Annotated in this window: 48 protein-coding genes and 1 pseudogene (1 of these 49 only partly in view); 27 read left to right on the top strand and 22 right to left on the bottom strand. The window is 60.8% G+C overall.

Going from position 1 to position 53,020, the window contains the following annotated elements; all coding sequences use genetic code 11:
• Positions 1-204: 204 nt before the first annotated feature.
• Positions 205-1,698, bottom strand: coding sequence for a CoA-acylating methylmalonate-semialdehyde dehydrogenase (locus AACY11_RS05030; RefSeq protein WP_339494010.1), 1,494 nt, complete (start codon positions 1,696-1,698; stop codon positions 205-207).
• 75 nt (positions 1,699-1,773) lie between these two features.
• Positions 1,774-3,123: an aspartate aminotransferase family protein gene (locus AACY11_RS05025; protein ID WP_339431902.1), complete on the bottom strand. Its 1,350-nt coding sequence runs from the start codon at positions 3,121-3,123 to the stop codon at positions 1,774-1,776.
• 138 nt (positions 3,124-3,261) lie between these two features.
• Here AACY11_RS05025 and AACY11_RS05020 point away from each other — a divergent pair, with 138 nt between their 5' ends.
• From AACY11_RS05020 to AACY11_RS04975, 10 genes and pseudogenes are all read left to right on the top strand, one after another.
• The gene (locus AACY11_RS05020) at positions 3,262-4,182 is read left to right on the top strand and encodes a LysR family transcriptional regulator (RefSeq protein ID WP_221734345.1); all 921 of its coding nucleotides are present in this window, start codon (positions 3,262-3,264) and stop codon (positions 4,180-4,182) included.
• Between the two features lie 122 nt (positions 4,183-4,304).
• Positions 4,305-5,693 (top strand): uracil-xanthine permease family protein, encoded by a 1,389-nt coding sequence (locus AACY11_RS05015; RefSeq protein WP_339431901.1) that lies wholly within the window; start codon positions 4,305-4,307, stop codon positions 5,691-5,693.
• Between the two features lie 88 nt (positions 5,694-5,781).
• Complete coding sequence (locus AACY11_RS05010; protein WP_150617871.1) at positions 5,782-6,432, top strand: TetR/AcrR family transcriptional regulator; 651 nt, start codon at positions 5,782-5,784, stop codon at positions 6,430-6,432.
• A gap of 7 nt (positions 6,433-6,439) precedes the next feature.
• Entirely contained in the window at positions 6,440-7,039 is a 600-nt protein-coding gene (locus tag AACY11_RS05005; protein WP_339464635.1) for an IMPACT family protein, read from the top strand.
• A 519-nt stretch (positions 7,040-7,558) separates the two neighbouring features.
• Positions 7,559-9,106: an ABC transporter ATP-binding protein gene (locus AACY11_RS05000; RefSeq protein ID WP_339494009.1), complete on the top strand. Its 1,548-nt coding sequence runs from the start codon at positions 7,559-7,561 to the stop codon at positions 9,104-9,106.
• A 13-nt stretch (positions 9,107-9,119) separates the two neighbouring features.
• Positions 9,120-10,226 carry an ABC transporter permease gene (locus AACY11_RS04995; protein WP_339494007.1) on the top strand — a complete coding sequence of 369 codons (1,107 nt, stop codon included), beginning with the start codon at positions 9,120-9,122 and terminating at the stop codon, positions 10,224-10,226.
• Positions 10,226-11,152 carry an ABC transporter permease gene (locus AACY11_RS04990; protein WP_339431897.1) on the top strand — a complete coding sequence of 309 codons (927 nt, stop codon included), beginning with the start codon at positions 10,226-10,228 and terminating at the stop codon, positions 11,150-11,152. Before AACY11_RS04995 ends, AACY11_RS04990 begins: the two co-directional genes overlap by 1 nt.
• A gap of 184 nt (positions 11,153-11,336) precedes the next feature.
• Positions 11,337-11,453, top strand: a pseudogene (locus AACY11_RS04985) (MerR family transcriptional regulator); the annotation flags it as partial.
• 18 nt (positions 11,454-11,471) lie between these two features.
• Positions 11,472-12,158 (top strand): SDR family oxidoreductase, encoded by a 687-nt coding sequence (locus tag AACY11_RS04980; RefSeq protein ID WP_339431896.1) that lies wholly within the window; start codon positions 11,472-11,474, stop codon positions 12,156-12,158.
• Positions 12,159-12,417: 259 nt separating this feature from the next.
• Complete coding sequence (locus tag AACY11_RS04975) at positions 12,418-13,776, top strand: 8-oxoguanine deaminase (RefSeq protein WP_339431895.1); 1,359 nt, start codon at positions 12,418-12,420, stop codon at positions 13,774-13,776.
• A gap of 125 nt (positions 13,777-13,901) precedes the next feature.
• Here the strand turns inward: AACY11_RS04975 and AACY11_RS04970 are convergent, their stop codons facing one another.
• Entirely contained in the window at positions 13,902-14,993 is a 1,092-nt protein-coding gene (locus AACY11_RS04970; protein ID WP_339431894.1) for a calcium:proton antiporter, read from the bottom strand.
• A gap of 286 nt (positions 14,994-15,279) precedes the next feature.
• Between AACY11_RS04970 and AACY11_RS04965 the strand changes: the two genes are divergently transcribed.
• The 3 genes from AACY11_RS04965 (at position 15,280) to AACY11_RS04955 (ending at position 18,482) form a co-directional block, all read left to right on the top strand.
• Positions 15,280-16,353: a BMP family ABC transporter substrate-binding protein gene (locus tag AACY11_RS04965; RefSeq protein ID WP_339431893.1), complete on the top strand. Its 1,074-nt coding sequence runs from the start codon at positions 15,280-15,282 to the stop codon at positions 16,351-16,353.
• A 129-nt stretch (positions 16,354-16,482) separates the two neighbouring features.
• Positions 16,483-17,448, top strand: coding sequence for an isopenicillin N synthase family dioxygenase (locus AACY11_RS04960; protein WP_339494006.1), 966 nt, complete (start codon positions 16,483-16,485; stop codon positions 17,446-17,448).
• 80 nt (positions 17,449-17,528) lie between these two features.
• Positions 17,529-18,482 carry an adenosine deaminase gene (locus AACY11_RS04955; RefSeq protein WP_339431891.1) on the top strand — a complete coding sequence of 318 codons (954 nt, stop codon included), beginning with the start codon at positions 17,529-17,531 and terminating at the stop codon, positions 18,480-18,482.
• A 115-nt stretch (positions 18,483-18,597) separates the two neighbouring features.
• Here the strand turns inward: AACY11_RS04955 and AACY11_RS04950 are convergent, their stop codons facing one another.
• The 3 genes from AACY11_RS04950 to AACY11_RS04940 form a co-directional block, all read right to left on the bottom strand.
• Positions 18,598-19,980: an MFS transporter gene (locus AACY11_RS04950; protein WP_339494004.1), complete on the bottom strand. Its 1,383-nt coding sequence runs from the start codon at positions 19,978-19,980 to the stop codon at positions 18,598-18,600.
• A gap of 129 nt (positions 19,981-20,109) precedes the next feature.
• Complete coding sequence (locus AACY11_RS04945) at positions 20,110-20,841, bottom strand: ArsR/SmtB family transcription factor (RefSeq protein ID WP_339431889.1); 732 nt, start codon at positions 20,839-20,841, stop codon at positions 20,110-20,112.
• A 316-nt stretch (positions 20,842-21,157) separates the two neighbouring features.
• On the bottom strand, positions 21,158-22,087 hold the full coding sequence (locus tag AACY11_RS04940; RefSeq protein WP_221734175.1) for a LysR family transcriptional regulator: 930 nt from the start codon (positions 22,085-22,087) through the stop codon (positions 21,158-21,160).
• Between the two features lie 120 nt (positions 22,088-22,207).
• Here AACY11_RS04940 and AACY11_RS04935 point away from each other — a divergent pair, with 120 nt between their 5' ends.
• The 3 genes from AACY11_RS04935 (at position 22,208) to AACY11_RS04925 (ending at position 23,886) form a co-directional block, all read left to right on the top strand.
• Positions 22,208-22,501 carry a putative quinol monooxygenase gene (locus tag AACY11_RS04935; protein ID WP_339431888.1) on the top strand — a complete coding sequence of 98 codons (294 nt, stop codon included), beginning with the start codon at positions 22,208-22,210 and terminating at the stop codon, positions 22,499-22,501.
• A 32-nt stretch (positions 22,502-22,533) separates the two neighbouring features.
• A complete protein-coding gene (locus AACY11_RS04930) occupies positions 22,534-23,547 on the top strand; it encodes a zinc-binding alcohol dehydrogenase family protein (RefSeq protein ID WP_339494002.1) in 1,014 nt (337 codons plus the stop codon).
• Between the two features lie 165 nt (positions 23,548-23,712).
• Positions 23,713-23,886, top strand: a complete 174-nt coding sequence (locus AACY11_RS04925; RefSeq protein WP_339431886.1) for a hypothetical protein — start codon at positions 23,713-23,715, stop codon at positions 23,884-23,886.
• Positions 23,887-23,893: 7 nt separating this feature from the next.
• Here the strand turns inward: AACY11_RS04925 and AACY11_RS04920 are convergent, their stop codons facing one another.
• Both AACY11_RS04920 and AACY11_RS04915 read right to left on the bottom strand, forming a co-directional pair.
• Positions 23,894-25,096: a multidrug effflux MFS transporter gene (locus tag AACY11_RS04920; protein ID WP_339431885.1), complete on the bottom strand. Its 1,203-nt coding sequence runs from the start codon at positions 25,094-25,096 to the stop codon at positions 23,894-23,896.
• Positions 25,097-25,185: 89 nt separating this feature from the next.
• Positions 25,186-25,383: a cation transporter gene (locus AACY11_RS04915; protein ID WP_221734180.1), complete on the bottom strand. Its 198-nt coding sequence runs from the start codon at positions 25,381-25,383 to the stop codon at positions 25,186-25,188.
• A gap of 148 nt (positions 25,384-25,531) precedes the next feature.
• Between AACY11_RS04915 and AACY11_RS04910 the strand changes: the two genes are divergently transcribed.
• The 3 genes from AACY11_RS04910 to cueR all read left to right on the top strand — a co-directional run bounded on the left by AACY11_RS04910 (position 25,532) and on the right by cueR (position 28,913).
• Positions 25,532-25,915 (top strand): hypothetical protein, encoded by a 384-nt coding sequence (locus tag AACY11_RS04910; RefSeq protein WP_339494000.1) that lies wholly within the window; start codon positions 25,532-25,534, stop codon positions 25,913-25,915.
• Positions 25,916-26,109: 194 nt separating this feature from the next.
• Positions 26,110-28,503 carry a heavy metal translocating P-type ATPase gene (locus AACY11_RS04905; RefSeq protein ID WP_339464633.1) on the top strand — a complete coding sequence of 798 codons (2,394 nt, stop codon included), beginning with the start codon at positions 26,110-26,112 and terminating at the stop codon, positions 28,501-28,503.
• Positions 28,500-28,913, top strand: a complete 414-nt coding sequence (gene cueR / locus AACY11_RS04900) for a Cu(I)-responsive transcriptional regulator (RefSeq protein ID WP_221734183.1) — start codon at positions 28,500-28,502, stop codon at positions 28,911-28,913. Before AACY11_RS04905 ends, cueR begins: the two co-directional genes overlap by 4 nt.
• Here the strand turns inward: cueR and AACY11_RS04895 are convergent.
• The 3 genes from AACY11_RS04895 to AACY11_RS04885 all read right to left on the bottom strand — a co-directional run bounded on the left by AACY11_RS04895 (position 28,867) and on the right by AACY11_RS04885 (position 32,707).
• Positions 28,867-30,075 (bottom strand): MFS transporter, encoded by a 1,209-nt coding sequence (locus AACY11_RS04895; RefSeq protein ID WP_339493999.1) that lies wholly within the window; start codon positions 30,073-30,075, stop codon positions 28,867-28,869. The two genes, cueR and AACY11_RS04895, sit on opposite strands and share 47 nt — an antisense overlap.
• Before the next feature lie 225 nt (positions 30,076-30,300).
• Positions 30,301-31,197, bottom strand: a complete 897-nt coding sequence (locus AACY11_RS04890) for a PA4780 family RIO1-like protein kinase (RefSeq protein ID WP_339431881.1) — start codon at positions 31,195-31,197, stop codon at positions 30,301-30,303.
• Positions 31,198-31,429: 232 nt separating this feature from the next.
• Positions 31,430-32,707 carry an acetyl-CoA C-acetyltransferase gene (locus AACY11_RS04885; protein ID WP_339431880.1) on the bottom strand — a complete coding sequence of 426 codons (1,278 nt, stop codon included), beginning with the start codon at positions 32,705-32,707 and terminating at the stop codon, positions 31,430-31,432.
• A gap of 171 nt (positions 32,708-32,878) precedes the next feature.
• Between AACY11_RS04885 and AACY11_RS04880 the strand changes: the two genes are divergently transcribed.
• From AACY11_RS04880 to AACY11_RS04865, 4 genes are all read left to right on the top strand, one after another.
• The gene (locus AACY11_RS04880) at positions 32,879-34,231 is read left to right on the top strand and encodes a 3-oxoacyl-ACP reductase (protein WP_339431879.1); all 1,353 of its coding nucleotides are present in this window, start codon (positions 32,879-32,881) and stop codon (positions 34,229-34,231) included.
• A gap of 2 nt (positions 34,232-34,233) precedes the next feature.
• Positions 34,234-35,088 carry a MaoC family dehydratase gene (locus tag AACY11_RS04875; protein WP_339493998.1) on the top strand — a complete coding sequence of 285 codons (855 nt, stop codon included), beginning with the start codon at positions 34,234-34,236 and terminating at the stop codon, positions 35,086-35,088.
• A gap of 303 nt (positions 35,089-35,391) precedes the next feature.
• Complete coding sequence (locus AACY11_RS04870) at positions 35,392-36,939, top strand: collagen-like triple helix repeat-containing protein (protein ID WP_339493997.1); 1,548 nt, start codon at positions 35,392-35,394, stop codon at positions 36,937-36,939.
• Positions 36,940-37,073: 134 nt separating this feature from the next.
• Positions 37,074-38,744 carry a ShlB/FhaC/HecB family hemolysin secretion/activation protein gene (locus AACY11_RS04865; protein ID WP_339464626.1) on the top strand — a complete coding sequence of 557 codons (1,671 nt, stop codon included), beginning with the start codon at positions 37,074-37,076 and terminating at the stop codon, positions 38,742-38,744.
• Between the two features lie 68 nt (positions 38,745-38,812).
• Here the strand turns inward: AACY11_RS04865 and AACY11_RS04860 are convergent, their stop codons facing one another.
• The 8 genes from AACY11_RS04860 to cpaB are packed head-to-tail and all read right to left on the bottom strand — an operon-like array spanning position 38,813 to position 46,259.
• On the bottom strand, positions 38,813-39,091 hold the full coding sequence (locus AACY11_RS04860; RefSeq protein WP_339431875.1) for a DUF3613 domain-containing protein: 279 nt from the start codon (positions 39,089-39,091) through the stop codon (positions 38,813-38,815).
• An 11-nt stretch (positions 39,092-39,102) separates the two neighbouring features.
• The gene (locus AACY11_RS04855) at positions 39,103-39,792 is read right to left on the bottom strand and encodes a hypothetical protein (RefSeq protein ID WP_339431874.1); all 690 of its coding nucleotides are present in this window, start codon (positions 39,790-39,792) and stop codon (positions 39,103-39,105) included.
• 10 nt (positions 39,793-39,802) lie between these two features.
• Entirely contained in the window at positions 39,803-40,693 is an 891-nt protein-coding gene (locus tag AACY11_RS04850; RefSeq protein ID WP_339431873.1) for a type II secretion system F family protein, read from the bottom strand.
• Complete coding sequence (locus AACY11_RS04845; RefSeq protein WP_339493996.1) at positions 40,690-41,574, bottom strand: type II secretion system F family protein; 885 nt, start codon at positions 41,572-41,574, stop codon at positions 40,690-40,692. The genes AACY11_RS04850 and AACY11_RS04845 overlap by 4 nt, the downstream gene beginning before the upstream one ends.
• 10 nt (positions 41,575-41,584) lie before the next feature.
• A complete protein-coding gene (locus AACY11_RS04840; protein ID WP_339431871.1) occupies positions 41,585-42,856 on the bottom strand; it encodes a CpaF family protein in 1,272 nt (423 codons plus the stop codon).
• Positions 42,853-44,043, bottom strand: coding sequence for a pilus assembly protein (locus AACY11_RS04835; RefSeq protein ID WP_339431870.1), 1,191 nt, complete (start codon positions 44,041-44,043; stop codon positions 42,853-42,855). The genes AACY11_RS04840 and AACY11_RS04835 overlap by 4 nt, the downstream gene beginning before the upstream one ends.
• Positions 44,040-45,290, bottom strand: coding sequence for a type II and III secretion system protein family protein (locus tag AACY11_RS04830; RefSeq protein ID WP_339431869.1), 1,251 nt, complete (start codon positions 45,288-45,290; stop codon positions 44,040-44,042). The genes AACY11_RS04835 and AACY11_RS04830 overlap by 4 nt, the downstream gene beginning before the upstream one ends.
• 21 nt (positions 45,291-45,311) lie before the next feature.
• Positions 45,312-46,259 carry a Flp pilus assembly protein CpaB gene (cpaB, locus tag AACY11_RS04825; protein WP_339493994.1) on the bottom strand — a complete coding sequence of 316 codons (948 nt, stop codon included), beginning with the start codon at positions 46,257-46,259 and terminating at the stop codon, positions 45,312-45,314.
• 339 nt (positions 46,260-46,598) lie between these two features.
• Between cpaB and AACY11_RS04820 the strand changes: the two genes are divergently transcribed.
• Both AACY11_RS04820 and AACY11_RS04815 read left to right on the top strand, forming a co-directional pair.
• Entirely contained in the window at positions 46,599-46,802 is a 204-nt protein-coding gene (locus AACY11_RS04820; protein WP_339493993.1) for a Flp family type IVb pilin, read from the top strand.
• Between the two features lie 59 nt (positions 46,803-46,861).
• On the top strand, positions 46,862-47,269 hold the full coding sequence (locus tag AACY11_RS04815; protein ID WP_339431866.1) for a response regulator: 408 nt from the start codon (positions 46,862-46,864) through the stop codon (positions 47,267-47,269).
• A 37-nt stretch (positions 47,270-47,306) separates the two neighbouring features.
• Here the strand turns inward: AACY11_RS04815 and AACY11_RS04810 are convergent, their stop codons facing one another.
• Both AACY11_RS04810 and AACY11_RS04805 read right to left on the bottom strand, forming a co-directional pair.
• Positions 47,307-48,083, bottom strand: a complete 777-nt coding sequence (locus AACY11_RS04810) for a response regulator transcription factor (RefSeq protein WP_339431865.1) — start codon at positions 48,081-48,083, stop codon at positions 47,307-47,309.
• 125 nt (positions 48,084-48,208) lie between these two features.
• Positions 48,209-48,679: an A24 family peptidase gene (locus AACY11_RS04805; RefSeq protein WP_339431864.1), complete on the bottom strand. Its 471-nt coding sequence runs from the start codon at positions 48,677-48,679 to the stop codon at positions 48,209-48,211.
• Between the two features lie 75 nt (positions 48,680-48,754).
• On the opposite strand from AACY11_RS04805, the gene AACY11_RS04800 reads away from it, so the two are divergent.
• The gene (locus AACY11_RS04800) at positions 48,755-49,195 is read left to right on the top strand and encodes a TadE/TadG family type IV pilus assembly protein (protein WP_339431863.1); all 441 of its coding nucleotides are present in this window, start codon (positions 48,755-48,757) and stop codon (positions 49,193-49,195) included.
• A complete protein-coding gene (locus AACY11_RS04795; protein ID WP_339493991.1) occupies positions 49,192-51,939 on the top strand; it encodes a PAS domain-containing sensor histidine kinase in 2,748 nt (915 codons plus the stop codon). Before AACY11_RS04800 ends, AACY11_RS04795 begins: the two co-directional genes overlap by 4 nt.
• On the opposite strand, the gene AACY11_RS04790 is transcribed toward AACY11_RS04795, so the two are convergent.
• Positions 51,924-53,020, bottom strand: partial view of a pilus assembly protein TadG-related protein gene (locus AACY11_RS04790; RefSeq protein ID WP_339493990.1) — the 3' portion only. Its footprint extends 901 nt past the window's final position; only the last 1,097 of its 1,998 coding nucleotides appear in the window; the start codon falls outside the window, past its right edge — the gene reads right to left on this strand; its stop codon occupies positions 51,924-51,926. The genes AACY11_RS04795 and AACY11_RS04790 overlap by 16 nt on opposite strands.

Raw genomic sequence — 53,020 nt, 5'->3', positions numbered from 1 at the left:
ATGAACTGAAGCAACTTGCTGCCGAAAACCTCATAACTCATTGAATCTCAAGGAGTTTTCCGTTTCGACTGCGCCGGAAGTGGGGCGAATTATAGGCTTCCAGAATCTGCCGTCAACCGTTAATTTCATATTTCTGTCATATCAGTCAAAGAACACCGAAAACACAAAGGCCGACCTCTAAAGATCGGCCTTCTTCATCCCTGCTTACAAGCTAGGGAAGGCGAACTGCGAGGCTTCGTGGCTAGCACGTTGCGGCCAACGCTGAGTGATTGCCTTGCGGCGGGTATAGAAGCGCACACCGTCCGGGCCATAGGCATGCAAGTCGCCGAACAGCGAACGCTTCCAGCCGCCAAAGCTGTGATAAGCCACCGGCACCGGCAAAGGCACGTTGACGCCGACCATACCGACTTCGATCTCATCACAGAACAGACGCGCCGCTTCACCGTCACGCGTGAAGATGCAGGTGCCGTTGCCGTATTCGTGATCGTTGATCAGTTGCATCGCCTCTTCCAGGCTGCTCACCCGGACGACGCACAGCACCGGCCCGAAGATCTCCTCTTTATAGATGCGCATCTCTGGAGTGACGTTGTCGAACAGGCAGCCCCCGAGGAAGAAGCCGTCTTCGTGACCCGTGACGCTCAAGCCGCGACCATCGACCACCAGAGTCGCACCCGCTGCCACGCCGTCATCGACATAGCCGCTGACCTTGTCGCGCGCCTGACCGGTCACCAGTGGCCCCATGTCCAGACCACACGAAGTACCCGCACCAATCTTCAACGCCTTGATCTGTGGAACCAGTTTGGCCACCAACGCATCCGCCACCTGATCACCCACACATACCGCAACGGAGATCGCCATACAGCGCTCGCCGCAAGAACCATACGCCGCGCCCATCAGTGCGCTGACCGCATTATCCAGATCAGCATCCGGCATCAGCACCGCATGGTTCTTCGCGCCGCCCAGTGCCTGAACGCGTTTGCCGCGCTTGGTGCCTTCGGCGTAGATGTATTCAGCAATCGGCGTCGAACCGACGAAGCTCAGCGCTTTGACTTCCGGCGCTTCGATCAGCGCGTCCACCGCCGTCTTGTCGCCGTGGACCACGTTCATCACACCTTTTGGCAGGCCGGCTTCCAGCAGCAGTTGAGCAATCAGCAGCGTGGAGCTTGGATCACGCTCGGACGGTTTGAGGATGAAGCAGTTGCCACAGACGATCGCCAGTGGATACATCCACAGCGGCACCATGGCCGGAAAGTTGAATGGCGTGATACCGGCGACTACGCCCAACGGCTGGAAGTCCGACCACGCATCAATGTTCGGGCCTACGTTGCGGCTGTACTCGCCCTTGAGAATTTCCGGCGCAGCACAAGCAAACTCGACGTTCTCGATACCGCGTTTCAGTTCACCGGCAGCGTCTTCGAGAGTCTTGCCGTGTTCTTCGCTGATCAATTGCGAGATGCGCGCTTCGTTCTGCTCCAGCAGTTGCTTGAAGCGGAACATCACTTGGGCGCGTTTGGCCGGCGGCGTGTTACGCCAGGCCGGGAACGCTGCCTTCGCAGCATCAATGGCTTTCTGAATGGTTGCCTGGCTGGCCAGTGGCAACTTGTGGATCGCTTGACCGGTGGACGGGTTGAACACATCAACCGCGCGACCGTTCTCGGTCACCAGTTCGCCATTGATCAAATGCGGGATAACGCTCATCGGGGGACTCCTGAATTTTGTCCGCCGGCGCCGCCGAAGAGGCGCCGGCAATTTGTACTTATATAGAGGGAAAAATCAGTCGAGCTTGTTCAGCACTTCGCCGACCGCGTCGAACAGACGATCAAGGTCTTGCGGCTTGCTGTTGAAGGTTGGGCCGAACTGCAGGGTGTCGCCGCCGAAGCGCACGTAGAACCCCGCTTTCCACAGCGCCATACCCGCCTCGAACGGACGCACGATGGCGTCGCCGTCACGACCGGCAATCTGGATCGCACCGGCCAGACCGTAGTTACGGATGTCGATGACGTTCTTCGAACCCTTCAAGCCATGCAGCGCGTTTTCAAAATGCGGCGCGACTTCGGCCACGCTCTGCACCAGGTTTTCCTTTTGCAGCAGGTCGAGTGCCGCCAGGCCAGCGGCGCAAGCCACCGGATGCGCCGAATAGGTATAGCCGTGGGGGAATTCCACCGCGTATTCCGGCGTCGGCTGGTTCATGAAGGTCTGGTAGATCTCGGAACTGGCAATCACCGCGCCCATCGGGATCGCGCCGTTGGTGATTTGCTTGGCGATGCACATCAGGTCGGGAGTGACGCCAAAGCTGTCGGCGCCGAACATCGAGCCAGTGCGGCCGAAACCGGTGATCACTTCGTCGAACACCAGCAGGATGTTGTGCTGATCGCAGATTTCACGCAGGCGCTTCAGATAACCCTGAGGCGGAACCAGCACGCCAGCGGAACCGGCCATCGGTTCAACGAACACGGCGGCGATGTTCGACGCATCGTGCAGTTCGATCAGCTTCAGCAGTTCATCGGCCAGGGCGATACCGCCCTGCTCCGGCATGCCACGGGAGAACGCATTGCTCGCCAGCAACGTGTGCGGCAGGTGATCGACGTCCATCATCGCCTGACCGAACATTTTGCGGTTGCCGTTGACGCCACCCAGGCTGGTGCCGGCGATGTTCACACCGTGATAGCCACGGGCGCGGCCGATCATTTTGGTCTTGGTCGCCTGGCCTTTAAGACGCCAGTAGGCACGCACCATTTTCACCGCCGTGTCGGCGCACTCGGAGCCGGAGTCGGTGAAGAACACATGGTTGAGGTTGCCCGGGGTCAGATCGGTGATTTTCTCAGCCAACTGAAAGGACAACGGATGGCCGTACTGGAAGCCCGGCGAGTAATCGAGCGTGCCCAACTGCTTGGAGACCGCTTCCTGAATTTCCTTGCGGGTGTGCCCGGCGCCGCAGGTCCACAGACCGGACAACGAGTCGTAGATCTTGCGGCCCTTGTCGTCGAACAGCCAACTGCCCTCGGCACCGACAATCAAACGCGGATCGCGCTGGAAGTTACGGTTGGCGGTGTACGGCATCCAGTGCGCGTCCAGCTTCAGTTGGCTGGCCAGTGGCGACGGAGCGGTTTCAGGCATGTTCATCGGGCAAAACCTCGCAGGGCATAAGCATCAGGGAGATAGAAAGCGTTGTTGCAGCTAAATTGCCACGGCGATAAAGTCGGTGAAATCCAACTCTTCTAACCTTCAGTCAGCCCACCACTAAACTTTGAGTGATCAAGCATGAGCAGCCGCCGTCCCGATCCGCTGGCCCAGGTCAGTGACTTTGATATTCGCTTGCTGCGCATTTTTCGCAGCGTGGTGGAATGCGGCGGCTTCTCGGCGGCGGAAACCGTGCTCGGCATTGGGCGTTCGGCGATCAGCCAGCAAATGAGCGACCTGGAGCAACGCCTCGGCTTACGCCTGTGCCAACGCGGCCGCGCGGGATTCTCGCTGACCGAAGAAGGCCGCGAGGTCTATCAATCGGTGCTGCAACTGTTAAGTGCGCTGGAAAGCTTTCGCACCGAGGTCAACGGCCTGCACCAGCACTTGCGCGGCGAGTTGATCATTGGCCTGACCGACAACCTGGTCACCCTGCCCCACATGCGCATCACCCACGCCCTCGCGCAATTAAAAGAACGCGGCCCGGACGTGCAGATCCAGATCCGCATGATCGCGCCTAATGAAGTCGAACAAGGCGTGCTCGACGGCCGCCTGCATGTTGGCGTGGTGCCGCAGGCCAGTGCGCTGTCCGGTCTGGAATATCAGCCGCTGTACAGCGAACGTTCACTGCTTTACTGCGCGGTCGGGCATCCGCTGTTTTACGTCGATGACAAGCAACTGGACGACGAACGCCTGAATAGTCAGGACGCCATCGCCCCCACCTTCCGTTTGCCGGCAGACATTCAGGCGCATTACCAGGCGCTCAACTGCACCGCCAGCGCTTCGGACCGTGAAGGCATGGCGTTCCTGATCCTGACCGGGCGCTACATCGGTTATCTGCCGGATCACTACGCCAGCCTATGGGTGCAGCAGGGGCGTCTGCGCGCGCTCAAGGCCAAGACACGTTTCTATGACCTGAGCCTCGCATCGGTCACGCGCAAGGGCCGGCGCCCCCATTTGGTGCTGGAAAGTTTTCTTGAAAGCTTGGCGGCGACGCGTTGAAAAACCCGCAAGGCCCAGCCACGCTGGGCCTAACAGACAAAATCACCCAATAACCTGAGCAAGTGGACAGCTTTTTGCAGAGCAGGATCAACCCCGATCCTTCAACAAAGAAGCCCAAGTCCATGCAGCCAGATTCCGCACCGTCCAGCGACCTGATCTACGGCCTCAACGACCGCCCCAAACCGCCCGCCGCGATTCTTGCCGCCCTGCAACACGTACTCGCCAGTTTCGTCGGCATCATCACCCCGCCGCTGGTGATCGGTTCGGCGCTCGGCTTGAACGCGCATTTACCGTACCTGATCAGCATGGCGCTGATGGTGTCCGGGGTCGGCACCTTTATTCAGGCACGCCGACCGTTCGGCATTGGTGCCGGGATGATTTGTCTGCAGGGCACCAGTTTCGCCTTTCTTGGCGCCGTACTGTCGGCAGGTTTTCTGGTCAAACAGCGCGGCGGCAGCCCACAGGACATTCTGGCGATGATCTTCGGCGTGTGCTTTTTCGGCGCGATCGTACAGATCGTCCTCAGCCGCTTCATTGGCCAATTGCGTCGCGTCGTTACGCCGTTGGTGACCGGCATTGTCATCACCCTGATCGGAATCAGCCTGATCAAAGTCGGCATCACGGATCTGGGCGGCGGTTTCAATGCGCCGGACTTCGGTGCGCCGGGCAATCTGGCGCTGGGCGTGTTCGTGCTGCTGACGATCATCCTGCTCAATCGCTCGAACACGCCGTGGGTGCGGCTCTCGGCAATCATCATCGGTCTGGTACTCGGCAGTCTGGCGGCATGGTTCAGTGGGAAACTGGTGGTGCAGCCTTTGCCTGACTTGCCGCTGGTGAGTATTCCTGCACCGTTCAAGTTTGGATTCAGCTTCGACTGGACGGCTTTTCTGCCCGTCGCGCTGATTTATCTGATCAGCACCATCGAAACCGTCGGCGACCTCACCGCCAACTGCATGCTGGCCCGCCAGCCCATCAGCGGCCCTTCTTATATAAGCCGTTTGCGCGGTGGCATTCTCGGTGATGGCGTGAGCTGCATGATCGCGGCCACTTTCAGCGCCTTTCCCAACACCACGTTCGCGCAGAACAACGGCGTGATCCAGTTGACCGGTGTCGCCAGTCGCTACGTCGGTTTGTACATCGGCGCGATCCTGTTTTGTCTCGGCCTGTTTCCAATGATCGGCGCGGTGCTGCAACAGATTCCAAAACCGGTGCTTGGCGGTGCGACGCTGGTGATGTTCGGTGCCGTTGCGGCGGCGGGTGTGCGCATCCTCGCGCAATCACCGCTGGATCGACGCAGCATGTTGATCATCGCCACCTCGTTCGGCGTCGGCCTGGGTATTGCCGCGCAACCGAACTTGCTGCACTTGCTGCCGAAACTGGTGCAGAACCTTTTCGACTCGGCGATCACCAGTGGCGGGCTGACCGCAATCATGCTCTGCCTGCTGCTGCCGGAAGCAAAAACCACCACCAGCGAAGCCCATGTGCCGGTGAACAAGGTCGAACAGGCGTAACGGTTTTATTGCTTCAGGACTTGTCTGAAGCCTGTGGGTGCGCTATCAACACAACTGGTTGCGCCCACAGACAAACCCGGAAGTGCCTATGACCTTTGAAGTCCCCGCTCACGGCGGCAAGCCCGCCAGCCGCATTCGTCAGAAGAACGAAGAGACCATTCTCAAAGCCGCCGAAGACGAGTTCGCCCGTCATGGGTACAAAGGCACCAGCATGAACACCATTGCCCAGAATGCCGGGTTGCCCAAGGCGAACCTGCATTACTACTTCACCAACAAGCTGGGGTTGTACGTGGCGGTGCTGAGCAACATCATCGAGTTGTGGGACAGCACCTTCAACACCCTGACGGCCGAGGACGATCCGGCCGAGGCGCTCACCCGCTACATCCGCGCAAAAATGGAATTCTCCCGCCGCCAGCCGCAAGCTTCGCGCATTTTCGCGATGGAAGTGATCAGCGGCGGCGAATGCCTGAGCGAATATTTCAATCAGGATTACCGCGCCTGGTTCCAGGGGCGAGCGGCCGTTTTTCAAGCGTGGATCGATGCCGGCAAAATGGACCCGGTGGATCCGGTACACCTGATTTTCCTGTTGTGGGGCAGCACTCAGCATTACGCCGACTTTGCCACGCAGATCTGCCGAGTCAGCGGTCGCAGCAAGTTGACCAAGCAGGACATGGAAGACGCCGGCAACAATTTGATCCGCATCATCCTCAAAGGCTGCGGCCTCACTCCCTCTCTATAAGACGTCTATGCCTTTCACCCTCAGTGGTTTTTGCGAATACCGCGAAGAGATTCGCAAAAGCCGCTTCATCACCTACGCCACGCCGATCAGCAGCGCGGCCGACGCGCAGGCGTTCTTCGAACAGCACAGCGACTTGAACGCCTCGCACAACTGCTGGGCGTGGAAACTGGGCGATCAATACCGTAGCAATGACGACGGCGAGCCTGGCGGCACGGCGGGCCGGCCCATTCTGGCGGCGATTGAAGCGCAGGATTGCGATCAGGTCGCCGTACTGGTGATTCGTTGGTACGGCGGCATTCAACTGGGCACCGGCGGTTTGGCCCGCGCCTATGGCGGCGGCGCAAACAAGTGCCTGCAGACGGCGGCGAAAGTCGAGTTGATCAGCCGTGTGCCGCTGCGTTGTGCCTGTGGGTTTGCCGAGCTGGCGCTGGTGAAGTTGCGGGTGGCGGATCTGGGCGGGTTGGTGGTCGAGGAAAACTTCACTGCCAACGGCGTCGAATTGCAGCTAGCCGTGGGTGAAATGCAGATCGAATTATTGCAACGCCAGTTGGCTGATTTGAGTCGTGGGCGGATTTTGCTTCAGCGTTCAAGCGCTGCGATCTTTTAGGGCATCGCTTGATTTCCTTATTACCCCGAGTTGCCCACATCGGCTGTGCACCCGACTGTGGATAACCTGAGCACATTGCGCTGTAACCCTTCTGTCACGCGGCTTTGCGCGGTTTGTTCATTTTTCGTTCAATCTCTCCTGAAAAATTCAAAATTTGCCTAAAAACAATCAGTTAATAACGTTTAGCACCATTAGAAGAAAGCCTTGCAGTGCTTATGCCCGGGTTTAAAGCTTGCGCACAATAACTGTGGAGCAACCTGTGGATAACCCGTTCATGGCTGGCGCAGTTGCAGACTCTGTCTAGCCCCCGCGTCTTTGCTCGTTTTTTGATCAGTCACCGAAGGGCAAAACTGGAGCCTGTTCAACGGCTTTGCTCTGAATTGGTGCCGGGGCATTACCCGATGCAGCCTTGAACGCTTTGCGCCGAGCCCTGATGCACACGCTCGCCCCGGGTTCCTGACTCAATGGCCAGGAAATTGCTTTATCCACAGGCACAACTCCAAGCAAGTCGAGCCTGTCATGCCAATCGATCCGCCCAACACGCGCCTGCAACTGCGCCACATCAGCAAACGCTACCCCGGTTGTCTGGCCAACGATGCCATCGACCTGAGCATCGCCCCTGGGGAAATCCATGCGCTGCTCGGTGAAAACGGCGCGGGCAAAAGTACGCTGATGAAGATCATCTATGGCGTCACCCAGGCCGATGCGGGCGAGATGCTCTGGCAAGGTCAACGGGTGAATATCCGCAACCCGGCGCAGGCGCGGCAGTTGGGGATCGGCATGGTGTTCCAGCATTTCTCACTGTTTGAAACCCTCAGCGTGGCGCAGAACATTGCTCTGGCGATGGGCGCAGCGGCCGGTACGCCCAAACAACTGGAACCGAAAATTCGCGAAGTGTCGCGCCGTTACGGCATGGCGCTGGAGCCTGAGCGACTTGTCCACAGCCTGTCGATCGGTGAGCGACAACGGGTGGAAATCATCCGCTGCCTGATGCAGGACATCCGTCTGCTGATTCTCGATGAACCGACCTCGGTGCTGACACCGCAAGAGGCCGAGGACTTGTTCATCACGCTGCGGCGCCTCGCCGCCGAGGGCTGCAGCATTCTGTTTATCAGCCACAAGCTCGGCGAAGTCCGCGCCTTGTGCCATAGCGCCACGGTTTTGCGCGGCGGACGAGTGGCCGGGCATTGCGTACCCGCCGAGTGTTCGGATCAACAATTGGCGCAGTTGATGGTCGGCGAAGCGGCGGCGTTGATCGGTGATTATCCGAAAGTCAGCGGCGGCGCGGATTTTTTGCAGGTGAGCGGTTTGAGTTGGCGCAACCCCGATCCGTTTGGCTGCTCGTTGACCGACATTAATGTGCAAGTGCGCAGCGGTGAAATCGTCGGCATCGCCGGGGTCGCCGGCAATGGTCAGGATGAGTTGCTCGCCCTGCTCAGCGGCGAACAAACCCTGCCGAGCGCCGAGGCGACGACGATTCGCTTCGGTGAACAAGCTGTCGCTGACTTACGCCCGGATGCGCGGCGCAAACTCGGTCTGGCCTTCGTCCCCGCCGAACGCCTCGGCCACGGCGCGGTGCCCGAGTTGAGTCTGGCGGACAACGCCCTGCTCACGGCCTTCCAGCAGGGATTGGTCAGCAACGGGCTGATCCAGCGCGGCAAGGTCGAAGCCCTCGCGCAACAAATTATTCAACGCTTCGGCGTGAAAACCCCGGACACGCAAACCGTTGCGCGCAGCCTGTCCGGCGGCAACTTGCAGAAATTCATTCTTGGCCGGGAAATCCTCCAGCAGCCGAAACTGCTGATCGCCGCGCACCCGACCTGGGGCGTGGACGTCGGCGCTGCGGCCACCATCCACCGTGCGTTGATTGCGTTGCGCGATGCCGGTGCGGCGATTCTGGTGATTTCCGAAGACCTCGACGAACTGTTCCAGATCAGCGACCGCCTCGGTGCGTTGTGCGGCGGGAAGATGTCCGCGTTGCACAACACGGCGGACACCCTACTGAGCGATGTTGGTGGCTGGATGGCCGGCCAGTTCGATGCCCCTCAACAACACGCCACGGTTTAACGGAGTTTTCAACATGCTGCTTTCTCTCGAACCCCGTGGCCAGCAATCGCGCCTGATGCTCTGGTGCTCGCCGTTGTTGGCGGCGGCGCTGACCCTCGGTTGCGGTTCGCTGCTGTTCATCGCTCTGGGTCATGATCCACTGCAAACTTTGCACACCCTGTTGATCGCACCGGTCAGCGACGTGTACGGCGTGTCCGAATTGCTGGTCAAAGCCCTGCCGATTCTGCTCTGCGCGTTGGGCTTGGCCGTGGCCTATCAAGCGCGAATCTGGAACATCGGCGCCGAAGGCCAATTGCTCCTGGGCGCGTTGGCCGGCAGTGCGCTGGCGGTGAACATCATCGACATGCAAAGCCGTTGGGCACTGGTGCTGATTCTGCTCACCGGCACCCTCGCCGGCGCGGCGTGGGCCGGGCTGACGGCATGGCTGCGCACGCGTTTCAACGCCAACGAAATCCTCACCAGCATCATGCTCAATTACATTGCCCTCAACCTGTTGTTGTTCTGCGTACACGGCCCGTTGAAAGACCCGGCCGGCTTCAACTTTCCCGAGTCGGCGATGTTTGGCGATGCCAGCCGTTTACCGCTGTTGATGGAGGATGGCCGCGTGCACGCCGGGGTGTATTTCGCCCTGCTCGCCTTGGTGGCGGTGTGGGTGTTGTTGCAGAAAAGCTTTGTCGGTTTTCAGATCAAAGTGCTCGGGCTGGACAAGCGTGCGGCGGGGTTTGTCGGTTTTCGCGAGAAACGGCTGATCTGGCTGGCGCTGCTGATCAGCGGCGGTTTGGCCGGGCTCGCGGGGGTCTGCGAAGCCACCGGGCCGATTGGTCAGTTGGTGCCGCAGGTTTCGCCAGGGTATGGCTATGCGGCGATCACCGTGGCGTTTCTCGGGCGGCTGAATCCGATCGGGATTCTGTTCTCAAGTCTGTTGATGGCGTTGCTGTACATCGGCGGCGAGAGTGCGCAGATGGCCCTCAACCTGCCGCAAGCGATTACCCAACTGTTCCAGGGAATGATGCTGTTTTTCCTGCTGGCCTGTGACGTGCTGATCCTCTATCGGCCGCGCCTGAAACTGCGCTGGAGACGGCGCGCCTCGACCACTGCCGTAACCGCCGGAGCGCTGTGATGGATATCGATCTGCTGAGCAATATTTTCTACGCCATGGTGCGTTGCGGCACGCCGCTGTTATTGGTGGCGCTGGGTGAACTGATCTGCGAGAAGAGCGGCGTGCTCAACCTCGGCCAGGAAGGGATGATGCTGTTTGGTGCAGTGATCGGTTTTATCGTCGCCCTCAGCAGCGGCAACCTGTGGCTCGGCGTGTTGCTGGCGATGCTCGCGGGGATGCTGTTGTCGTCGCTGTTTGCCCTGGTGGCGCTGGTGTTCAACGCCAATCAGGTGGCGACCGGGCTGGCGCTGACGATTTTTGGTGTGGGGTTGTCGACCTTTGTCGGCTCCGCGTGGGTGGGTAAACCACTGGCGGGTTTTGAGCCAATGGCGATTCCGTACTTGAGTGAAATTCCGCTGATCGGGCGGATGCTGTTTGCTCAGGATCTGTTGGTTTACCTGTCGTTCGCGCTGTTTGCGCTGGTCGCGTGGGTGATCATCAAAAGTCGTATCGGGCTGATCATTCAGGCCGTCGGTGAAAATCCGGATGCGGCCAGTGCGATGGGCTTGCCAGTGTTGACCGTGCGTACGCTGGCCGTGCTGTTTGGCGGGGCGATGGCCGGGTTGGCCGGGGCGTATCTGTCACTGGCGTACACGCCGATGTGGGCCGAGAACATGACGGCCGGGCGCGGCTGGATCGCGCTGGCGCTGGTGGTGTTTGCCAGTTGGCGGGTGTGGCGGTTGTTGCTGGGGGCGTATCTGTTCGGGCTCGCCAGCATCCTGCATTTGGTGGCACAGGGGATGGGGCTGGCGATTCCGTCGAGCTTGCTGGCGATGCTGCCGTATGTGGCGACGATTGTGGTGCTGGTGTTGTTGTCGCGCGATGCGCTGCGTACGCGGTTATATGCGCCGGTGTCGTTGGGGCAGCCGTGGCAGGCAGGGCATTGATGCGCTGAAGAGACTGGCCTCTTCGCGGGCCCGCTCCCACAGGTTCGGCGGTGATTACCCATTTGTGTACGACACGGACACTGTGTGGGCTTGCCCGCGAAGAGGAGTATGCTCCACGGCCAATACCTCTTTTGAGTGCGTCAATGCGCAGTGGTGAATAAGCTCAGGCCTGCGCCGTCAGCCGCAATTGCTGCGCGACAAACTGCAACTGATCGAAACCCGTATGAGTGAACTCGACGCACTGCGTCAGGAGTTGCAACTACGGCTCGCTCAGGCGTGTCCATTGAATCCTGCACGTTAACTTTTCAAGGAACCCATCATGTCCCAGGCAAAAAACGCACTGATCATCGGCGCCTCCCGTGGTTTGGGCCTCGGGTTGGTGAAAACCCTGCTGGCCGATGGCTGGCAAGTGACGGCCACCGTGCGCAATCCTTCGAACGCCGACGCGTTGCAAGCGCTGGGCAAGGTGCGCATCGAGAAGCTTGATATGGATGACCAGCAAGCGGTGATCGCCCTGAGTCAGCAACTCAAGGGCGAGACGTTCGACCTGCTGTTCGTCAACGCTGGGGTCAAAGGCCCGGATGCACAAACCCCGGGCGGCGCGACACTGGCCGAAGTCGGGAAATTGTTTTTCACCAACGCGGTGGCACCGATCAATCTGGCCCAGCGTTTCGTCGGGCAGATTCGCGATGGCAGCGGTGTGTTGGCGTTCATGAGTTCGGTACTCGGCAGCGTGACCATGCCGGATGCGCCGGAACTGGCGCTGTACAAGGCGAGCAAGGCTGCGCTGAATTCGATGACCAACACTTTCGTGACCCAGTTGGGCGAGCAGAAACTCACGGTGTTGTCGCTGCATCCGGGTTGGGTGAAGACGGACATGGGCGGTGAGGGTGCCGACATTGATGTCGAGACCAGCACGCGCGGTCTGGTCGATCAGGTGAATGCGTTTACTGGCAAGGGCGGGCACCACTTCGTCAATTACAAGGGTGAAACCATTCCTTGGTAAGCACCGTATAACCCCTGTGGGAGCGGGCTTGCTCGCGAAGGCGTCGTGTCAGTCAATACACCCGTGCCTGACTCAGCGCTTTCGCGAGCAAGCCCTCTCCCATAAGGGGTGGTGTGTGTTGTCCTGTCGGGTGGGGCTTGCCCGGCATCGCGTTTTGTTTGAAACTGCGCGCCTCGTCCTTCGCGGCGACCCTGGATCAGCAGACAGGGCAACACTGAGCTGGCAACCCTGAACCCAACTTTCAGAGGAGCCGGCCACAATGCCTGCCATCCGTACCTGGTTAAAAAATCCCCTCGCCATTTTCACGGCCAACGCGCTCGATGCCCGTGGTGGTCTGGTGCTGCAAGACGGCGTGATCGTCGAAGTGCTGGCGGCCGGTCAGCAACCGTCCGCGCCGTGCAATGAAGTGTTCGATGCCCGCGAACATGTGATCCTGCCGGGCCTGATCAACACCCACCACCATTTCTACCAAACCCTGACTCGCGCCTGGGCGCCAGTGGTCAACCAGCCCTTGTTTCCCTGGCTGAAAACCCTGTACCCGGTGTGGGCACGCCTGACGCCTGAAAAACTTGCCCTCGCCACGAAAGTGGCTTTGGCTGAATTGCTGCTGTCAGGTTGCACCACCGCCGCCGACCACCATTACCTGTTCCCGGACGGTCTGGAAAACGCCATCGACGTACAAGTCGAAACCGTGCGTGAACTGGGCATGCGCGCCATGCTCACTCGCGGCTCGATGAGTCTCGGCGAGAAGGACGGCGGCCTGCCGCCGCAGCAGACCGTGCAGGAAGGCCAGGTGATTCTCGACGACAGTCAGCGCCTGATTCGCGAGTACCACGAGCGTGGCGATGGCGCGCAGATCCAGATCGCCCTGGCACCGTGCTCGCCCTTCTCGGTGACGCCGGAAATCATGTCGGCCAGTGCTGAACTGGCGAACCAACTAGACGTGCGCCTGCACACGCACCTGGCCGAAACCCTCGATGAAGAGGACTTCTGCCTGCAGCGTTTCGGCCTGCGCACCGTCGATTATCTGGACAGCGTCGGCTGGCTCGGCCCGCGCACCTGGCTGGCCCACGGCATCCACTTCAACCCGGACGAAATCACCCGCCTCGGCCAGGCCGGCACCGGCATTTGCCATTGCCCGAGTTCGAACATGCGTCTGGCCTCCGGCATTTGCCCGAGTATCGATCTGACCGACGCTGGCGCGCTGTTTGGTCTGGGGGTCGACGGCTCGGCGTCCAACGATGCGTCGAACATGATTCTGGAAGCGCGGCAGGCGTTGTACATCCAGCGTCTGCGTTATGGCGCCGAGAAAATTACCCCCGAGCGTGTGCTGGGGTGGGCGACCAAGGGGTCGGCGAGCCTGTTGGGCCGCACCGACATCGGTGAACTGGCGGTCGGCAAGCAGGCCGATCTGGCACTGTTCAAGCTCGATGAGCTGCGCTTCTCCGGTAGCCATGATCCGATTTCGGCGCTGCTGCTGTGTGGCGCCGATCGTGCGGATCGAGTGATGATCGGCGGCAAGTGGCGTGTGGTTGACGGCCAGGTCGAAGGCCTGGATCTCAAGGGCTTGATTGCCGATCACAGCCAGGCCGCGCGCCAACTGATCGCCGGCACCTGATTCACCACCGATAAAACCTGTGGGAGCGGGCTTGCTCGCGAAGGCGTCGTGTCAGTCAGTTTTAAGCTGCCTGACAGACCGCTTTCGCGAGCAAGCCCGCTCCCTCATTTGGAATTGTGGTGTTCCTAGAGCCCGAGCAGGGACAGCATGATGAACGTCGCAAACAACACAAAGTGCGTCATACCCTCAATGGCGTTGGTTTCGCCGTCGTTGAGGTTGATCGCACTGACGATCAGGGTGATGAAGATCATCACCGTCTGCACTGGCGTCATCGCCATCTGAAACGGCTGACCGGTATACAGCGCCATGGCTTCCATCACCGGCACGGTCAGGATCACCGTCGACAGTGACGCGCCCATCGCGATGTTGACCACCGACTGCATGCGGTTGGCCAGCGCCGCACGCAATGCCGTGAGAATTTCCGGCGCGGCCGAGATTGCCGCCACCAGAATCGCCGTGATCACCGGCGGCGCCCCTGTTCCCTCCAGGCCCAGATCGAGGGTTTTCGACATCACCTCGGCCAGCGCGCCGATCACCACCACACCAAACACCAGAATGCCAATCGACAAGCCCAATCTGAGCGGTTTCGGTTGCTGTTCGACCGGCTCTTTCTTGCGCCGCTTGTCCGGGTAGCTGTAGCTGAAAAAATAGCTGTGCGGCCCGACCTGCATGCGCAGGAACAAGGTGTAAAGCACCACCATCGCACCGATGGTGAACGCCGAATAAACCTTCCAGTTAGCCTCGGGAATGAACTCCGGCACCACCATCGACACGCCCATGGCGGTGAGGATCATCACGCTGTAGCTGCGCGCCGAATCGTCGTTGTAGGACTGCTCGCCGTGCTTGATCCCGCCCATCAGCGCCGCGAGGCCGAGGATGCCGTTGATGTCGAGCATCACCGCAGAATAGATCGTGTCACGCACCAGGGTGGGCGACGCTTCGTTGCTCATCATGATCGCCAGAATCACCACTTCGACCAGCACGGCGGCCAGTGTGAGAATCATCGTGCCGTAAGGGTCGCCGACTTTTTCGGCGAGCAGTTCGGCGTGGTGGGCGACGCGCATTGAGGCGACGACGATGAACGCGATCAACACCAGCCCGGCGCCCAGGGCGACGATCTGGCCGCTGTGCAGCAGCCAGTGTTCCAGTGGATAAGCGACGAGTGCGGCGATGAGCGCCAACAGTAGAAAGCTTTCTTGCTTGAGGATCGTGAGCATGGCGGGCCTTTTGCCGGAGAGTGCGAGTGAGCTACTGACTGCGGAACGGCGCTAACGTTTCGTTACACCTTAGCGCACCAGTGAATGGCGGCCGTTTCATTCGTTGCACTTTTATTGGCCGCGCCGACCTCTTCGCGAGCAAGCCCGCGCCCACATTGATATGCATTCCCCTGTGGGAGCGAGCGTGCTCGCGAAGGCCGTTATGCGGTTTGGAGACGTTTGTTGTCCTGTTGGTCAGCAATTTGCATTGACGCTGTCCACACACAACAAAACGGAGCTCCAATTCATGCAAATACGTCCGCTGCACAAACTGCTGTGCGCCGTCCTCGGTCTGGGGATCAGTCTGAGCGCCAGCGCTGCCGATCCGCTGAAGGTCGGTTTCGTCTATATCGGCCCGATCGGCGACCACGGCTGGACGTATCAGCATGAACAGGGGCGCAAGGCACTGGCCGAGAAATTCGGCGATCAGATCACCACCCACTTTGTGGAAAACGTCGCCGAAGGTGCCGATGCCGAGCGGGTGATCCGCAACATGGCCAAGGACAAGTACGACCTGATCTTCACCACCTCGTTTGGCTACATGAACCCGACGCTGAAAGTCGCCAAACAGTTTCCCAAAGTGACTTTCGAACACGCCACCGGCTACAAGCAGGACAAGAACCTCGGCACCTATCTGGCACGCACTTACGAAGGTCGCTACGTCGGTGGTTTCCTCGCTGCGAAGATGACCAAGAGCAAAAAAATCGGCTACGTCGCCTCGTTCCCGATTCCGGAGGTGATCCGCGACATCAACGCTATTCAACTGGCCCTGAACAAGTACAACCCAGGCACCGAGATCAAAGTGGTGTGGGTCAACTCGTGGTTCGATCCGGGCAAGGAAGCCGATGCGGCCAACGCCCTGATCGATCAGGGCGTGGACGTGGTGTTCCAGCACACCGACAGCCCCGCGCCGATTCAAGCGGCCGAACGTCGTGGCGTGTACGCCGTGGGCTACGCCTCCGACATGGCGCACTTCGGGCCGAAAGCGGTGCTGACTTCAATCGTCAACGACTGGGCGCCGCACTACATTCAGGCGACGCAAAGCGTGATCGACCACACCTGGAAATCCCAGGACTACTGGGGCGGTTTGAAAGAAGGCACGGTTGAACTGCCGATCAGCGACCTGGTGCCGGCGCCCGTGAAGGCTGAAGCCGAGCAGATCATCGCCGACATCAAGAGCGGCGCGTTCAAGCCGTTTACCGGGCCGATCAAGGATCAGGCCGGGGTCGAAAAAATCCCGGCGGGCGTGAGTGCAACCAACGCAGAACTGGCCTCGATGAACTATTACGTGGAAGGCATGAAGGCCGAGATGCCGAAGTAAGCGCACACCTATGGGAGCGGGCTTGCTCGCGAAGGCGTCGTGTCGGTCGATACGCAATGGCCTGATACACCGCCTTCGCGAGCAAGCCCGTTGTCACGTTTGGCTCTCCAGTGCTTTCAAGGATTGTGTATGGATCAGCTTCCGATCATCGACATCAGCCCGCTCTACAGCGACGACCAAAACGCCTGGCCCGCCGTGGCCGAGCAGATCGACCAGGCCTGCCGCGAGTGGGGGTTCTTCTACATCAAGGGTCATCCTGTTTCGGCGCAACGCATCGACGCACTGCTCGACCACGCACAGCGTTTTTTTGCGCAACCGGGGCCAGAAAAACTCAAGATCGACATCACCCAGACCCGCCATCACCGTGGCTACGGCGCCATCGCCACCGAGCAACTCGACCCGAGCAAACCCAGCGACCTGAAAGAAACGTTCGACATGGGTCTGCATCTGCCGGTCGATCATCCCGACGTGCTGGCGGAGAAACCCTTGCGCGGGCCGAACCGCCATCCTGAGCAAGCGGGATGGCAACCCTTGATGGAGCAGCACTACCTCGACATGCAGGCCCTCGCGCAAACCTTGTTGCGCGCCATGACGATAGCCCTTGGCATTGAGCGTGATTTCTTCGACAGCCGTTTCAATGAGCCGGTCAGCGTGTTGCGGATGATCCATTACCCGCCACGCCACACTGCCAGCTCTGCCGAGCAACAAGGCGCTGGCGCGCACACCGATTACGGCTGCATCACCTTGCTCCATCAGGATGCGGCGGGTGGTCTGCAAGTGAAGAACGTCAAAGGCCAATGGATCGACGCACCGCCGATTGACGGCACCTTCGTGGTCAACCTCGGCGACATGATGGCGCGCTGGAGCAACGACCGATATCGCTCGACACCGCACCGGGTGATCAGCCCGCTGGGCGTGGATCGCTACTCGATGCCGTTCTTCGCCGAGCCACACCCGGACACGCGCATCGAATGCCTGCCCGGTTGCCGGGACGCACAGCATCCGGCGAAATATCCGACCACTACTTGCGCCGAATTCCTGCTCTCGCGCTTCGCCGATACCTACGCCTATCGGCGGGAACAGGAGGCGATCTGATGGATCGCTTGGTCAGGTTTTGCCAATTGTTTCGGCAAGCATCTGTAGAATGCCGTCATTGCACCTGATGAGAAAAGACTATGTACGACTGGCTCAACGCCCTGCCCAAGGCTGAACTGCACCTGCACCTGGAAGGCTCGCTGGAGCCCGAACTGCTGTTCTCCCTGGCCGAACGCAACAAGATCGCCCTGCCGTGGAACGACGTTGAAACCCTGCGCAAGGCTTACGCCTTCAACAATCTGCAGGAATTTCTCGACTTGTATTACCAGGGCGCCGACGTGCTGCGCACCTCCCAGGATTTCTACGACCTGACCTGGGCCTATCTGCTGCGCTGCAAAGAGCAGAACGTGATTCACACCGAACCGTTCTTCGACCCGCAAACCCACACCGATCGGGGTATCCCGTTCGAAGTGGTGTTAAACGGCATCGCCGCCGCTTTGAAAGATGGTGAGCAGCAACTGGGCATCAGCAGCGGTTTGATCCTGAGTTTCCTGCGCCATCTGAGCGAAGACGAAGCACAGAAAACCCTCGATCAAGCGCTGCCGTTCCGTGACGCGTTTGTCGCCGTCGGTCTGGACAGTTCCGAGATGGGTCATCCGCCGAGCAAGTTCCAGCGCGTGTTCGACCGCGCTCGTCACGAAGGCTTCCTGACCGTCGCCCACGCCGGTGAAGAAGGGCCACCGGAGTACATCTGGGAGGCCATCGACCTGCTGAAAATCCAGCGTATCGACCATGGCGTGCGCGCCATCGAAGACGAGCGCCTGATGCAGCGGATCATCGATGAGCAAATCCCGTTGACCGTGTGCCCGCTGTCGAACACCAAGCTTTGCGTGTTCGATCACATGTCGCAGCACAACATTCTCGACATGCTTGAGCGTGGCGTGAAGGTTACGGTGAACTCAGATGACCCGGCGTACTTCGGCGGCTACGTGACCGAGAACTTCCACGCGCTGCACGAGCACCTGGGCATGACCCAGGATCAGGCCAAGCGTCTGGCACAGAACAGCCTGGATGCACGGTTGGTAAAACCGTAACAACACTGAAGAGCTAAAGTGGGGCTTGCTCGCGAAGGCGTCGTATCAGTCGACATGGTTGTTGAATGACACCCCCCCTTCGCGAGCAAGCCCGCTCCCACCATGGCATTTATGTTCAGCCTGCGACTTGTGTTTCAGTCAGCTCTTCCAGCGTTTTGCCCCGCGTCTCCATCCCGAACAGCCACACCACCCCTGCCGCAATCGCAAAGCACAGCGCACCCAGCGCAAACACCCCACCCTGCCCGGTCACCGGGAACACCAGCCCGGTCACCAAAGGCCCGAGCAGCGACCCCACCCGACCAATCGCCGAGGCGAATCCCGAGCCCGTCGCCCGGGCTGACGTCGGATACAACTCCGGCGTGTAGGTGTAGAGCACTGCCCACATGCCAAACAGGAAGAACTGCATCAGCAACCCTGTGCTGATCAGCAGCGCCACATTGCCGCCGAACACCGCGCTCTGCCCATACAGAAACGCCATTACCCCCCCGCCGAGCAGCGTGACGATGCACACCGGTTTACGTCCCCAGCGTTCCACCAGCCACGCCGCCATCAGGAAACCGGGAATCCCGCCCAGGGAAATCAGCACCGTGTAATACACCGACTGCGTCACGGCGAAACCAGACTGTTGCAGCAATGCGCTGAGCCAGGACGTCAGGCCATAAAAACCCAGCAGCGCGAAGAACCACACACTCCAGATCATCGTTGTGCGCTGGCGATACTGTGGCGACCAGATCTGCTTGAGCGCCGAAAAGAAGTCGCCCGGGGGCGTCACAGTGCGCGGTATACGCAGCGGTGACGGCAACGCGGCACCGCCGAGCGATGCGCGCACCCGTGCTTCGATCCCGCTCAAGACCTTATCGGCGGCCTGATGTTTTCCGGCCTGTTCCAGCCAGCGCGGTGATTCGGGAATGAAAAAACGGATCGCCAGCACAAACACCGCCGGCACCGCCAACACCAGAAAGATGTCGCGCCAGCCAATCAGCGGCAGCAGGAAATACGACAGCACCCCGGCCGCGACAAAACCCAGCGGCCAGAAGCCGTCCATCAAGGCGATGTAGCGCCCGCGTCGCTGAGCCGGAATCAGCTCCGACAACATCGATTGGGCAATCGGAAACTCCATGCCCATGCCAATCCCCAGCAGGATGCGGAACAGCGTCAGCGACTCGATCGTTTGCGCCGTCGAGCAGAGATAACTGGCCAGCCCCCACAGTACGATGCTCCACTGAAACACCGGTTTGCGTCCGAAACGGTCGGCGAGCATGCCGGACAACGACGCGCCGAGCACCATACCGAAGAAACTCGAACTGGCGAGCAGCCCTGCCTGCGCACTGCTCAGGCCGAACTCGGCTTTGATCGAGCCGAGCAGGAACGTCATCATCGCCAGGTCCATGGAGTCAAAGAAAAACGCCAGGGCGATGATGATGAAAATGATCCGATGATAACCGCTGATCGGCAGTCTTTCCAAGCGTTCTGCCGCGCTGAAGCCTTGAGTGTCCATATCGCCTCCCCCATCCGAAATATCCCCGGATTGAGTGTGCGCGATGGTGATACAGAGGCCGTACTGGATGCGACCTGCTCGCAGTCGTAGACGACGCCGACACGCCTGACGTCGATCTCGAATGCTCTATCACGCCATCTCCAGCTCGGTTTCCTTGGCAAATCGATGCAATTCCCGCTGGCCGGTGTCCGTCAGTTGCAGGGCTCTTGAATCATTGGGCAATGTCAGCCAACCGGACTGCATGAACAACTGCAGCAATGCCGCACCGAGTGAACCGCCCATGTGCGGACGACGCTCGCTCCAGTCCGGGCAAGCGCAAGCCACCTGCACGTTGCGATGGGCCAGCGCCTGGATGAACACGCCGCGACTGGCCAACTGTTTAGCGCCTTTATGGGTCACCACCACGCGTTGTTCAAGCTGTTCGATCCAGCCGGCGTCGAGCAGTCGCTGGTACAGATCGGCAGCCAGCGTGCCGCCCAAATGGTCATCACAAAAACGTGCGCGCAATAGCGATGAGGGTGCCGTCTGAGGTTTGGCCATGGGTGTGGCGCGCTTGAACACTTCGGCGACTTCCCGCGGAGCACTGGCAATGGTCGCGCTGGCCAGCGCTTCTATCGCCGCCCCCACCTCCGGTGCCGAAAGACGGAAAAACCGCTTGCGACCACGAACTTCAACCTTCAACAGACCGCCGGTGGACAAGCGTGCCAGATGCGCGCTGGCCGACGACGGCGACAGTCCTGCCAGTAGCGCTAGCTCCTCGGTCTGCCGGGCCGAGCCGTCCATCAGCGCCCACATCATCGCGCTGCGCTTGGGGTCGGCCAGCAACGTGGCGATCTGGCTGATGCAAGGTGCATGTTCCATGTATTCACTCCCTGTGGAATCGTATCGTCTACTGCTCGGAGACATCTTGACCAGTAATGGGTCGGCGGCCAAGACGTGAAAATCGCCCTGAGCCGGGGCAAGGCAGGCCATTGACACAACATGTTCCGGCATAGAACCCGCCACCCTTGCACAGCCCTGAATTGAACAGGGACTGCTGGGTGTGACGTCGTCCGGGCCGGGTTTCGGTACTGGCATGAGGCGGGCGCTAGTATAAGCGGGATGCACGCCCCGTCCCGCGTCGCGGCCTGCACGTGTGGTGATTGTTCCTGACAGAAATTTCTCTATTTACCTGCGACTAATGATCAAGTTTCTGGAAAACGGGAAATTGACTACTCAAATCAGCGCAACGGCTGGCGAGCATTTCCCTCAGCAGGTTCACCGGCTTACTCAATTGTGCGCGATGTGCGCACAAAAGATTCAGCGGAGCGCGCTCACAAAGCAGCTCCGGCAACAGCACTTTGAGGCGCCCGGCGAGGACATCGGCGCCCACGTCCAGCCAGGATTTGTAGGCAATGCCCGCGCCGGCCACCGCCCACAACCGCACGACGTCGGCGTCGTCACTGAAACGATCGCCACTGACGGTCAAACCGACTTCGCGCTTACCGTCGTGAAAACTCCAGTGGTCATGCACCCGGCTGCCGAGCATGTACAACAGGCAATTGTGCTGAGCCAGTTGTTCGAGTTGGCGCGGTTCGCCGTGCCGCGCCAGATAGGCCGGGGATGCGCAAAGCACGCGGCGGTTATGCGGGGCGATGGGCAAGGCGATCAGGCTGGAGTCTTCCGGCTCGCCATAACGCAGGGCGATGTCCACCGGCTGGCGAAACAGGTCGGCGATGCGGTCGCCGAGCAACAGGCGTACGGTCAGTTTCGGATGTTCACGCTGGAACTCGTCGAGCCAGGGCAACAACAGGTTGCGCCCGAAATCCGAAGGCGCCGACAACTGCAAGACCCCGCTGACCTGCTCCTGCCCGCTGGCCAACAGACGTCGGCCCTCATCGAGGTTGCTCAGCGCGGCCCGGGCGTATTCGAGAAAGCCTTCACCCTCGGCGGTCAGGCGAAGACTGCGCGTGGAGCGCGCCAGCAACCGTGCGCCGAGTTGCTGCTCAATGCGCTTCAACGCCGCACTGGCCACCGCGGCGGACATGTCCATCACCCGCGCCGCCGCTGACAGGCTGCCCAGATCCGCCGCCCGAACAAACAACTGCAAGTCATCGAAACGCAGCATCCACAGCCTCGATTATCAAAAAAACATTGAAAGAGACTGCTCTTTTAGCCGGTTTTATCTTGCAGAGAAATAGCCAATCATCTGCGCCATCGAATTCATCCCGCTTCTATGGAGCCGAGCATGTCCCAGCCATTCACCGCTATTGCCACCCTGACCGCCAAACCCGGCCAACAGGACACCCTTGAGCAGGCGTTGCGCGCACTGGTAGAGCCAAGCCGTGCCGAGGACGGTTGCAGTCAGTATGACTTGCATCGCGACCTGACCGACCCGCAGGTGTTCTACGTAATCGAACACTGGGCCAGCGAAGCCATCCTGCAAGCGCACAACGCCAGCGCACACTTTCAGAATTTCCAGGCCACTGCCGGCCAGTGCATCGAACACTTCGAACTCAAACGTCTGGGCAGCATCGCCTGAACCTTTCTTTTATTACCTTTACGGAGCCCCTCATGAAAGCCATTGCTTATTACGCCTCCCTGCCGATCAGCGACGCAAAATCCCTGCAAGACATCGAGCTGTCGGAACCGGTGGCTGGCCCGCGCGATTTGCTGGTGGAAGTCAAAGCCATTTCGGTCAATCCCGTGGATACCAAAATTCGCCAGAACGTCGCCCCTGAAGGCGGCGCGGCGAAAGTGCTGGGCTGGGACGTGGCCGGAGTGGTCAAGGCTGTGGGCAGTGAAGTGACGCTGTTCAAGGCTGGCGATAACGTCTTCTACGCCGGTTCCATCGCCCGCGCGGGTGGCAACAGCGAACGGCACGTTGTGGATGAGCGAATTGTCGGGCACATGCCCAAATCCTTGGGTTTCGCTGAAGCCGCCGCCCTGCCCCTGACCGCGATCACCGCGTGGGAGTTGCTCTTCGAACGCCTGCAAATTCGCGAAGGTAAAACCGCCGAAGGCCAGAGCCTGCTGATCGTCGGCGCGGCGGGCGGCGTGGGCTCGATCCTCACGCAACTGGCCAAGCAACTGACCGGTCTGAACGTGATCGGCACCGCCTCCCGTGAGCAGACCCGCGATTGGGTCAGCGAGTTGGGCGCGGACCTGGTGATCGATCACAGCCAGCCGCTGAGCGAAGCGCTCAAGCGTGCCGGGATCAACCAAGTGACCCACGTCGCCAGCCTGACCCAGACCGAGCAGCACCTGGACCAACTGATCGAAGCCCTGGCGCCGCAAGGCAAGCTGGCGCTGATCGACGATCCGAAGTCGCTGGACGTGACCAAGCTCAAGCGCAAGAGCCTGTCACTGCACTGGGAGTTCATGTACACCCGCTCGCTGTTCGAGACGCCGGACATGATCGAACAGCACAACCTGCTCAACCGCGTGGCCGAACTGGTTGATGCCGGAACATTGAAGACGACGGTTGGCGAGCACTTTGGCAGCATCAATGCGGCGAATCTGCGTCGGGCGCATGAATTGCTGGAGAGCGGCAAAGCCAAGGGAAAAATTGTTTTAGAAGGTTTCTAAACAGCAAAAAATCGCAGTCTTCGGCAGCGCCAATAACGGGCTGGCGGGGGCTGCGATATTTTTTGGGCCGTCAGTCTGACAGTTGATCCTTGTCACAATTGCGATCGTATTCAGGTCTACAATCGACGCCTCTGCGATACATCTTTTACGCAAGGGAGGTCAGCAATGAAGATCCTGATAAAAGAAGTGGCAAAGTCTCAATGGCAGGTTCGCCTGGACCAGCACGCCGTGACATTCCGCAGTGAAGCCGAAGCCTTGGCCTTCATCCGCACCCTCGAAGCGCGCATTTGCGCGCCCCATCAGATCCCCGACCTCAGCCAGCAACGCGCTGCCGGTTGAGGTTTTCTTATGCCTCGGCCCGGGCTTGCGCCAGTGTTCGGGCATTCTGTAAACGCCGGGTGAGCATCGCGGCGCTCACCACCAACAAACCGCACAGGCTGATGACCATTGCCATCGGCACGGCGGAGCCATCGTGCAACACGCCCACCAGCGCCGAAGCCCCAGCGGCGACGCTGAACTGCATGCAGCCGAGCAACGCCGACGCACTGCCGGCGCGGCCACCCTGCCCATTCATTGCACAGGCTGCGGCATTGGGACTGATGCAGCCAAGGCTGGCCACACAGATGAACAAAGGGATCAGCAGCGGCCACAGTGCCTCGGTGTGCAAAGCCGCGACCGCTAGCAAAGTCAGACCGGCGGCCAGATAAACCCAGACCGCGCGCGACAGCAGAAACGCCGGGCCTCGCTTGGCCAATAGCCGCGCATTGATTTGCGCCACCAGAATGAACCCCGCCGCGTTGGTGCCGAACAGCCAGCCGAAATGCTCCGCCGGCACGCCATATAGTTTGATAAAGATGAACGGTGAGCCCGCAATGTAGGCAAACATCCCGGCGATGGCGATGCCGCCAGTCAGGGCATGGCCGATATAAACCGGATCCTTCAACAGGCGTCCATACTGGCGCAAGGCACCGGACAACGGTTGGCGCGGTATATGCGCCGGCATACTTTCCGGCAGACCGAGGGCCACCGCCAAGCCGGCCAATGCACTGAAAACGGTCAGCACCAGAAAGATCGACTGCCAACCCGTGGTGTTGACCAGCAGGCCGCCGAGCATCGGTGCCAGGATGGGGGCCAGGCCCATCACCAGCATCAGCTGCGAAAAGACCTTCGCCGAGCCCACCGCATCGCATTTGTCGCTGACCACCGCCCGAGAAATCACCATCCCCGCACAGCCACCCAGCGCCTGCACGAAGCGTGCGCCGATCAGCCATTCCAGATTTGGCGCATAAGCGCAGGCCAGGGACGCCAGCGTGAACAGCGCCAGACCAATAAGCAACGGAACCCGTCGACCGAAGCGATCCGCTACCGGGCCGTAAGCCAGTTGGCCAATCGACAGACCAAGGAAGTACGCGGCCAGCGTCATCTGGACGTGTTTTTCATCGGTAGCGAATGCCAGCGCCATGGAGGGAAACGCAGGCAAATAAAAGTCGATCGCCAAGGGACCGAAGGCGGTCAAGGCACCGAGAATCAGAATGGTACGGAAGTTCATCAGGCATCCAGGTTGGCAAGTCGGCAGCCCGACAGTTTAGCCGCGCCCGGACGCCTTGAACATTCCGATAGCTCGCTAACTATTAAAAATCAGACGAGTTTGATGGCGTAACCTTCCTCGCTGATGGCGGCGATCACCTGATCGGCCGTCATTACACTGTCGACACCGACCTCTTTGGCTGCCAGATCAACCTGCACAACGGCCGCCGGATCCTTGGCTTGCACCGCGTTGGTGATCGCTTTGACGCAGTGGCCGCAGGACATGCCTTGAACGTTGAACACTTGCATGGGATGACTCCTTTGAGTGAGGTTGCCAGCAGTTTTGAGCTTGCCACGGTGACAAGGTCAAGTTCTTGAATAAACGGCCGGGCTGGCAATCGGCGCCGCGCTCGGCCAAGCTGCGTGCATCAATGACCTAAATTCAGGAGATTCAGCCATGCGCTGGTCAGCTTTCAGCCTGTTTGGCTTGCTCAGCCTCTTCGCCTTCCTGCCTCAGGCCAACGCGACCGGGGAGGACTACGCCGTTCTGATCATTTCGCGCGAGCGTCTGGAAGTGCCGACGTCTTGCGAGATTGGCGTGTACATCCAGGATCAGTTTGCAGGGCGACTGCTTCAAGAGCAGTCCACCTCGTTCAACCTGCCCCATGGTACTTTTTCGATTCGTCTGAAACTGGAGCCAGGTCAAGTATCGGGTTGTCAGCCCGGCATGCTGGCACCACCGGCGCAGGATATATTGCTCAAGGCTGGCGATGTGGTGAAGTACCGTATCGCCTCATCCGCCAAAGGCTTGTACCTGCGGCCCGCCGCCCTCGAATATTAAGCCCGTCCAGAATGTGGGAGCGGGCTGGCTCGCGAAAGCGTTGTGTCATTCAACAAAGACCTTGAATGTCACGCCTCTTCGCGAGCCAGCCCGCTCGCATTTTTTTGCCCTGCGACATCGTGCCGATTGGCGCTTGACCTTGCCCGCATGGCAAGGTTGATCCTTGTAGGCATCCTCTACAGGGAGTACGACCGATGTCCGAATCCATCACTTTCGATCTGCCGATTGCCGGCATGACCTGCGCCAGTTGCGCCGGGCGTGTCGAGCGGGCCTTGAGCAAAGTCAGCGGCGCCAGTGCCGTCAGTGTCAATCTCGCCACCGAACAGGCCCGCGTCCAGGCCCCCGCCGACAGTCTGCCGGCCTTGATGGACGCGATAGAGCGCGCCGGCTATAGCGTGCCGCAGCAGACACTCGAACTGAGCATCGACGGCATGACCTGCGCCTCTTGCGTCGGCCGCGTCGAACGCGCCCTGAACAAAGTTCCCGGGGTGAAAAGCGTCAGCGTCAACCTGGCCAACGAGCGCGCCCACCTTGAGCTGCTTGGGCAGGTCGATGAGCAAACCCTGCTCGACGCGGTGAGCAAGGCCGGTTATTCGGCCAGCGTCTGGCAAGCCGAACACCCGCCAACCGACAAACAGCATCAACACCTGCAACACGAACGCTGGGCGCTGATCTGTGCGATCGCCCTCGCCCTGCCACTGGTGGCGCCGATGCTGCTGCAACCGTTCGGCATTCATTGGATGCTGCCGGCCTGGGCGCAATTTGCTCTCGCTACTCCGGTGCAATTCATTTTCGGCGCACGCTTCTATATCGCGGCGTGGAAAGCCGTCCGCGCCGGCGCCGGCAACATGGACTTGCTTGTCGCCCTTGGCACCAGCGCCGGTTATGGCTTGAGCCTTTACGAGTGGGCCACCGCTGCCGGGCGCATGCCGCACCTGTACTTCGAAGCATCGGCGGTGGTCATCGCCCTGGTGTTGCTCGGCAAATACCTGGAAAGCCGCGCCAAACGCCAGACCGCCAGCGCCATCCGCGCGCTCGAAGCCTTGCGTCCGGAACGGGCGATTCAATTGATCGACGGTCGCGAGCAGGACGTCGCCATCAGCGCCCTGCATCTGAACGACGTGGTTCTGGTCAAACCCGGCGAGCGCTTCCCGGTCGACGGTGAAGTGCTGGAGGGCCAGAGCCACGCCGACGAAGCCCTGATCAGTGGTGAGAGCCTGCCGGTGCCGAAACAACCCGGCGACAAGGTCACCGGTGGCGCGATCAACGGGGAAGGCCGGTTGCAGGTGCGCACCACCGCCCTTGGCGCCGAAAGCGTACTGGCGCGGATCATTCGTCTGGTGGAAGACGCTCAGGCGGCGAAAGCACCGATCCAGAAACTGGTGGATAAAGTCAGCCAGGTGTTTGTGCCAACCGTGTTGGTCCTGGCCCTGGCAACGCTGATCGGCTGGTGGCTGTACGGCGCGCCGATGGAAACCGCGCTGATCAACGCGGTCGCCGTATTGGTCATCGCTTGCCCCTGCGCCTTGGGCCTCGCCACGCCCACCGCCATCATGGCCGGCACCGGCGTGGCAGCGCGTCACGGCATCCTGATCAAGGACGCCGAAGCCTTGGAACGCGCCCATGAAGTCAGCAGCGTGGTGTTCGACAAGACTGGCACGCTGACCTCCGGCGCGCCACGCATCGCGCATTTCAACGCGGTCGACGGTGATCAAAACACCCTGCTGAAACTGGCCGGTGCCCTGCAACGCGGCAGTGAGCATCCGCTGGCCAAAGCCGTGCTGGACGCCGCTGCCGAACGTGATCTGACGGTGCCCGACGTCAGCGACAGCCAGTCGCTGACCGGTCGCGGCATTGCCGGCACTTTCGAAGGTCGGCGTCTGGCGCTGGGCAATCGGCGGATGCTCGAAGACAACGGTTTAAACGCCGGGACTCTGGGCGAATCCGCCAAAGCCTGGGAAGCCGAAGGCCGCACCCTGTCGTGGCTGATTGAACAAAGCCCCGAGCCGCGTATTCTCGGGTTGTTTGCCTTCGGTGACACGTTGAAACCCGGGGCACTGGAAGCTGTGCAACAACTGGCCGCACGAGGCATCCACAGTCATCTGCTGACCGGCGACAACCGTGGCAGCGCCCGCGTGGTGGCCGAGGCCTTGGGCATTGAAAACGTGCACGCCGAGGTACTGCCAGCCGACAAAGCCGCCACCGTCACCGAACTGAAGAAAACCGGCGTCGTCGCCATGGTCGGCGATGGCATCAATGACGCCCCGGCTCTCGCCGCCGCCGACATCGGCATCGCCATGGGAGGCGGCACCGACGTGGCCATGCATGCGGCGGGCATCACCCTGATGCGCGGCGATCCACGGCTGGTGCCGGCGGCGCTGGACATCAGCCGCAAGACCTACGCGAAGATCCGCCAGAACCTGTTCTGGGCCTTCGTCTACAACCTGGTCGGCATTCCGTTGGCAGCGTTCGGCTTCCTCAACCCGGTGTTGGCCGGCGCGGCGATGGCGCTGTCGAGCGTCAGCGTGGTGAGCAATGCGCTACTGTTGAAAACCTGGAAGCCCAAGGATCTGGAGGAGCACCGATGAACATCGGCCAAGCAGCCAAGCACAGTGGCCTGAGCGCGAAAATGATCCGCTATTACGAGTCGATCGGTTTGCTCAAAGCGGCCCATCGCACCGACAGCGGCTATCGGATTTACGGCGACGATGATCTGCACACGCTGGCGTTCATCAAGCGCTCGCGGGACCTGGGCTTTTCACTGGAAGAGGTCGGCAAACTGCTGACCCTCTGGCAGGATCGCCAACGGGCCAGTGCCGATGTGAAGGCGTTGGCCCGTCAGCACATCGACGAGTTGAACCACAAGATCCGCGAGCTTGGCCAGTTGCGCGACACCCTGCAGGATCTGGTCGAGCACTGCCACGGTGACCATCGCCCCGATTGCCCGATCCTCAAGGAACTGGCGTCGGGCTGCTGCGCGCAACCCGTTCGCGTCTGATCGCCAGCCCTCTCACCGCCAGTAACGTGCCCAAGGGAATGCCGTGCAACAGCATGACCACAGCACCCGGCGTCCACCACCCATAGAACGGGGCGGCGATCAGCATACCCACGCCGAACCCGGTCATTTGCAGCAGGGTCAGAAAGCTGAAGATCGGCAGGCGCAGGTGTTCGGGCTCACGTTGCAGACGCGACAGCAGACCGACCTCGGAAAAGCCGTCGCCCAATCCCGCCGGCAATGAAAACAGCAACAATCCCAAAAGGCTGTGTTGCTGGAACATCAGGATGAAGCCGCAGGACATCAGCGCCACGCCAAAGAAAAACCGCCGCTCCAGATGGCTGTTGTCCGAGCCTTTGAGGCGACTGGCGATCCGTGCGCCGAGCAGCTTGCCGCTGGCCCACACCGCGAGCATCAAGCCCAGGGTTGTGCTGGCCGAATCGGGCGACAGCAGTTTGGAAATGATCGGGAAACCGACGTTGTGCGCGGCGCTGCCCAAGGTGTCGGCCATCGTCACGGCGAGCATCGCGGCAATCACCGGGGCACTGCGCAGACCTTGCTTGAGGGCTGACCATTCGCCGCGTTCAGGCGCTTCGGTGACGGTCGATGGGGCGAAACGCAGCGGCACAATCAACAAAGCCGCCAGCAAGTAGGTCAGCGCATTCAGGGCGAACACTGTTTCGAAGCCAAACCCTGCCACCAATAACCCTGAGACCAGACTGCCGCCGACCATCGCCGCCGACGAGGTCGAGGTGATCCAGGCATTGGTCTTGATTAACTGCGCCTCAGGAATCAAACGCGGCAACTGGCTGTTGAGGCCGATGGCGAACATCGAATTGCCCAGGCCCAGCCCGAACGCAATGAACGGCAACAGCAACGCTTGCTGAGCGACCGGCACGATCAACAGCAAACCGAGCACAGCGGCGCGTAACAGATCGAACGCGATCAGCGGTACACGCCCGCTGAAGCGTCGGTAAAACCGCGTGCCGATCAGACTGGCAAAGATCCCGCCACCGACGCGACTGGCGAGGAAGATCCCCACGCTCATGGCGCTGTTGCTCAGCAAGTAGACGTATGTGGCCAGCGCGACCATGTTGAGGAAGGCGCCGAAATCGGAGATCAGCCGGGCAGTGATGATCAGGTGGGCGTTGCGAGGGGGGGTCACATTCAGTCCTTGAGTGCGCGCAGGCGAACAAGATTCCCATACACATTGGAAGAACACCATAGAACCTGTGGGAGCGGGCTTGCTCGCGAAAGCGTTGTATCAGGCAACATTGATGACGACTGACAAGGCCCCTTCGCGAGCAAGCCCTCTCCCACAGGGGAACTTCGGTGTAGACGGGAATGAGGCGGGCACAAAAAACCGGCCGAAGCCGGTTTTTCTAAACGATCATTGCATCCACGGTGGTGGCGGTGGTTCCTCTGACTTGCCCTTCGGCTCATCATCGGCTGCCCGAATCGCTTGCTTGCGCTCTTCGTCCAGCCGCGCCGCTTCGATCTCACGCAGCACCCCGCCGACGTCGGCCAGATCCTGCGGATCGTCGAACTCGCCGGTCAGCACGCTGCCCGGGTGCAAGATGCCGGCTTCGTACAGCGCCCACATTTCCTTGGCGTACCTGGTCTTCTTCAACTCCGGCGCAAAACGGCCGAAGTACGAAGCCATGTTGCCAACGTCACGTTCGAGCATGCTGAACGCGTGGTTGTTGCCCGCCGCGTCCACCGCTTGCGGCAGGTCGATGATGACCGGGCCGGTCGGTGTCAGCAGCACGTTGAACTCGGAGAGGTCACCGTGCACCAGACCGGTACACAACATCAGCACGATCTGCGAAATCAGGAACGCGTGATACTCGCGGGCCTGATCAGGCTCCAGCACGACGTCATTCAGACGCGGCGCGGCCTCGCCGAATTCGTCGGCCACCAGTTCCATCAACAGCACGCCATCGAGGAAGTCGTACGGCTTGGGCACTCGCACCCCGGCACCGGCCAGACGGAACAGTGCCGCCACCTCGGCGTTCTGCCAGGCATCCTCGGTCTCTTTGCGACCGAACTTGGAGCCTTTTGCCATGGCGCGAGCCTGTCGGCTATTGCGCACCTTGCGGCCTTCCTGATACTCGGCCGCCTGGCGGAAACTGCGTTTGTTCGCCTCCTTGTAGACCTTGGCGCAACGTAACTGATTGCCACAGCGCACCACATAAACAGCTGCTTCTTTACCACTCATCAGTGGGCGCAGCACTTCGTCGACCAGACCGTCCTCGATCAGGGGTTCAATGCGTTTTGGAGTCTTCATCAGCTTTTATTGTGGGTCCTTTATTACCAAACACGCGAATGTCACTCGTTATACGGCAATCCTCGCATCTCGGGGAGGGGTTGCCGACCTGTGAACGTTGAAGATGCACACACTGTGCCGGAAAATCGACCGCTGCGAATCATAGCGGAGCCGGTCATGAATGTTGGCAAATGGCGTTGAGGGCATTTGCGACAGAATCTGACATGACGCCATTCCCACAGTGAAATGGGCGTCAACGCTCGATAATAGCCGTAACCCCTTGTCCACCCGCCGCACAAATCGAAATCAGCCCCCGGCCCTTCCCAGCCGCGTCCAGCAACTTCGCCAAATTCGCGACAATCCGCCCACCTGTCGCAGCAAACGGGTGCCCGGCCGCCAACGAACTGCCCTTCACATTGAGACGGCTGCGGTCTATCGAGCCCAACGGCGCATCGAGCCCCAAACGGGTTTTGCAGTACTCGGGATCTTCCCAGGCCTTTAGCGTGCACAACACCTGCGCGGCGAACGCTTCATGAATCTCGTAATAGTCGAAATCCTGCAGGGTCAGGCCGTTACGCGCCAGCAACCGTGGCACCGCATACACCGGCGCCATCAACAGGCCCTCGGCGCCGTTGACGAAATCCACCGCCGCCGCCTCGCCATCGCGCAGGTAGGCCAGGATTGGCAAACCACGTTCCTTCGCCCATTCCTCACTGCCCAGCAAGACCACAGAGGCTCCATCGGTCAGCGGTGTGGAGTTGCCCGCCGTCAGCGTGCCTTTGGCGCTTTTTTCGAAGGCCGGTTTCAGCGAGGCGAGTTTTTCCAGGGTCAGGTCCGGGCGCAGATTGTTGTCGCGAGTCAGGCCAAGGAACGGCGTCATCAGGTCGTTGTGCCAGCCTTCGCTGTAGGACGCGGCGAGCTTGTGATGACTTTCAAGCGCCAGTTGATCCTGATCTTCGCGAGCAATGTTCCAGGTCTGCGCCATCAATTCGCAGTGTTGGCCCATCGACAGGCCGGTGCGCGGTTCGCCATTGCGCGGAAACTCCGGGATCAGATGGTTGGGCCGCAGTTGCAGGAAAGCCTTGAGTTTGTCACCCGTGGTTTTGGCGCGATTGGCTTGCAGGAGGATTTTGCGCAGGCCTTCGTTGACGCTGATCGGCGCATCCGAGGTGGTGTCGACACCGCCGGCGATGCCGCAATCGATCTGCCCGAGGGCGATTTTGTTGGCCACCAGCAACGCGGCCTCAAGGCCCGTGCCGCAGGCTTGCTGGATGTCATAGGCAGGCGTAGCCGGCGAAAGACGTGAGCCGAGTACGCATTCGCGGGTCAGGTTCATATCCCGTGACAATTTAAGCACCGCGCCTGCCACCACCTCGCCCATGCGCTGGCCGTGCAGGTTGTAGCGCTCGATCAGGCCTTCGAGGGCAGCGGTGAGCATCGCCTGATTGCTGGCCGTGGCGTACGGGGCGTTGGAACGGGCGAAAGGGATACGGTTACCGCCGATGATCGCGACGCGGCGCAACTGACTCATGAAAACCTCCTTATTGAATATCCTGATTCACCTGGAACCTTGTGGGAGCCGGCAACAAAACAGCCTGGGCAAACTACTCTGCTGTTCTAGCGTAGGCCTTATTGCCTGGATCGAACGATTGATTGCCGTGGGTAGTCCACACTTTGAACCCCAACTTCTGGAGAGCGTTCCATGTCTGACCGCTATATCGACTTCGCCAATTCGTCCATCGGCCATCGTCTGGTCGGGGCTCTGGGCCTGCCGTCGCCGGTGCGGCTGGAACGCTGGCAGGGCGGCCGCCTGCGGCCGGTGGACGGTGCACTGCTGATCGGGGGCGGGCCGTTGACTGAGCGCGTCAATGCGTTCGCCAACCGCCTGACCGATGCGATCTACAGCTATGGCACCGAACCGTCGATGGCCACCGCGTGGATTCCCGGCCATGGCCCGAAAATCAAGGCCGTGGTGTTCGACGCCAGTCATTTGCAGCACACCGACCACCTCAAGCAACTGCGCGAGTTTTTCCAGCCGTTGATGAAAAATCTTGAGCACAGCGCCCATCTGGTGATGCTTGGCCGAGCGCCGGAAACCCTGGAAGATCCGTTCGCCGCCAGCGCCCAACGGGCACTCGAAGGGTTTTCCCGCTCGCTGGCCAAAGAGCTGCGCAGCGGCGGCACGCTGCAGTTGATCTATGTTGGCGAAGGGGCCGAAGATCAACTGGAAGGTCCGCTGCGGTTTTTCCTTTCGCCGAAAAGTGCGTTCGTGTCCGGGCAGGTGATTCGCCTGACCGCCTGTGCGACACCGGTCACCGACTGGACACGGCCACTGGCTGGACGCAAAGCCTTGGTGACAGGTGCTGCGCGAGGCATTGGCGCCTCCATCGCCGAAACCCTGGCCCGCGACGGTGCTGACGTCATCCTGCTTGACGTGCCGCCGGCCAAGACTGATCTCGACGCCCTCGCCGCGCGCCTTGGCGGGCGCAGCATTACCCTCGACATCTGCGCCGAAGACGCTGGCGCACAACTGATCGAACAGCTACCCGACGGCCTCGACATTCTGGTGCACAACGCCGGGATCACCCGTGACAAAACTCTGGCCAACATGACCCCGGAATTCTGGGACGCCGTGCTGGCGGTCAACCTCAACGCGCCACAAGTGCTAACCAAGGCTCTGCTCGACAGCGGCACTGTGCACGACAACGCGCGAATCGTTTTGCTCGCCTCGATCAGCGGTATCGCCGGCAACCGTGGGCAAACCAACTACGCCGCGAGCAAGGCCGGATTGATCGGTCTGGCGCAAGCCTGGGCGCCGACGCTGCTGGAACGTGGCATCAGCATCAACGCCGTGGCGCCGGGGTTCATCGAAACCCAGATGACTGCCCACATCCCGTTTGGCCTGCGTGAAGCCGGGCGCCGCATGAGCTCGCTGGGCCAGGGCGGCTTGCCGCAGGACGTCGCCGAGGCGGTGGCGTGGCTGGCGCAACCGGGTACCGGCGCGTTCACCGGGCAGGCGTTGCGGGTCTGTGGACAAAGTGTTCTGGGGGCTTAGGCATGAGCATCGAATGGCACACACTGGACCGTGAACCGAGCCTTCCCGGGCTGTATGCGCGGGCAGCGACGCGACGCAAGATCACCGGCACGCAATTACCCGACAGCGGTTTGCGTTGCTTCGTTGATGTCGATGGCCAACGGCTGGCCGCCTACCGCAAGGTCTGCGGTTTTGCCGACGACGGTCTGTTGCCGCCAACGTATCCACACATCCTCGCCTTCGCGTTGCAGATGCAATTGCTCACGGCCAAGGACTTCCCGTTTCCGCTGCTGGGGCTGATTCATTTGCGCAACCGCATTCGTGTGTTGCGGCCGATGGGCGGGATCAGTCGCGCACAAATCAGCGTGCGGGTGCACAATCTGCAACCGCATCCCAAAGGCGCGACGTTCGATGTGTTGACCACGCTGGATGATCAACTCGGGCCGTTGTGGGAAGCCGAAAGCCAGATGCTCTGTCGCGGCGTTAAGCTCGATGGCGAACCGCTGGAGCAGCACTGGGAGCCTTCGCAATCGCTGGTGGAGGTGGCGAAGTGGAAAGCCCCGGCAGACATCGGCCGGCAATATGCCAAGGTCTCGGGCGACTACAACCCGATCCACTTGAGTGCGCCCAGCGCCAAGCTGTTCGGTTTCCCTACCGCTATCGCCCATGGCTTGTGGAACAAGGCGCGCACGCTCGCGGCGCTGGCCGATCACTTGCCCAAGGCCAACCTTGAAATCACCGTGTACTTTCGCAAACCGGTGCGACTGCCCAGCGAGGTCACACTGCTCGCCACAGCAGCGGGCTCCAGCGGAGAGTTGCAGTTGGTCGGCACGCAGAATCTGGAGCATATGGTTGGGCGCTGGCAGCCGATGGGGTGACCTCATGCGCCGGGGAACACCCATAAATTGTATATATATAACTTAAGTTTTCTTCCGGCTTTTGCCCTGACTCGAAGAACACCAAGCCTTGATTTTCAAGGCTTTTTTTTGCGCGCTTATCGCTTGGGTATTAGTCCTTAGGCACTGCGAACAGCCTATATATAAAGGCGTTAATACCATCTAGAGAATGGCGTGAATCAGCGCCCGGATCGAGATTGGCACCACGGACGAGGCATTGCCAGCGACAGACCGGCAAGCCATCGAAGACAACGAACGTTGTACCAGGTGCAAGGAATCTCAATCATGAAAACTCAAGACGTGTGGTGCAAATCAGCAATTGCTCTGGCATTGATCCTCTCCCTTGGTCTCGCTGGCTGCAGCAGCGGCGGTGGCGGCCATCACAGCAGCTCCGGCAGTTCTTCGCCAGACAGTTCAACCGCCGGCACTGGCGGGACTGGTAGCAGCGGTGGCAGCGGTGATACCGCTGGCACAGGTGGAACCGGTGGTACTGGCGGCACGGGCGGCACCGATCCGACCAACCCAACCAATCCGACTGACCCAACCGATCCAACCAATCCGCCCGCCGCACGACTGGTGACCACCACCCTCGTACAGGATGTCGGCACAACCGTCAGTGGCCTGGGCGATGGCGTCGGCCAGATTGGCGACTCTTTGAGCACCGTTCCTGTGGTCGGTGGCGTCGTGCAGAGCGCGGCAAGAACCGCCGGCAATGTGGTCACGACCCTGGGTGACGGCGTCACCAACGGCATCGGCAAACTCGCCACCGACCCTAACGGCCTGACCACCACCGTGGCTTCGGTCGGTGGCGTGGTGCAGGATGTCGGCGACGGCGTGTCCGACCTCAGTGGCAAACTGGCGACCGCGACCAGCAGCGTTCCAGTGGTCGGTGGCGTGGTCACCAAAGTCGCACCGGTGCTCGACGGTGTCGGCCAGAAAGTCACCATGCTCGGCGATACCCTCAACACCACCCTCAGCAACGGCCCGACCAGCCAACTGACCAATAAACTCGGCAGCAGTCTGGTACCAGTGATCGCCATGGTCGAAAGCACCACCGACAAAGTCGGCGATGCCACCGGCCTGGGTGACCCACTCCAAGGCGTGATCCAGAAAGTCGGCAGCACCGTTGACGGTGTCGGCGACAAGGTGACTGGCGCCGGCAATGGCAATGCGCTGAGCAACACCCTCGGCGGCGCTTTGAGCAACGCAGGCACCGCTACCGGCAAGGCTGGCGGCCTGGTGTCCAACGGCACCGGCTCCAGTGGCGGCGTGGGCGGTGGCCTTGGCGGTCTCGGTGGTGGCCTGGGCGGTACTGGCCTGCTGCAAACGGTCGGCGGCGCCGTCGTCAACGTGGGCACAGGCTTGAACGCCGGCAGCACCAATGGCGCGGTCAGTGCCGGTGGCGTGACGGCGGGCGGGCTGGGCAATGCTGTCGCCTCGCTGAACACTGTCCTCGGTGGCTCGGGTAGCCCGATCACCTCCACAACCGCGCCGTTGGCCGCGCTCGGCAACAATGTCGGCGGCGCACTCAACCCGGTCACCAGCGCAGTCACCGGCCTGACGCAACAGGTGGGCGCCGCCACGGGTCTGGGCAGTCCTGTGGCCAGCCTCACCGGCCAAGCCGGCAGCGCGGTGAGCAATCTCGGCGGTGCGATTGCCGCCACTAATAACCCGGTCACTACCGCTGTCGGGGGCCTGGTCAGCAACGTCGGCGGTGTCGTCACTGCCGCTGGCGGTCTGGTCAACGGAGGCACCGCCAGCGGCGGCACCACCGGTGGTCTGGGCGGTGTTCTGGGTGGCCTGACCGGCGCTCTGGGTGGTAACAAACACTAAATTGCACCTGGCCGATTCGACGGCCGCACCTACAGCGCCTACTCTTGGTTGAGGGCGGAAGATTCCTACGAGTCTTCCGCTTCTTTCTTAGGAGAACATCAGCCCTGCGCTGTGATCTGACCACGGAGTGTCCTATGCGCTTTATGGCATCCCTGCTGTTCCTCAGTCTCAGTTCCGCCGCCCTCGCCGACACCCTCCCCAGCTTCCTCAATAGCAACGAAACCATTCGCAACCTGCCCGTACCCAATCTACCGGCGGACGCCTATCGCCCGACGGCTACGCCGCTGCAAGTGCCTGACCCCGGCGCAGCCGCCGCACAGCCATTGATGATGCAGACCAAAGTCAATCTCAAGACCGTGCAGATCGAAGGCGGCACGATCTATCCGCTCAACGAATTGGCCGACATCTACAAACCGCTGATCGGTCACCAGAGCAGCCTCGCCGACCTGATCGAAGCCACGCGCAACATCACCCGGCGCTACCAGCAGGATGGGTATCTGCTGTCCTACGCGTTCCTGCCGCAACAAAGTTTCGACGACGGCGTGGCGCGCGTTGTGTTGGTCGAAGGCTATGTTCGCGACATACAAATGCAGGGCGACGTCGGCCGGGTCAAAGGCCTGCTCGACAAACTGGCGGCGAAAATCCAGGCCGAACGGCCACTGACCCGCAAGACTTTCGAGCGCTACACCACGCTGATGACGCGCATTCCCGGCGTCACCATTCAGGCCCAGGTGCCGCCACCCGGCACCACCGATGGTGCCACGACGCTGGTCGCCCAGGCCAGCCGCAAACCGTTCACCAGCACGCTCAGCACCACCGAAGATAACCGCAACGGCACGCAGGCCCTGCTCGGCGTCAGCAGCAACTCGCAAACGTCCATGGGCGAACAACTGACCCTCAGCGGTCTGTTCCCACCGGGTGACGACCACGAGCATTACTATCGCCTGGACTACAACCAGTTCCTCGACAGCGAGGGTACGCAACTCGCCCTGTCCGCCTCACGCTACCGTGCCGACCCCGGCACCAACGTGTTGCTCGACAATGGCCTGCAACTCAAACCGCACCGTGAGAATGATCGCTACTCGATCGGTTTCACCCTGCCGCTGATTGCAGCGCCCAACGAACTGCTGACCGCCGGCTCGCGGCTCTACGCGGTCAACGACAAGACCCGCTATAAAGTGATCGGCTACCCGCTGAGCGTCGAGGAGCGCACCGACATCCGCGCCCTCGCCTTCGAAAGCGACTGGCGCAAGGCCGATGCCCGGCAACTGCGCATCCTCAGCGGCGGCCTGTATCAAGGGCTGGACAGCATGGGGGCGAAAACCAACAACAGCGCGCTGGACCTCAATTTCTTGCGTCTGCGCCTGTCCGGGGTGCAAAGCGACAAGTTCCTCGACAACTGGCAAGGCGTGCTCTCGGCCGCGTTGTACTGGAGCGACGACACCTTGCCCGACAGCGAACGCGCGGTATTTGGCGGGCAGAATTTCGGTCGCGGCTACCCCGACGATCAGGCGTCCGGCGACAAGGGCTGGGGGGTGGCGTACGAGGTCAACTACAGTTTCAACCGCGACGGCAACTGGCTGCGCATCCTGCAACCCTACGTGGTGCTCGATCGCTCGCGCAGTTGGTTCAATAAACTGCCGGTGCAGGCCAACAATCTGTCGTCGGCGGCAGTCGGGCTGAGGTTCGGCGATGCCAAGTACTACAACATTTCGCTGGAGGCAGCGAAGGCAATGTCGGATGAAGCACTGGACACGTTCAACCGCCGGGCACGGTACAGCATCAGTTTCAGTTATCAGTTATAGAACCGGCTGGCGCCTGTCAGAACGCTTGCTCGCGAAGAACGATGACGCGGCGAGCCTGTTGAATACTGTCAGCCGCCGCCACCCGTTCCACTGCTGACCTTGCCACCCTGCTCCTGATCGAAAAACGGCGGGATTTCATGCTGGTAGCTTTTCAGCCAACGCTGCATCACCAGTTCGCGCTCAGTCGGCGTCTGGGTCTGAGGTATGGGCGAGGCCACTTTGTTGCGGCTTTGCAGCAGCAGCCAGCCTTCGGTTTCCTGTTGCTGGGCCGAGGCCGGGCCGGCGTCGATGGCGTGACTGGTGAGCGGCAGGGCCAGCAAGCCCAGGCAAACAATGATGGCTTTCATCGCGGGTCTCCTTATTTGAGCATCGCCGTAACGGCGGCGGGAGATGGGCTCGGCACTTTGAGTTTTTCCGCGCGGCTCTGTGCTTCGCTGAACTGTGCGGGGCTCAGGCCGAGGCGGCTGACCAGTTCGGCGGCGCGGTTCCAGTCATCCTGATACAGCAACAGCGTGACCAGATTCAGTGCGGCCAATTGATCGCTCTGCTTGAGTTCCATGGCGGTGAGGAATTCAAAACGCGCATCTTCGATACGCAATTGATTGAGGTAGACCACCCCCAGATCGTTGCGGATTTTTTCGTCGGTCGGGGCCAGGCGTGCGGCGCGTTGCAGGTGCGCCTGCGCCTGGCCGTAGTCGGACTTCGCGGCCGCGAGTTGTCCCAGACCATGTTCGGCTTCGGCCGCCAGGCAGGTGCCGAGCAAGCTGCGATACAACGGTTGGGCCTCGCTGCGACCGAGCAAGCGGTAAACCCTGGCCTTGCGCAGACGCACATCGGCGAGGTTGTCCGGCAGGCTTTGCAGGTTGGCCAGACTGGCGTGGAGCTTGCCTTCGTTGGCCATGTCGTCGGCCAGGTTCAGCGACAGTTGCTGATCGGAACTCAACTTGCCGCAACTGGCGCTGCTGGTCAGCGCCTCCCAGGGGTTTTGCCCGGTGTTGGCACAGCCACCGAGCAACAACAGGCAAACACCAGCCATCATTGCTTTCATCACCACTCCTTCATGCCCCCAATGCCTTGGCCAGGGCGGTGAAGCCCGGGCCGGCCAGGACGATCAATAATGCAGGGAAGAGAAACAGCATCATCACGACGGACATTTTTGCCGACATCTTCGAAATGTATTCCTGCAGGCGCGTGAGGCGCCGGTCATCGAGCAGTTGCTTGAGCGACAACAGCGATTTCATCGCCCCACCGCCCTGATGCAGCAACTGCTGGAGAATCACGCAGGTGTCGGTGAACTCATCCACCGCCAACAGTTGCGTGGCCTTGTTCAGTTCTTCGCCCAGTTCAAGGCCCGAGTCGACCCGGGCCAGCACCAGGCGCAACTCATGAGTCAGCACGGGGAGCAACGCTTGGCCTTCATGGCTCAGCACACGCAGTGCCTGCTCCACGGCCATGCCGGACTCGAAGAGGATGCGCAGCAACGGAATAAACGTGCCGATCTCACTGGCCAGTTGTTTCTGTCGCTGGGCAACGGCCATCACCAGCAACCGCTTGGGCAGCAGGTAGCCGACGCCGAGGGCGAACAACGGCGCGATCCATTGTTTTTCCACGGTGGGGAAAAACACCGATTGCAACAGCACTGCCAGGGCCAGCATCAACAACGGCGCACCGATCTGACATGCAGCGAACAGCGAACGCTGGCGTGCGCTGCGCCAGCCGAGACGGCTGAGCAGGGTTTGCGTTTCGTTGTCGAGCTTGACGCTGTGCTGCCCGACCTTGCTCTCGCCGAGCGACTGCAACAGGTTGCCGAGGCGGTTTTCGCGAATCAGGTCGCCGTCCAGTCGCCGGATGATTTGCCGCGCGCGGCGACGCTGCTCCAGCAGATGGGCGATCAGTAACACGGCGGCGCCGAGCAACAACAAGGCGCTGATCATCAGAGGCGTCGTCATAGGCTGCGCAACATCCGCCAGAGCAACAGACTGCCAATCACCTGCATGCCGAACGCCGTGGCGAGCATTCGCTGCCCGGACGGGTCGTGCCACATGGCGACCAGATAAACCGGATTGGCCATCAGGAAATACCCGGCCATGGCAATCGGCAACAATCCCAGCACCCACGCGGTGAGGCGGGTTTCACCGGTCATGGCGCGTAATTGGCGCGCAGCCTGATCGCGTTCGCGGATCATCTTGATCAGGTTTTCCAGCAACTCACTGGCATTGCCGCCGTAGCGATGATTGACCTTGAGGCCAAGGGCGAACAGACGAAACTCGTCTCGCTCGTAGAGTTCGGCCAGATCCGACACCGCGTCCGGCAAACTCACCCCCAACTGGACGTTGCGCTGCACCCGGTCCATGGCGTTTTTCAGCGGTTCTTCGCTGGCCTCGATGCCACCGAGCACCGCGTCGGCCAGCGTGCGACCCGACTTCAGGCTGCGCACGGTGTAATCGAGCAGTTGCGGCAGTTGCTCGATCATCCGCCGCAAGCGCCGTTGGTAGCGCCAACTGACGTACAACCGCACGGCCACTGGCGGCAACACCACCATCACCAGTACGCCGATCCATCCGGCGAGCGCCAGACCCAGCACGATGGCGAACATCCAGAGCAAGACCCATGCACCAAGACGTTCGGTCGGCCGCCCCAGGCCCGCGCGCAAGAAGGCCCGTTCAAGGCCAGCCCAACGCGTTGGGGGGGCGTTTTCATGCGGCAGTCCCTCATTCAATCGCTCCATCACACGAGTGGCACCGCTCAGACGCCATGCCTTATAGAACAGACGCATGGATTGCCCGAACAACGCCAGACTGAGCAAGTACAGCAGCAGCGGTTTAAGCATGCCGTGGCCCTCAGTGCGCGAGCGTCGATTCGTGGCGCAGCTTGTCGCCGGCCGGGTTGACCGCCTCACGCAGAAAACCGACGCCTGTGCGCCGGTCGAGGCGGAACAAGGTGTTGGTGACATAGACGTCCTCGCGCACGCCCACCACTTCCACCACTTCGCTGACGCAGCGCCGACCATCGGGCAGGCGCGTCAGTTGAATCACCACATCCAGCGCGGCGCAGATCATCTGGCGCAGGGTGCGCTCGGCGATGGCGCGGCCGGTCAGGCCCACCAGGGTTTCCAGGCGCAGCAAGGCATCCTGGGCATTGTTGGCGTGCACGGTACTCATGGAGCCGTCGTGACCGGTGTTCATCGCCGTCAGTACATCAACCACTTCGACGCCTCGGATCTCGCCCAGGATGATCCGGTCGGGACGCATCCGCAGGGCGTTGCGGATCAGGTCGCTGGCCTTGACCTCGCCATGGCCCTCGGCATTCGGTGGCCGGGTTTCCAGACGCACGACATGCGGGTGGCCAAGTTGTAATTCGGCGACATCTTCAATGGTCACGAGGCGTTCGCTGGGGTTGATCAACTGGCTGAGAATGTTCAGTAGCGTGGTTTTGCCCGTACCGGTGCCGCCGCTGATGAGAATGTTGCAGCGCTTGCCCACCGCCTCCTGAATGAAATCGTAGATCGCCTGATCGATGGTTTGCATGGCCATCAGGTCAGTGCTTTTGAGCATGTCCTTGCGAAATTTGCGGATCGACAGGCACGGGCCGTCGAGGGCAATCGGCGGGATGATGGCGTTGACCCGGCTGCCATCGGGCAGGCGCGCATCGACCATCGGTGACGACTCGTCCAGACGCCGACCGAGCGGCGCCAGGATGCGCTGCATCACGCGTTCGACGTGGTGGGCATCGATGAAACGCAGGTCACTGAGGTGCAGCAGGCCATCGCGTTCGATAAACACTTTGTGCGGGCCGTTGACCAGAATCTCCGTCACCGAACTGTCGCGCAGCAGCACTTCGAGCGGGCCGAAGCCGGTCAGTTCATCAACGATTTCTTCGGCCAGACGCTCCATTTCATAACGGGAAATCGCCAGGTGCAGGCGTGCGATGTATTCGGCGACTTTGTCGATGACGAATTGCGCCAGCACCTGCCGCGAGCCCTCCAGCAGGTTTTTCCCGGACTCTTCGATGGCGTCGATGATGTAGCGGTGCAGCACCAGTTTCAGGCCATCGTGATCGGTATTACCGGTCGCCTGGCGCTGTGGGCCGCCGAACAATTGCTCGCCGTTCATGAGGTGCCTCGCAAGCGGTCGAACCAGGTGACCTTCGGTTTGGCCAGGCCTTCAGAGCGTTTGGCCAGGCACTCACCGAGGGTGCGCAGGCTTTGGCTGAGGGCTTCACGCGGCGCCAGTTCGAACAGGGTCACGCCTTGATTTTTGGCGTTCAGGCGCAGTTCCGGGCTGTAGGCGAGCACGGCGATCACTTCCAGGCCGAAGGTTTTGCCCAGTGCCTCTGAGTCGGGCGCAACGTTGCGCAGGTAGCGATCCACCAGCAAGCGGCCGTGGTCGAGTTTCACGCCTTTCTCGCGCCACTGGTTCAGCACCGCCAGATTGCGCCGGCAGTCGAGCACGTTCTGGTCGGTGTACCACAGCAACTTGTCGCAATGGCTGACAAAGGTGCGCAGCGCTTCGCTGTCAGGCTGGCCGGTGAGGTTGACCACGATGTGCTGGAAGTGTTGGCGCAAGGCGCTGAGCAACATGTACAGCTCCGCAGTGCTGGTGCGCTCCAGCGGCTCATCGGCAGGGGCATAGGCGAGAATGCGCAGACCGGCTTCGGTGCTGGTGAAGGCGCTGTCGATCAGGGTCGCGTCGAGGCGTCGCAAGTGGCGCAACGCATCGCCGAAATGGAAGGAACTCTCCAGCCCCAGCAAGGCCAGACTGTCACCGTGGGGCAGCCCCAGATCCAGCAACAGGGTTTGTTGACCACTCTTGTGCACCACCAGCGCCATATGGTTGGCCAGCAGTGCGCCGTCCGCATCGCTTTGCACACCGTAGAGCACCGTCAGCCCACCCAACGGGGTGTTCGGCGTCACCGCCGGCAGACGTTTACTCAGGCGCCGCACCAGCCCGGCGACTTCGCTGGAACGTGAGCCGTAGGCAACAAAGTCTCGCGCGCCGGCCCGCATGGCATTGAGTACAAGCTGATTGTCCATGCCGTCACCGAGGGCGACGATGGCGAGCATCGGTTTGGCTTCCAGAACGCCTTCGATCAACGCGCTCTGGGCCACCAGATGTTCGGGGTCGAGCCCGACGAAGACGAGGCTGGCGCAGGTGACGTCGACCAGCGCCAGCAGTTCATCAAGACTGCCGCCACCGGCACTGACCACCTGCCCCAGCGGTGCTAGCGCGCCTTGCAGCCACTCAAGATCGGTGTCGTTACGGGTGATGGCGAGGAAGGTCTGATTCAGGCTCTGGCTCATTGCGATAATCCGCTGCGTTTATCGAAGTTGCCGTTTTCAAGGAAGTACAGGCGATACCAGTTGGGGTCGTAGTTGCGCAGTTTTTCCCCGGGCAGCGAAGGCAGTGGTGCATTGACCGCCAGGGGTTGAACCAGGTGCGGGGTGACGATCATCAGCAGTTCACGCTCCTCGCGGTTGATCGATGAATTGCGGAAAAACGCGCCGATCACCGGAATGTCACCCAGCCCTGGAAATTTGCTCACCTGGGAAGCATTTTGCGTGCTGATCAAGCCGCTGATCACGAAGCTCTCGCCGTCGGCCAGCGAGATGCTGGTATCGGTGCGGCGGATAGTGAAGGCCGGCACCGTGGTGCCGCCGATGGTCACGCCATTGTTGTAGTCCAGTTCACTGACTTCCGGGGCGACCTTGAGCGCGATGCGGTCACGGCTGACCACGGTCGGGGTCAGCGTCAGACGGATGCCGAATTCCTTGTATTCGATGGAATAGCTGTTGCTGTTGGCACTGGGCACCGGGATCGGGATTTCGCCGCCGGCCAGAAAACTCGCGCTCTGACCGCTCAACGCCACCAGGCTGGGTCGCGCCAGGGTGTAGGCGAAACCGCTGCCCTCCAATGCATTGACGATGCCGAGAAATTTACTGCTGCCGCCGCCCCAGACAATGTTGAACATGTCGTTGGCCAAGGGAATGTTCGGCGCAGTGATCGGCACCGTACCCGGCCTGACTCCGGTGCCGGGCACCGTGCCCGGAGTGCCGAACAGGAAGTTGTTCGAACCCTTGCCGTAAATCGAAGTGCCGGCCTCTTTGAGTTTGGTACGGCTGACTTCAACAAAACGTATGTCGGTCTGCACCTGCGAGGGCAAGGTCGGATCATCCGTGGCCGGCAGGGAAACGGTCTTCATCGCTGCACTGGCCTTACCTTGCACGAACACCATGCTTTGCCGTGGAGCACTGGCGCAGGCCGTCCAGATCATCAGCGTGGTTGCGCCGGGCCCAACGCCTGTGAGCAACACGGCCTTATCGCCGGTGGCACGCACGTCGGCGATTTTCGGATCGCCTACAGCGACCCGCGTGATCGCCACCGGCGATTGCAACGCCTGCTGCAAACCTTCGCCGACTTCCAGCACCGAGGGCAATGGCCCCAGCGCGGCGCAATTGCCGGTGGCGGCGACGGCGCTGCCGATCGAGGTGACACTCAGCAGCGAGGCCCAGAGCAAACCGTTGAACAGAGGCGTAAAGCGTATGCGCATGTAAAGGCGTCCTTGCTCGATTCAGGGTGTGGTTTGGGCGGTTTCAGCACCGCGGATGACTTCAACGGTGGGTTTGCGTGGGCCGGGCTGGCCGGCCACGGCCATGGGTTTGGGCGGCGGGGCCTGGGACAGTTGACTGAACTCGATCAGTTCGCGGCGAGGCGTGTCGAGCTGGGTAGCGACATTGTTTTCGCCCGCCCAGTATTTCGCCAGTTGCTGCTCATCGGCGCTGCGCACGGCCAGGCGCAAGACACCAGCGCTGGACGCCAGCATCAAGCGGCTGGCCAGCGTCTCTGGCACGGCCAGCAGCACGCTGCGGGCGGCCAGGCGCTGTTGTTCCTGTTTGAGTCGCTCCTCATCACTGCGTGCGGGATCTGCAGGCTGGCCGTCGTTGGTCAGGCCCAACTGGTTGCCGACGCCGAGCACACGCACCGCCGACACCACTTGTTGTGCCGAGGGCTGTGGATTGTTTTCGTCCTTGCGCAGAAACAGCAGCACGTCGACGTAATCGCCGGGGGCCAATTGCCCGCCGGCGTTGATGACTTCGTCCACCGCCACCGCCACCGCCCGTTCGCCGGGGCGGATCATGCGGGCCAGTGAGCTGCCGGATTCGAAGCTTTCGTCACTCAGCCAACTGCCGGCGCTCAAGTGCCGCCAAGGCGCACGGCCGATGACTTGATTGACATTGCCCAGGCTGCCGGCAGGCGCAGTGCGCAGTTTTTCCACGGCTACGTCGGCGGCGGTGATGTTCACGAACGGCGGGATGTCTCGCAGCAGTACGACGACGGGCTGACGCATCGGGTCTTCCACAGGTTCGGTTTTGACGGCTGACGGCACCACAGGCTCAGTGGCGGGGGTAGCGACCGGTTCAGCGACCGGTGCCCGGCTCAAGGTAAGCCCCCAATATCCGGCAATGATGGCCCCCGCCAGTAACAACCCGGCCAGACCCAGAGTGACGCGACTGTTCATGACGGCTCTCCCTTTCCCGCATCGCTTTGTCTCTCATGCAATGTCCCGTGAATTCCAACGAGATAACTTCGCAATCAGGCAGCTATGAACAAGTAACTATTTCGCTATTTAACCGTAGCGCAGGCAGAACAAAACGCCATTACGAAGTGGGAAATATCCAGCAAAAGTAGAGGTCTAAGGCGCCAAATGTGGTTTTCTGCCGTTAAACGGCGCCCTACTACTTAGGTGTTAATCCGTTCTTACAGTTGAAGGGGTGGCAATTGCCAACAATGCTGAGGGTGGCACAGGGAAATCATGTTGCGAACGCGCAACACCTGGTGTGCCCCAAGGAGAATGCTTATGTCGTATTCCAAGGTTGCTCAAAAAATCAAATCTCATCTCGCCCTCTACAAAGGCTTGGGCAAAGACACTGAAGGCGCGTCCGCCATCGAGTACGCGCTGGTCGTCGGCCTGGTGGCGCTGGTGATTGCCGCATTCGGGACGGGCATAGGGACTCAAGTCACGGCGATTCTGACCTCTATCCAGACCGCGCTGGGCGGATAACTTGTAAACGCGCCCATTGGGTTCTACCGTCAGCACTCAGTCCATTGCAGGTGTTGCCCATGAACTCTCCATACTCCCCGCGCCAGCAGTTGCTCCTCGTCGACGATGAAGAAGACGCACTGCTGGAGCTGGCAGAGTTGCTGGAGGGTGAAGGCTTCACCTGTCATACCGCCACGTCGGTGAAGCTGGCCCTGCACCATCTGACCCGCCACCCGGATATCGCCCTGGTGATCACTGATCTGCGCATGCCCGAAGAAAGTGGCATGTCGCTGATCAAGCGGCTACGTGAACACACCTCACGCCAGCATCTGCCGGTGATCGTCACGTCCGGGCATGCGGACATGGAGGATGTCAGCGATATGCTGCGCCTGCAGGTGCTGGACCTGTTCCGTAAACCGATCTATCACGTACGGTTGCTGGAAACCCTGGACAACCTGTTTCCCAAGTCCAAAGCCCACATCGTTTGAGGTAGCTGACCCCGCATAACACCGGGGTCAGAGGGGATCAATGCGCAGTCACCCGATGACGCATACCCGAATTGCTCGGCGACAACGCCAGCGCCAATTGGGTGCGATTGTGCATGTGTGTCAGGCGCAAGACCTGCGAGACATAGAGCTTGACCGTGTTCTCGGTAATCCCCAGTTCACAGGCAATCTGATAGTTGGTCTGGCCCTTGCCGACCAACCGTGCGACATCGATCTGGCGGGGCGACAACTGATTGAAGATTTCCGGTATCTCCACCCCCTCGCCATCACCCGACGCCTCTTCACTCACCGTCGAAGGCCCGCGGCGTACTTTGTCGAGGTCCTGGTAAAGATCGTCGATCGACTCGGACAGGTATTGCAGCTTTTGATTGAGGTGGCCCAGCTGCAGGGTTTTCTGCCGTTCCCGCAATGCCGCTTCCTGACGCTGCAAACCTTCGAGCAGTTCGTCCAGGTCAATGGGCTTTTGGTAGTAATCGGCAATGCCGGCACGCAAGGCCTTGATCACGTCCTGCTTGTCGGCGCGCCCGGTCAGCATGATGGCCTCGAAGACCCGATGTTTACCCGACAACCGCTGCAGTTCCTGCACCAGTTCAATGCCGTCCATGTCCGGCATGTGCAGGTCGCACAGCACCAGGCCAATGGCGGTGTCCTCGGTGAATTGTTCAATGGCCTGCTTGCTCGACTCGCAAGGCACACATCGGTAGCCACTGCTCTCGATGAATTCGCAGAGTTCCTCGACAATCAGCGGTTGATCGTCGACCACCAGCACCTTTACAACAGATGTAAGCTCGTTCACATGCCACTCCATGCTCGGGCCAAAGGCTGACCGTTCCTGTACTTACAGTACGCTGCCGTACAAACACTGATTTGAAAGTAGACCCACTTTCCGACTATGTACATAGCAGTAGTGGCAAGGCGCGACTAATGGAGCCACAACAAGGTGAGAATTGACCCTGCCAGCACGAACGGTGCAAATGGCAGCTTTTTTGACGCTTCAGGCCTCATATATCGAAGACGTTCTCTAAGCCTTTGACTCATATGCAACCAGAGCCTTGGCGCCAACAGGACCCAGAGTGCACTGGCAAGCGCTGCGCCGATAAACACGCCGAGCAAGTGAGCACCGTCCGTCGCAACGCCAAAGGCTGTCATTAGTTTCACATCGCCTGCGCCAAAACGTTTCAGCGCATAACCGGGAAGGGTGAACGCCAGGGCCAGCAGCACCGCCCAGGCTCCTTGAACCGGTTCGGCGCCGAGCCAAGTGTTGCCGGTCGTCAGTAGATAAACGGTGGCCAACCCTCCAACACCCAAAGTCAGGCCGTTACCGATATGCCGTTGTCGGGCATCCTGCGCCGCGCAAAGTGTCAGCCAGATCAGTAGGACAAAGCTGTGCATGCGGTAAAAAACGTCCCTTTTGGCTGAATGATTCTATGCTGATATTAAGCAGTGAATGTCAGGGTAGACGCACTCATGAAATCCAGCCTCCCCCGCAAGCAAAAAGGCGCTGTCGCCATCGAATTCGCCTTGGTGTTCATCGTGTTCTTCGCCGTGTTTTATGGCTTGGTCAGCTACAGCCTGCCGCTGTTGCTGATGCAGTCGTTCAATGAGTCCACTGCCGAGGCCGTGCGCCGTAGCGTGGCGCTGGATCCGGCCTCTGCCGATTACTCAACCACCGTCATCACCACGGCCCGTACCGAGCTGACCCGCCAATTGGCTTGGCTGCCCGGCGCATTGAATTTCGATGCGGCCACCGACAGCAACATCACCTATGTCGGCGGCGTGCTGACGGTGACGGTCAACTACCCCACCGCCAAGCTCAATCAGGCGCTGCCGTTTCTGGTGCTGCCCGGCATCGGTTCGGTGCCGCGTCTGCCAGTGACATTGAGCGCGTCTTCGAGCCTGCAATTTTGAGTTCCGGTGACAAGCTGTTCGCTCGCCTGCTCAATCGACAACCCGAGACGCCACAGCCTCTGGACAGCCCTGTGGTGCCGAGTGTCGGCCTGCAGCTGTATCTGGACGGCGAAGGCCACGTCAATCATTTGAGCGGCCCCTTGCGCCATGTGCTGGCGCAGCGGATGTCCGGCCCCCAGCCCGCGCATCTGCTGGAGTATGTGTTGCCCTACAGCAGCCTGGCGATAGAAGGTCGCCCCGCCGACTGGCAAGGACAATTGCTCGACCTCGATTTTTTCAGCCAGAACGGTGCACCGCTGCACTTGCGCGGCTGGGTGCAGGCCCAGGGCGATGGCTGGCTTTTGCAGTTGCTGGACATCGGTGACTTGCTGGGTGAGCGGCTTCAGGCGCGCAATCGTGAGCAATGCCAGTGGCTGGCCACGCAGATGCGCGATCAGTTGCGTTTGTGCAGCCTTGCGCGCCTGCCCGATGTGCTTGGCGAACAACTGCAACGCTTGAGCCAGCAGTTGCACATTCCATGTCTGGCAGTGGCCCTGCTCGATGAGCAAGGCCTGGGTTGGCAGATTCATCAGCACTACGCCGCGCCAGATGCACCGCAGATGTGGCATGACCAGCAACGATTGGGGACCGGGCTCGACAGCCTCAACGGTGCGTTACCACAACGCTTGCTGGCCAGCGAACAACCACGCCTGAGTGCGCTGTTCGGTCTCGACGAAAGCTTCGCCGTGCCTTACCGCGATGCCCAAGGTGTGGCGGCGTGGTTGCTTTGCGCAGGCTACAACGCGAAGCAACAGGCGCCGGACCTGAACGATCACGACTGGCTGCTGTTGGCCGCTGCCGTCGCCGCCCCTCTGCTGGAGCGCCTGCGCGAGCATCACCATCACCAGCAACTGGAGCGCCTGGAGATTCTGCAAGCATTGCTCGGTACGGGTTGGTGGGAGATGACCCACGACGGCAGCGAAATACAGTTGGCCCCGGCACTGGCTGCCAGCCTGGGTGTGACGCTTGAACGGTTGCCGATTCAGGAATGGTTCGCCCCTGTGCATCCTGCCGACCGCGATGAGCTGCGCAGTCGCCTGCAAGCCTTGCGGGATGAGGGCGCTCCGCTGGAAGTATGCGTGCGCCTGCAACGCAGCGATCAACCGCAGCCGCTGTGGTATCGCCTGCAAGGTCGCTCTTTGGGCATCGGCGCCGAGCGAAGGCTGGTGGGTTTCATGCTCGACATCAGCGACATCAAGAATCAACAGCAACAGGCCGCCGCCGCCCATGCACGCCTGGACAATCTGATCGCCAGCGCCCCCGCCGTGATCTACGTGCAACGCTACGTCGAGGGGGCGCTGCAACCAACCTTCTTCAGCGCCAGCCTGCAACCCTTGCTGGGCTGGACGCTGACCGACTGTGACGATGGCCGACTGGTGGAACACATACACCCCGAAGACCGTCCTCGCTATTTCGAACGCACGCGGCAGTTGCTGCGCGAAGGCTCGGTGAGCACGCGATATCGGATGCTCGACCGCCAAGGCAACGCACACTGGCTGCTCGACGAAGCCAAACTGCTGCGCGACGACTTGGGCCTGCCGGTCGAGGCCGTGGGTTTATGGCTGGACGTCACCGAAGCGACCCTCGCCGCCGAGCAAATCAAGACCAGCGAAGAGCGCTACCGGATGCTGGTGGAAGATTCCCCAGCGATGATTTGCCGCTATCGCCCGGACTTGACCCTGACCTTCGGCAACCGGCCCTTGGCGACTTATCTGGAATGCACAGCGGAGCAGTTGCCCGGGGTAAATCTGGGCAACTGGATGTCGGACGAACAGCGCCAGGCGTTCGTCCAGCGCCTGGCACAACTGACCCCGCAACTGCCAGTGAGCACCGCCGAGATCAATCTGCGCCTGCCCGGCCGCGAACACGCGTGGTGGGTCTGGTCGGATCGCGGGGTATTCGATGAACACGGGCAACTGATCGAGGTACAAGCCGTGGGTCGCGACAACACCGAGGTGCGCCGCTCGCAACAACAACTGACCCAGAGCGCGAAAATGGCCACCCTCGGCGAAATGGCCACCGGCCTGGCCCACGAGATCAACCAGCCGCTGAATGTGATGCGCATGGCCATCGTCAATGTGCTCAAGCGCTTGAACAATGGCGACGCGCAGATCGACTACCTGACCGACAAGCTCAATCGCATCGACGCCCAGGTTCAAAGGGCAGCGCGGGTGGTGGATCACATGCGCGTGTTCGGGCGCCGCTCGGAAATCGAACAGCATCCGTTCAACCCTCTCGACGCCATTGAAGGCACGTTGTCGCTATTGTCCGAGGGCTTGCGCGGTAAAGGCGTCGAGTTGCGTATCAAAGAGGCCGGTTTTGAAGTCCAGGTGCGCGGTTACGTCGATCAACTTGAGCAGGTGCTGATCAATCTGATGGTCAACGCCCGCGACGCCTTGCTCGGCAAACGCGAGGCTGACCGCGACTTCCAGCCATGGATCGCGGTCTATGCCGAGTGCGATGAGCATGTGGTGCGGCTGTGGGTCGAGGACAACGGTGGCGGTATTGACCCGCGCTTGATTGAACGGATTTTCGAACCGTTTTTCACCACCAAACCGGTCGGCGTCGGCACCGGCCTGGGGTTGTCGGTCAGCTACGGCATCGTCGACAACATGGGCGGACGCCTGAGCGTGCGCAATGGTGACGAGGGCGCGCGGTTTTGTATCGAACTGCCGATGGCCGAGGACGATCAGATCACCAGATAGGCCTTGCCGGTCTGGCCACAGGTCATATTGGCGCCGACATCGACAGCCATCAGGTTGATGCCAAGACTATTTAGCAAGTTGTTGAGCAACGGATCGAGCAGCGGGCTCAACAGGTTGGTGATCAGCGGTTGGAGAATGCTGGCGACATCACTTATCGAACTGGCAACGCCAGTAACGATGGCACCAAACGGGTTACCGCCTTGCGGCTTATAAACAATCAGATTAATACCGGCCAGAGTGCTCGCCAGGCTACCGACAACATTGCTGGAGGGCGTGGCGGACAACGTGCTCGGCGGCAGTTTAAGGTTGGCCGGTATTGGGAAAGGTGTAGTGCTGGAATAAAGCAGATCTTGAGTACTGCCCGCCACGCTGGTGCTGGCCATGATCGCGATGCCGCCGGCGCCATACTGAACATGGGTGCTGGCATCACAACTGCCGATCCCCAGAATCTTGTGGCAGGTCACAATGCCGAGGTCGATCAACGGCAAAGGCGTAACCGTGGGTTCGGCGGCCGATGAAAAGGCATTGGTCGGATCGATTTTGCCGACCTTGAGATCAGCAATAGACGTGGTGGTATGAGCCGTCAGGCTCTTGGTGCCGCTGGTGCCGGTTGGGCATGTGTAGTCAGTGACGTAGCTGGTGGCGCCACCGGCATCCAGGCTGATATCGATTTGGGGCGACGGCAACAATTTCGGATCCAGTTGCTGACAACCGGCACCCAGCAGGCAAGCGGCCGAGTTGAGCGTAGCGACCAGGTTCAGACTCAGCAGTGAATTGAGAGTCGGGGTCAAAGTACCGACCAGCCCCAGCACTGCGTTGCTCAGCCCGCTCACACCAGTCAGCACCGGCAGATTCACTGACAGCATCGTGCGGATCTGCGCAGTGCGAACATAAATCCGGTCAGGCCCGGTGGGGTTGATCTTGGCCAACGCCGGATTGCCGATGGCGGAAAACTGCGGCGGCTCGATCACTTTGACCCGCACCGTGACATTCGCCAGCCCAAGCACGCTGATTGGCAATGTCGCAGCCACCGCGCTTTTGCTGTTCGCCAGTTGCACGACGCCCTGAATCAGCTGCAGCA

The organism is Pseudomonas sp. RA_105y_Pfl2_P56, from assembly GCF_963970845.1.
GTDB classification, from domain to species: domain Bacteria; phylum Pseudomonadota; class Gammaproteobacteria; order Pseudomonadales; family Pseudomonadaceae; genus Aquipseudomonas; species Aquipseudomonas baetica_A.
This window is presented reverse-complemented; position numbering and strand designations above follow the sequence as displayed.

Excerpts from the sequence above, each read along its gene's own strand:
- AACY11_RS04955 (WP_339431891.1), top strand. The coding sequence starts at position 17,529 with ATGTACGACTGGCTCAACGCCCTGCCCAAGGCTGAACTGCACCTGCAC.
- AACY11_RS04855 (WP_339431874.1), bottom strand. The coding sequence starts at position 39,792 with ATGAAAGCAATGATGGCTGGTGTTTGCCTGTTGTTGCTCGGTGGCTGT.
- AACY11_RS05005 (WP_339464635.1), top strand. The coding sequence starts at position 6,440 with ATGCCTTTCACCCTCAGTGGTTTTTGCGAATACCGCGAAGAGATTCGC.
- AACY11_RS05020 (WP_221734345.1), top strand. The coding sequence starts at position 3,262 with ATGAGCAGCCGCCGTCCCGATCCGCTGGCCCAGGTCAGTGACTTTGAT.
- AACY11_RS04935 (WP_339431888.1), top strand. The coding sequence starts at position 22,208 with ATGTCCCAGCCATTCACCGCTATTGCCACCCTGACCGCCAAACCCGGC.
- AACY11_RS04815 (WP_339431866.1), top strand. The coding sequence starts at position 46,862 with ATGAACTCTCCATACTCCCCGCGCCAGCAGTTGCTCCTCGTCGACGAT.
- AACY11_RS04965 (WP_339431893.1), top strand. The coding sequence starts at position 15,280 with ATGCAAATACGTCCGCTGCACAAACTGCTGTGCGCCGTCCTCGGTCTG.
- AACY11_RS04880 (WP_339431879.1), top strand. The coding sequence starts at position 32,879 with ATGTCTGACCGCTATATCGACTTCGCCAATTCGTCCATCGGCCATCGT.
- AACY11_RS04860 (WP_339431875.1), bottom strand. The coding sequence starts at position 39,091 with ATGAAAGCCATCATTGTTTGCCTGGGCTTGCTGGCCCTGCCGCTCACC.
- AACY11_RS04995 (WP_339494007.1), top strand. The coding sequence starts at position 9,120 with ATGCTGCTTTCTCTCGAACCCCGTGGCCAGCAATCGCGCCTGATGCTC.
- AACY11_RS04890 (WP_339431881.1), bottom strand. The coding sequence starts at position 31,197 with ATGAAGACTCCAAAACGCATTGAACCCCTGATCGAGGACGGTCTGGTC.
- cpaB (WP_339493994.1), bottom strand. The coding sequence starts at position 46,259 with ATGAACAGTCGCGTCACTCTGGGTCTGGCCGGGTTGTTACTGGCGGGG.
- AACY11_RS04875 (WP_339493998.1), top strand. The coding sequence starts at position 34,234 with ATGAGCATCGAATGGCACACACTGGACCGTGAACCGAGCCTTCCCGGG.
- AACY11_RS04920 (WP_339431885.1), bottom strand. The coding sequence starts at position 25,096 with ATGAACTTCCGTACCATTCTGATTCTCGGTGCCTTGACCGCCTTCGGT.
- AACY11_RS05025 (WP_339431902.1), bottom strand. The coding sequence starts at position 3,123 with ATGAACATGCCTGAAACCGCTCCGTCGCCACTGGCCAGCCAACTGAAG.
- AACY11_RS05000 (WP_339494009.1), top strand. The coding sequence starts at position 7,559 with ATGCCAATCGATCCGCCCAACACGCGCCTGCAACTGCGCCACATCAGC.
- AACY11_RS04845 (WP_339493996.1), bottom strand. The coding sequence starts at position 41,574 with ATGCTTAAACCGCTGCTGCTGTACTTGCTCAGTCTGGCGTTGTTCGGG.
- AACY11_RS05015 (WP_339431901.1), top strand. The coding sequence starts at position 4,305 with ATGCAGCCAGATTCCGCACCGTCCAGCGACCTGATCTACGGCCTCAAC.
- AACY11_RS04930 (WP_339494002.1), top strand. The coding sequence starts at position 22,534 with ATGAAAGCCATTGCTTATTACGCCTCCCTGCCGATCAGCGACGCAAAA.
- AACY11_RS04980 (WP_339431896.1), top strand. The coding sequence starts at position 11,472 with ATGTCCCAGGCAAAAAACGCACTGATCATCGGCGCCTCCCGTGGTTTG.
- AACY11_RS04970 (WP_339431894.1), bottom strand. The coding sequence starts at position 14,993 with ATGCTCACGATCCTCAAGCAAGAAAGCTTTCTACTGTTGGCGCTCATC.
- AACY11_RS04865 (WP_339464626.1), top strand. The coding sequence starts at position 37,074 with ATGCGCTTTATGGCATCCCTGCTGTTCCTCAGTCTCAGTTCCGCCGCC.
- AACY11_RS04945 (WP_339431889.1), bottom strand. The coding sequence starts at position 20,841 with ATGGAACATGCACCTTGCATCAGCCAGATCGCCACGTTGCTGGCCGAC.
- AACY11_RS04925 (WP_339431886.1), top strand. The coding sequence starts at position 23,713 with ATGAAGATCCTGATAAAAGAAGTGGCAAAGTCTCAATGGCAGGTTCGC.
- AACY11_RS04915 (WP_221734180.1), bottom strand. The coding sequence starts at position 25,383 with ATGCAAGTGTTCAACGTTCAAGGCATGTCCTGCGGCCACTGCGTCAAA.
- AACY11_RS04950 (WP_339494004.1), bottom strand. The coding sequence starts at position 19,980 with ATGGACACTCAAGGCTTCAGCGCGGCAGAACGCTTGGAAAGACTGCCG.
- AACY11_RS04940 (WP_221734175.1), bottom strand. The coding sequence starts at position 22,087 with ATGCTGCGTTTCGATGACTTGCAGTTGTTTGTTCGGGCGGCGGATCTG.
- AACY11_RS04820 (WP_339493993.1), top strand. The coding sequence starts at position 46,599 with ATGTCGTATTCCAAGGTTGCTCAAAAAATCAAATCTCATCTCGCCCTC.
- AACY11_RS04960 (WP_339494006.1), top strand. The coding sequence starts at position 16,483 with ATGGATCAGCTTCCGATCATCGACATCAGCCCGCTCTACAGCGACGAC.
- AACY11_RS04835 (WP_339431870.1), bottom strand. The coding sequence starts at position 44,043 with ATGAGCCAGAGCCTGAATCAGACCTTCCTCGCCATCACCCGTAACGAC.
- AACY11_RS04800 (WP_339431863.1), top strand. The coding sequence starts at position 48,755 with ATGAAATCCAGCCTCCCCCGCAAGCAAAAAGGCGCTGTCGCCATCGAA.
- AACY11_RS04805 (WP_339431864.1), bottom strand. The coding sequence starts at position 48,679 with ATGCACAGCTTTGTCCTACTGATCTGGCTGACACTTTGCGCGGCGCAG.
- AACY11_RS04905 (WP_339464633.1), top strand. The coding sequence starts at position 26,110 with ATGTCCGAATCCATCACTTTCGATCTGCCGATTGCCGGCATGACCTGC.
- AACY11_RS04910 (WP_339494000.1), top strand. The coding sequence starts at position 25,532 with ATGCGCTGGTCAGCTTTCAGCCTGTTTGGCTTGCTCAGCCTCTTCGCC.
- AACY11_RS05030 (WP_339494010.1), bottom strand. The coding sequence starts at position 1,698 with ATGAGCGTTATCCCGCATTTGATCAATGGCGAACTGGTGACCGAGAAC.
- AACY11_RS04870 (WP_339493997.1), top strand. The coding sequence starts at position 35,392 with ATGAAAACTCAAGACGTGTGGTGCAAATCAGCAATTGCTCTGGCATTG.
- AACY11_RS04885 (WP_339431880.1), bottom strand. The coding sequence starts at position 32,707 with ATGAGTCAGTTGCGCCGCGTCGCGATCATCGGCGGTAACCGTATCCCT.
- AACY11_RS04830 (WP_339431869.1), bottom strand. The coding sequence starts at position 45,290 with ATGCGCATACGCTTTACGCCTCTGTTCAACGGTTTGCTCTGGGCCTCG.
- cueR (WP_221734183.1), top strand. The coding sequence starts at position 28,500 with ATGAACATCGGCCAAGCAGCCAAGCACAGTGGCCTGAGCGCGAAAATG.
- AACY11_RS04850 (WP_339431873.1), bottom strand. The coding sequence starts at position 40,693 with ATGACGACGCCTCTGATGATCAGCGCCTTGTTGTTGCTCGGCGCCGCC.
- AACY11_RS05010 (WP_150617871.1), top strand. The coding sequence starts at position 5,782 with ATGACCTTTGAAGTCCCCGCTCACGGCGGCAAGCCCGCCAGCCGCATT.
- AACY11_RS04975 (WP_339431895.1), top strand. The coding sequence starts at position 12,418 with ATGCCTGCCATCCGTACCTGGTTAAAAAATCCCCTCGCCATTTTCACG.
- AACY11_RS04990 (WP_339431897.1), top strand. The coding sequence starts at position 10,226 with ATGGATATCGATCTGCTGAGCAATATTTTCTACGCCATGGTGCGTTGC.
- AACY11_RS04840 (WP_339431871.1), bottom strand. The coding sequence starts at position 42,856 with ATGAACGGCGAGCAATTGTTCGGCGGCCCACAGCGCCAGGCGACCGGT.